Genomic DNA, 40381 nt, shown 5'->3' with positions numbered 1-40381 from the left:
CGGGGTGCTGATCGGGATGCTCTCGCTGGTGATCCTGCTGACGGCGACACTGGTCCCCGACGCGGTCGAGCGGAGCCACCGTCTGATCGCCGGAGTCGGGGGAGCGGTGCTCGCGGGGGCGCTGCTGGTGCTGCTGGCCGTGGTGGGCTTCTTCACCCTCGGGTCCCTGCTCGATCTCGGCGGGACCGTGCTGGCCGTCCCCGTGCTCGGGGCCGTCGTGGCCGGAACGGCCCTCCGGCTCCTCGGCGGCTCCCACGGACGACGTCGGGCCGGTGCGCTCCTGCTCGCGGGCGGGGCCTCGGGCGCGGTGTGGTTCTTCGCGTCCTGGTGGTTCCTCACTGCGCTCGCGGCGGTGGCCCTGGCCGCGGGGCTCGAGCCCGCGGGAGCGCAGTAGGTCCCGCGGGGACCCGTTCCCGTGGCGGGACGGTAGAGTCGGGCACCGTGACGACTCCCGCGCGGCGCCGCTCCGCGGCGCGCCGGTGAGAACCCCGCACCTTGACCACGCTTCGACAAGGACACCACATTGGCAGAGTTCATCTACACGATGTACAAGGCCCGCAAGGCCGTGGGCGACAAGGTCATCCTCGATGACGTCTCCATGAGCTTCTACCCGGGCGCGAAGATCGGCATGGTCGGCCCCAACGGCGCCGGCAAGTCGACGATCCTGAAGATCATGGCGGGCCTGGACCAGCCCTCCAACGGCGAGGCGCGACTCAGCCCCGGCTACACCGTCGGCATCCTCCTGCAGGAGCCGCCGCTCGACGAATCCAAGACCGTCCTGGAGAACGTCCAGGAGGGCATGGGCGACCTGTACCGGAAGGTGCAGCGCTTCAACGCGATCGGTGAGGAGATGGCGGAGCCCGATGCTGACTTCGACGCCCTCATGGAGGAGATGGGCAAGCTCCAGACCGAGATCGACGCCGCGAACGGCTGGGACCTCGACTCGCAGCTCGAGCAGGCGATGGACGCGCTGCGCTGCCCGCCCGGCGACGAGGCGGTGACCCACCTCTCCGGGGGTGAGCGCCGCCGCGTGGCGCTGTGCAAGCTGCTGCTGGAGAAGCCCGACCTGCTGCTGCTGGACGAGCCCACCAACCACCTCGACGCCGAGAGCGTGCTCTGGCTCGAGCAGCACCTGCAGCAGTACGAGGGCGCGGTCATCGCCGTCACCCACGACCGCTACTTCCTCGACCACGTCGCCCAGTGGATCGCCGAGGTCGACCGCGGCCACCTCTACCCCTACGAGGGGAACTACTCCACCTACCTGGAGAAGAAGGAGGAGCGTCTGCAGGTCCAGGGCAAGAAGGACGCCAAGCTCGCCAAGCGCCTCAAGGAGGAGCTGGAGTGGGTGCGCTCCTCGGCGAAGGGTCGCCAGGCCAAGTCCAAGGCGCGTCTGGCCCGCTACGAGGAGATGGCCGCGGAGGCGGAGAAGACCCGCAAGCTCGACTTCGAGGAGATCACCATCCCGCCGGGCCCGCGCCTGGGCAACGTGGTGATCAACGCCAAGGACCTGCAGAAGGGCTTCGGTGAGCGCCTGCTCATCGACGGGCTCTCCTTCTCGCTCCCGCCGAACGGCATCGTGGGCGTCATCGGTCCCAACGGCGTCGGCAAGACCACGCTGTTCAAGACCATCGTCGGCCTCGAGCCGCTGGACGGCGGGGATCTGAAGATCGGCGACACCGTCCAGATCAGCTACGTCGACCAGAACCGCGAGAACATCGACCCGGAGAAGAATCTCTGGGAGGTCGTCTCCGACGGGCTGGACTTCATCCAGGTCGGCAAGGTCGAGATCCCCTCGCGCGCCTACGTCTCCCAGTTCGGCTTCAAGGGTCCGGACCAGCAGAAGAAAGCCGGCGTCCTCTCGGGCGGCGAGCGCAACCGTCTCAACCTCGCGCTCACCCTCAAGCAGGGCGGCAACGTGCTGCTCCTCGACGAGCCGACCAACGACCTCGACGTGCAGACCCTCGGCTCGCTCGAGAACGCCCTGCTGGAGTTCCCCGGCTGCGCCGTGGTCGTCTCCCACGACCGCTGGTTCCTCGACCGCGTCGCGACGCACATCCTGGCCTACGAGGGCACCGAGGAGAACCCCTCGAACTGGTACTGGTACGAGGGCAACTTCGAGTCCTACCAGAAGAACAAGGTCGAGCGACTGGGCGAGGACGCGGCGCGACCGCACCGCGTCACCTATCGCCGCCTGACTCGCGACTGATCCGCACCGGGCCGCGGCCCAGGACGGAGGAGGGGCATCGCCGAGCGGCGGTGCCCCTCCGTCGTCCCCGGGGCAGGTTCGGGACGCCGGCTCAGTGCGCGGGGTCGAGGCTCGCCACGATCCGCTCGGACGGGGTGCCGGACATGTTCTGCGGCGACATCTCGCGCGTGACCAGGAGCCGCTCGACCCCCTGCTCCGCGGTCAGCTCGATCGTGCCGTCGGTCTGCAGCTCGAGCACGCCGAGGTCCTGCAGTGCCCCGTCCTGCTCGCCCCACAGCTGCAGCACCTCGCCGTCGTACCCGCGCACGCCCTCGGCGCGCAGGGCGAGCTCAGTGTCGGTGAGGACCGCCTGCCAGGTGCCGTTGTCGCTCACGCCCGGCACGAACCGGGCGCTCGGGTCCATGCTCTGCGCGGCCCAGGCGGCGCTGAACTCCTCCGTGCGGGCGAGATCGTCGCGGGCCCCGAGCAGCAGCAGGCCGAGCACGAGCGCGCCGATCAGTCCCAGCACCGCGAGAGTGCGCGAGATCCACGGCGCGCCGCGGGGGCGGCGGCGGGCGGCCCGCGCCTCGGCGCGTCGGCGTCGCCGGCTCCGGTCGCCCTGCGCGGATCCCGTGTAGGCGAAGGCGGGGACGGCGGCCCCGGACTCCCCGCCGTCGGGGACAGCGCCCGGGAACGGCAGCGGAGTGGCGGGGGAGGCCAGCGACGCGGAGCCCAGCCGGGTCCCGGCCACGGCGGGCGGCCCCACCAGGCGGCGCTGGCTGTCGGTGCCCAGCACCGGTGTCGCATAGGAGCCGCGATAGGGCGCCTCCGGCCCCGGGGCGATCGCGGCTGACGGGACGGCGGGCGCAGGGTGGGCGGCGGACGCCGACGGCGCCGAGGGCGCGGTGCCGGCGGACGGGGTGGACGGGGCAGACGAGGCGGGGCCCGCGGACGAAGCGGTGCCCGCGGACGGCGCGGTGCCCGCGGATGGGGCGGGGCCCGCGGCCGGGCCGGGACGCGCCTCGGGGACGGACCCCGTCGTCCCGTCGCGGCCGGTCGGGCCCGCGGGGCTCCCGAGGTGCGCCGCCGGGAAGCCCTCGAGGACGGGGACGCGCAGATCCCGGCTGGGCGTCACCGCGGTCAGCAGCGTCAGCCGGGCCGCCGCCTCGATTGCTCGCCGATGGATCAGCACGCTCTCCCCGGAGGTCGACAGGCGCGTCAGCCGCGCCTGCTCCTCCGCGGTGGCGAGGGCGAGGGCGTCCAGGGCGGCGAGGGCCCGGACGGCGCGCGATCCCGACTCGGGCTCGGCCAGCGGTCCCGAGGGCACCAGGCGCTCCAGTGCCTCGGCCAGGACCGTCGCGGCGTCCTCCCGGTCGCTCGCCGGGTAGGGGAAGCGGCCCTGCGCGGCGGACTCGACCAGGGCGCGATCGGCAGGAGGCAGGGTCAGGAGGACCCGCTGCACCTCGATCTCCCGGCGGTCGCGGGTGCGGTCCGCGGCGTCCTCCGGGGCGATCAGGGAGCGTACGGTGCCGCGCGGGGAGGTCGAGACCGCGGCGCGGCGCGCCCGATCGAGCACCGCCACCTCCCCGGGGAGCCCTCCCGTCGCCAGCTGTCCCGCATCGCGCAGGCACGAGCGCAGCACGGCGATCGAGATCCGTTCGGCCCGGGCGGAGGATCCCGTGACCTGCACCGCGAGGCCGTGGACCCGGGGCGCCAGGAGCTCGACGAGGCCGCGTGCGGCGCGATGGTCCCCGCCCGCGATGCGACGCAGCAGGGTGCGGACGGGATCCAGACGCTCGGAGAGGTCGATCGTGTCCTCGGGGATCTCGACGATCTCCCCCGTATTCGTCCCGATCCTCATCGGACGTCCTCCCTGACGATGCCTGATGGGTCCCCACCCTGATGCCTCGACCAGACATTGTGGCAGGCCGGAGACCTCCCCGGGGTGCGTGGTGGACGGAGGAGGCGATCAGGGTGGCCGAAGGGTGGCGGTCAGCCCGGACGGAGCCGCCGGAAAGAACTTGCAGGATTCCGTATCGGCGGGAGCTGTGGAGTGGCATGGCTGCAGAACATCGTCGCAGGTGGACAGGCTTAAGACGTCGCTCATAGGCATGTTCGACGCTCCGCAAGATCAGTGCAAGCCGACCCCGACTCCTCGGGTACTCTCGTGCCATGAAGCCGATCTCCACGATCACGGTGTCCTCCGCCCTCCCGAGCGTCCTCGAGCCCCTGCGCGACCTCGCGCTGAACCTGCGCTGGACCTGGCGCCGCCAGACCGTCGACCTCTTCCGCAGCCTCGACCCCGAGGCGTTCTCCGCGAGCGGCGGCAACCCCATCGCGATGCTCCCGCGGGTCCCCGCGGGCCGTCTCGACGAGGCCGCGCACGACGAGACCTTCCTCGCCCGCATGCGCGCGGAGTCCGGCGACCTGCGCACCTATCTCGACTCGGGCCGCTGGTTCCAGCGCACCGTGCCCGCGAACGGCGTCGGCACCTCGGCGATCGCGTACTTCTCGATGGAGTTCGGCATCACCCCGACGCTCCCGATCTACTCCGGCGGCCTCGGCATCCTCGCCGGCGATCACCTCAAGTCCGCCTCCGACCTCGGCGTGCCGCTGGTCGCGATCGGCCTGCTCTACCAGTGGGGCTACTTCTCGCAGTCCCTGGACCGCAGCGGCTGGCAGCAGGAGGAGTACAAGCTCAACGATCCCGCCGAGCTCCCCGTGAGCGAGGTCCGCGGCGCCGACGGCGAGCAGGTCACCGTCTCCGTCACCCTCCCCGGCGGTCGCGAGGTCGCCATCGCGCTCTGGGTCGCGCAGGTGGGTCGCATCCCGCTGCTCCTGCTCGACACGAACGTCGAGGCCAACGACGAGGAGGCGCGCCAGATCACCGACCGCCTCTACGGCGGCGACCACGAGCACCGCATCGTCCAGGAGATAGTCCTGGGCATCGGCGGCGTGCGCGCCGTCGCCGCCTTCGCCGCGGCGACCGGCCACCCCGCGCCCACCGTCTTCCACCTCAACGAGGGCCACGCCGGCTTCTCCGGCCTCGAGCGGGTCGGCCAGCTGATGCAGGCCGGCGCGAGCTTCGCCGAGGCCGTCGCCGAGGTGCGCGCCGGGACCGTCTTCACCACGCACACCCCCGTCCCCGCGGGCATCGACCGCTTCGCGGCCCAGGAGCTGCGCGGCTACCTCGACGCCGACGAGTCGGGGATCTCCCGCCTGATCCCGGCGCTGCCCGTCGAGGCCTCCCTCGCCCTCGGGACCGAGGAGGGCGGCGAGATCTTCAACATGGCGCACCTCGGCTTCCGCATCGCCCAGCGCTCCAACGGGGTCGCGAAGCTCCACGGCGCCGTCTCCCGCGGCATGTTCCAGGACCTCTACCCGGGCTTCGACGTGCCCGAGGTGCCGATCACCTCGGTGACCAACGGCGTGCACCGCCGCACCTGGACCTCGGCGCACATGGACGACCTCTACAAGAAGGCGCTCGGCGACGTCGACATCTCCGCGATGTCCGACTGGTCCGCGCTGTCGACCCTCACCGATCACGACCTCACCGATGCGCGGGACGCGCTGCGCGGGGAGCTCGTGGACATGGCCCGGGCCCATGTGAAGCGGGCCTGGCTGCGCCGCGGAGCCGACGAGGCGGAGCTCGCCTGGACCGAGTCGATCCTCGACCCGCGCGCCCTCACGATCGGCTTCGCCCGCCGTGTCTCCACCTACAAGCGCCTCACGCTGATGCTGAGCGATCCGGAGCGGCTGCGGCGCATCCTGCTGGACGAGGAGCGCCCCGTCCAGTTCGTGATCGCCGGGAAGTCCCATCCCGCCGACCGCCCCGGCAAGGAGTTCCTCCAGCAGCTGGTGCAGTTCGCCGACGACCATGGCGTGCGTCACCGCATCGTCTTCCTCCCGGACTACGACATCCGCATGGCCTCGGTGCTGATCGCCGGCTCCGACGTGTGGCTGAACAACCCGATCCGCCCCGAGGAGGCCTCGGGCACCTCGGGCATGAAGGCGGTCCTCAACGGCGGTCTCACCTTCTCCATCTCGGACGGCTGGTGGGACGAGATGAAGGACGACGCGGCCGGATGGACCATTCCCACCGCGGATCTGCCCGATCAGGGCGAGCGCAACCGCCTCGAGGCGGAGGCCCTCTACGAGATCCTCGAGAACCGCATCGTGCCGCTGTTCTACGAGCGCGACGCGCGCGGGCTGCAGCGCGGCTGGATGACCAAGGTCCGGGCCTCGCTGGTCTCGGTCGCCCCGCAGATCACCGCCGCCCGCATGGTCCGCGACTACGTCACCGATCTCTACCTGCCGGCAGCGCGCGCGGCCTCCGCCTTCCACGCCGATCCGGCGCTGGCCGGGTCGTTCACCGCGTGGAAGGACGCCGTGCAGGCCGCCTGGTCCCAGGTGGCGGTGCGCTCGGCGACGCTCGAGGGCGCGGGCTCCGGGGCGGTCACCGCGGGCGCCGAGGTGACCCTCGCGGCCGAGGTCGAGCTCGGCGGGCTGCGTGACGAGGATGTCCTCGTCGAGGCGGTCCTGGGCCCGATCGGCGCCGAGGGTGAGATCATCGACCCGCAGCTGATCCCGCTGCAGCGCGCGGAGGACGGTCGCCACACCGCCCGACTCGCGCTCGCCGTCCCCGGCGAGGTGGGCTTCACCGTGCGGGTCACCCCGCAGCATCCGGTGCTCGCCCATCGCGCCGAGCTCGGGCTGGTCGCCACCGCCTGAGCGCCGCCCGCAGCACCCCACCCGGAAGGTCCCGACCCCGTGCCGACCCGTCGCCAGTTCCTGCTCACCACCGCCGCGACGGGACTGGCCGGGGTCGGGGCCCTCTCCGCCTGTTCCCGGCCCGCTCCCGAGCTGGAGGAGGGCGACGCCCTCCGGATGCGGGTGTGGAGCGAGCAGGCGGCCTCGGCCTACACCACCTCCCTCGCGGCGTTCACCGAGTCGACCGGCCTGACGGTCGAAGTCGAGGTGCTGACCTGGGACGACTACTGGAAGCAGATGCCGCTCGACGCCGCGGCCGGCACCCTTCCGGACGTGATATGGATGAACACGGCGAACCTCGCCGCGGCGATCGAGGGGGATCATCTCCTCGAGGCGGGGCCGATGGTCGGCTCGGCGGTCGGTCAGTGGGATCAGATCGCCGCGGACCAGTACACCGTCGACGGTGCCCTGTGGGGCGTGCCGCAGTACTCCGACCAGTCGCTGCTCGTGGCGCACGACGATCTCGTCTCCGGTGCCGGGGGCGATGCCACCGCCCTCGGCGCGGAGCCGGCCGCCCCCTCCGACGCGCTCCGGGATCTCGCCCGCGCGATCACGGTCGACGGCGAGGGCCGCCACCCCGGCGACGAGGGATTCGATGCCGACTCCCGCACCGCCTTCGGTGTCGGAGCCCACCTGGACCGCAGCGCCGTGCTGGGCCCGTTCGTGGCCGGACAGGGCGGGAGCTGGCAGGACGAGGAGGGTGCCTTCACGCTCGACTCCGCCGAGGCGGTCGCCGCGATCCAGTACCTCGCCGATCTCACCACCTCCTCACTCGCCCCCGACGGCACCGAGACCACCCAGGACCCCGCGCGTTGCCGGAACCTCTTCCTCGAGGGACGCCTGGGCCTGCTCCAGACCGGCACCTACGATCTCGGCACCCTGGTCGACGGGATCGCCCAGAGCTTCCCGTGGTCCGTCCATCCGGTGATCCCCGGCCCGCGCGGGGCGCGTCCGCTGGTCCACGCGGTCGCCGCCGTCGCGGTCGACCCGGACGACGAGGACCGCGAGGCGGCGATCGGCGAGCTGATGAGCTGGCTCGGCACGGTCGAGGGGCAGCGGCCCCTGGCCGAGAACCGGATCGGTATCCCCGGTCATCGAGATCTGCGCAGCGCCTGGGAACAGGCCTGGTCCGAGCAGGGCGTGGACGTCAGCGCGATCGGCGCCCCCGAGGAGGTCGCCGCGCCCGAGCACGGGCTGCGCTCGGCCGAGGGCACCGCGGCGGCGCTCGGCGTGATCGCGGAGGTGTTCCGTGGGGAGGCCGCCGCCGCCGAGGCCATGCCCCGCGCGCAGGCGGCGGCCGAGGCGGCCGTCGGCTGATCCGCTCGCGGGATCAGGCGCCGCGAGCGCGGATCATGCCCTCCTGAGTGACCGTCGCGACCAGGTCGCCGGCCCGGTCGAAGACCTGACCGTGGGTGAGCCCGCGCCCGCCCGCGGCACTGGGCGAGCGCTGCACGTAGAGGAGCCACTCATCGGCCCGCACGTGCCGGTGCCACCAGATGGCGTGGTCGATGGTCGCCATCTTCAGCCCCGGGGTCATCCAGCTCAGCCCCTGCCGGCGCAGGATCGGCTCGAAGGGCGTGTAGTCGCTCGCGAAGGCGAGGATCGCGTCGTGCACGAGGGCGTCGGCGGCGACGGGCGCGAGGGTGCGCATCCACACCATCTGCGTGTCGCTCGCGCCGCCGTTCGCATCGGGCCGCAGGTAGATCGGGTCCGTCACGTGACGGATGTCGATCGGGCGCTGCGTGGACCAGTAGCGGGCCACCGGGTGGTCGATGCCGGCGAGGACGTCCGCGGTCGTCGGCAGCCCGTCCGGGTCGGGGGCCTCGGGGGCGTGCTCGGAATGCTCCAGCCCGTCCTGCTCCTCCTGGAAGGAGGCGGTCATCGCGAGGATGGTGCGCTCGCCCTCGTCGGCCGTGCGGCCCGGCTGGGTCGCGAGCACGCGCCGCACCGAGAAGGAACCACCGTCGCGCAGCGCGTCCACCTGGAAGCGGATCGGGTGCCGGGGATCGCCGGGGGCGAGGAAGTAGGAGTACATCGAATGGATCCGACGGCCCTCCGGGGCGGTGCGGCCCACCGCCGTGACCGCCTGCCCCATCACCTGCCCGCCGAACACGTGCCCGCCCGGCTGAGGGTTGGAGTCGCCCTCGAAGGCGGCGACGGTGGTCGGGGCCGAGAGGGCGGGGTCCACCTCGAGCGGGCGCAGGTCGAGCAGGTCGACGAGTCCGGCGACGACGGCGGAGGGATCCGGGACGGTGGTGCTCATGGGCCGATCGTACTGGTCATACGATGGACGGCATGGCTTCCCCCGATGCGGCGCCCGCCGCCCCCGACACCTCCGTGGACGTCACCGTCCCCGTCCGCTGGACCGATCTGGACGCCTACGGGCACGTGAACAACGCCGCGATGGTGCGCCTGCTCGAGGAGGCGCGCATCGCGGCCTTCTGGCTCGCACCCGCCGAGCAGATCGCCCTGGGCGCCCCGGCGGCGATCGCCCCGCTCCCGGGCGGTGGCACCGATGCGCCGGTCTCCACGGTGATCGCCTCGCAGCGCATCGAGTACACGCGCATGCTCGGGCACCGGCGCGACGGCGCCGTGGTGCGCCTGTGGATCTCCCGCCTCGGCGGGGCGTCGATCGCGGTGGACTACCTCGTGCTCACCCGCGACGATCCGGGCGGCACCTCGCCCTACGCGCGGGCCCGCACCGTCGTGGTGATGGTCGATGCGGTCAGCGGCCGGCCGGTGCGGCTCGATGCGGACTCCCGCGAGCGCCTCTCGCCCTTCGCCGGCGAGGGGCTCGTCTTCCGCGACTGAGCCGCGGGGCCGCGCGCGGGAGTCGACTCGAGCCCGTCGGTCGCCGGGTCAGGAGAGCTGACCGGGGACGACCTGGCCGGCCATCGGCGCCTCGCCGCCGTCGACCGTGTTCACCAGCGAGTGCGCGGCCCGTTCGAGGTAGTCCCACAGGGTCTCGCGGTGCAGGGGCGCCAGCTCGAGGGAGTCGACCGCGTCGCGCATGTGCCCGAGCCATGCGTCCCGGGCCGCCGGGGAGACGGGGAAGATGCCGTGGCGGATCCGCAGCCGCGGGTGGCCGCGCTCGGCGCCGTAGGTCTTCGGACCGCCCCAGTACTGGGCGAGGAAGGTCGCCAGGCGGTGCTTCGCCCCGGTGAGGTCCTCCTCGGGGTACATCGGCCGCAGCAGCGGATCCTCGGCGACGCCCGCGTAGAAGCGGTCCACGAGGGCGAGGAAGGTGGGCTCGCCGCCCACCGCCTCGTAGAAGCTGAACTGTGCTGCGGGATCTCCGGCCATGGGGGTCCTCCGGGATTCTGGGGTGACGGGGCGGGTGGGGCGGACGGGAGCGATCAGGTGGGCTTGACGGCGTCCACGAAGCGGGGCACCGCGAAGGCGATGTCGGCGCTCGCGAAAGCGGTGCGGATCCGGCCGCGCAGCTCCCGTTCGAGCGCCCACTGCTCGCCGGGGGCGGTCTGGATGATCACCCGGCGCTGGTAGCGGGTGCCGTCCACGCCCAGCATGCCGGAGACGTCCGCGGGGCCCAGGATCACGGGCTTCCACGTCTCGTCGGCCGCGAGCTCGGCGGTGACCTGCTCGAGCACGGCGGTGACCTGCTCGTCGTCGGCGCCGGCGTCGATGTCCAGGGTGACCACGGCGTTGGAGAAGCCGCGGGACCGGTTGCCGATGCGGATGATCTCGCCGTTGCGGACCGTCCACAGCGCGCCGTCCATGCCGCGCACCTGGGTGACGCGCAGATTGATGCCCTCGACGGTGCCCTCGGCGTACTCGAGGTCCACGTAGTCGCCGACCGCGACGATGTCCTCGAAGAGCATCACGATGCCGGCGACGATGTCCTTGATGATCGTCTGGGCGCCGATGCCGGCGGCCAGACCGATCACGCCGAGGGAGGCGATGACCGGGGCGATGTTGACCCCCAGCTCGGACAGCACCATCACCAGGGCGACGGCCCAGATCACCATCCGGGCCACGTTCCGGGCGACGTTCGAGAGGGTCTCGGCGCGCTGCTCCCGACGGGCCTGCGCGGCCTTCTGCGCGCGGGCGTCCCGCCGGACCACGGCCCCGGTCACCGAGGACAGACGGGCCGAGGAGTCCGCCATGGTGCGGAAGAAGCGGCGCAGCAGCCAGGACACGACGCCGCTGACGACCGCGGCGGCGACGAGCACCACGATGATCCGCACGCCACTCGTGACGAGCCAGCGCAGCAGCGAGTCCATGACGGTCAGCGCCACGTCGGCGCTCGGGGCGGAGAGCAGCGGGGTCAGATCAGGCATGCCGCCACGGTAGCGCCCGGCCCTGGCCGCTGTCCGTGTCGCAGGCCCGCCCCGGGACCGTGCGACTGCTCACGGTGCCGGGGGGCCTGCGGGGCGCGGTGTCAGTCGCGGTCGGCGGCCCGGACCCGCTCCTGGCGGGCCACGGTGTCGCGGCCCTCGACGACGATGCGGCGCAGGCCGAAGGGGGCGTCCTCGTTCTCCTCGAGCCACGAGTCGGCGTCGTCCAGCACGGTCTGGCCGCCGAACTCGGAGGGGAAGTAGCCCTGCGCGAGCCGGTTCGCGATCTCGTTGCTGCGCTCCGCCCAGATCTGGCGCAGCGCCGCGAAGTAGCGCCGACGGTACGGGGCGACCAGCGACTCGTCGGCCACCCGGCGGAAGCCGAGCACCACGGCGGTGACCGACTCGTTGGCGAGCTCGTCCTGCTCCATCGTGGTCCGCCACGCCTCGGCCTTCGCCTCGGCGGTGGGGCGTGCGGCGCGGGCTGTGAGCGCGGACTTGCGGCCGGACTGGGTGTCGTCGGTCGCGAGGACCGCGTCGATCCCCGCCTCGTCGAGACCGCCGAGGGCCGCGAAGGCGATGACCAGCTTCCAGCGCAGGTCGGTGTCGATGGTGCGACCCGGCAGCGTGCGCTCGCCGGAGAGCAGACCCGCGAGGACCTCCCGGTGCGCGTCGGTGCTCGCGAGGCGGGCGAAGGCCTCGAGGCACTGCAGCTGGGTGTCGGATCCGGCCTCGGCCTGCTCCGTGAGCTCCCACAGGGCGGACGCCGCAGCGGCGGTGCGCCCCGCCCGGTCCGCGGGGGCGGCGTAGGGACCGGCGACGGTCTCGAGCTGCTGGAGCAGGGTGCGGATCACGGAGGAGGACTGCTCGCCGGTGAGGTTCGCGAGCACGAGCTGCTGGAAGCGGCGGCTGGGCAGCTCGCCGTCGCGGACCATGTCCCAGGCGGCCGACCACAGCAGGGTGCGGGCCAGCGGGTCGGCGAGGTCGCGCAGATGCTCCATGGCGACGGCGAGGGAGGCGGGGTCCAGGCGCACCTTCGCGTAGGCGAGGTCACCGTCGTTGACCAGCCACAGGTCGGCGCGCTTCCCGACCAGGGCGGGCACCTCGGTGAGGGCGCCGTCGACGTCGAGCTCGACGCTCTCGGTGCGCTCGAGCCGGCCGCCGACGAGGGAGAACCCGCCCACCTGCAGGCGGTGCGGGCGCAGGGTGGGGTGCTCGGCGGGCGCGGTCTGCGCAATCGCGAAACGGGTGAGGGTGCCGTCGGCGTCCTGCTCGAGGACGGGGGAGAGGGTGTTCACCCCGGCGGTCTGCAGCCACAGTGCCGCCCACGAGGAGAGGTCGCGCCCGGAGGTGGCCTCGAGCTCGACCAGCAGATCGCGCAGTTCGGTGTTGCCCCAGGCGTGCTTCGCGAAGTAGGCGCGGACGCCGGCGAAGAACTCCTCGCGGCCCACGTAGGCGACGAGCTGGCGCAGCACCGAGGCGCCCTTGGCGTAGGTGATGCCGTCGAAGTTGGTCTCGACCGCCTCGAGGTCGACCATGTCGGCGACGATGGGGTGGGTCGAGGGCAGCTGGTCCTGGCGGTAGGCCCAGCCCTTCTCGGAGACGGCGAAGGTGGTCCAGGAGTCGGTCCAGTCCGTCGCCTCGGCGGAGGCGAGGGTCGAGGCGTACTCGGCGAAGGACTCGTTCAGCCACAGGTCGTCCCACCAGCGCATGGTGACGAGGTCGCCGAACCACATGTGCGCCAGCTCGTGCAGGATCGTGAGGTCGCGCCGCTCGCGGATCGCGCCGGAGACCTCGGAGCGGAACACGTAGGCCTCGACATAGGTGACGGCGCCCGGGTTCTCCATCGCACCCATGTTGTACTCCGGCACGAAAACCTGGTCGTACTTGCGGAACGGGAAGTCCTGGTCGAAGGCCTCCTCGTAGAACTCGATCCCGCGACGGGTCACGTCGATGACGTAGTCCGCGTCGACGTGCTCGGCGAGCGAGGCGCGGGCGTAGACGCCCATGGGGATGGTGCGGCCGTCCCGGGTGGGGACCGAGCCCTCGCCACCGCGGTAGTCGCCGGCGATGAGCGCGACGAGATAGGTGGACATCCGCTCCGTCGGCTCGAAGGCCCAGGTCGCGGTGCCTTCTCCGGCGGCCGACGGCGCAGGGGTGGGGGCATTGGAGATGACCCGCCAGTGGGCGGGGGCGGTGACGGTCAGTGCGAAGGTCGCCTTGAGGTCGGGCTGCTCGAAGCAGGCGAACATGCGCCGCGCGTCGGAGACCTCGAACTGGGTGTAGAGGTACACCTCGTCGTCGACCGGGTCCACGAAGCGGTGCAGGCCCTCGCCGGTGTTCATGTAGCGCCCCTCGGCGAGGATCCGCACCGTGTTCTCGCCCTCGCGCACGGCGGGCAGCTGAACCCGGGCGCCGTCGAAGCGGGAGGCGGGATCCTCGAGCAGCTCGCCGTTGAGCTCGACCTCGGTCACCGCCTTCGCGAGCAGGTCGACGAAGGTCTCGCGGCTCTCGCTCGCGGTGAAGCGGATCGTGGTCTCGGTGCGGAACGTCTCCGGCCCGGTGGTGAGGTCCAGGCGGATGTCGTAGGCGTCGGTGGCGAGGAACGAGGCGCGGCTGCGGGCCTCGTCGCGGGTGAGGTTCTCGGAGGACATGGAGACATCCTGCCACTGACCGGGAGGTCACCCGGAAGGAATCGAGGGCGCATCAGCGCAACCCGCTCACCGCCTGGTCAGGTCCAGCTCCCAGGTGTAGTGCTCGGGGAGGGTGGGCAGGGGCCAGGAGGGGTCCGGGAAGAAGTACTCGTAGCCGGCGGAGAACGGATAGGCCCAGTCGGCGATGTGCCGCTCGGCGAGGCGCCCCGCCTCGCGGATCCCCTCCACCTCCTCGGCGGAGAAGTAGCCGGTGCGCTCGGCGCCCTCGAGCTCGTCCTCGTCCTTGTAGTGCCAGTCCCGGCGGGGCAGCACCACGAGGTCCAGCACGAGGTCGCGAGTGCGGATGCCCTCCTCGGTGCGCTCGTAGGGCGTCTCGAGGTTTACGTAGTAGCAGCCGAGTGAGCCGTCGTCCTTGTAGAACAGCCACACCGAGTACGGGGTATCGGGCAGGCCGATCATGAGGATGCCGTTGCCGGTCCACAGCTGCTTGGACTGCACGCGGGGGGCGGTGAACATGCCCTCGTCGCCGGCGCGGCGCAACGCCGCCCCGGACTGCAGCACGGGCAGCAGCACCTCGGTGCCGGGGGCGATCCACACCACGACGCCGCGGTCGTCGTCGAGCACGACGGTGCCGGGGCGCACGGTGCGCGTGGGGTGCTGTGGGGTGTAGTAGGTCCAGGTCACCTGGTCGCCGGGCGACCAGCGCGGGGTGGAAGACATGGTGGAGGTCCCGGCCGGATCGGCCTCCACGGACGCCCCGTACCGACCGGCCACCGGGCCGGGGCTGCGCTGCCCGTGAAGGGGTAGGCGTATGGGGCGACCATACCGCCTCCCGGGGAGCGGGGCGTCAGGCGCGCCGGTCTCGACGCCGCGGACGCGCCGCCCGGACGGACCGGTTCAGGCCCGTCGCAGCTGGGCCGCGACCGGGCAGTCCATCGGGTCGGCGTAGCCGAGGCCCACCCGGTTGAGGTACTTGATGACGATGATGTAGGAGCGCAGCAGGGACGTCTCGGTGTAGACGATGCCCTTCTCGGCGCAGAACTCCTTGACCAGCGGCCGCACCTTGCGCAGATGTCCGGAGGGCATGCGCGGGAAGAGATGGTGCTCGATCTGCAGGTCGAGCCCGCCCATGGCCCAGTTCATCAGGCGGCCGCCGGTGATATTGCGGGAGGTGAGCACCTGGCGGCGCAGGAAGTCGACCTCGAGGTCCTCGGGCAGGATCGGCATGCCCTTGTGGTTCGGGGCGAAGGAGCCGCCCATGGTGATGCCGAAGACGGCCAGCTGCACCGCGAGGAACCCGACCGCCCATCCCGGGGACATGGTCGCGAACGCCAGCACGGGGAAGCCGAGGATCCGGATCCCGCAGAGCACGGCCTCGGCGAGGCGGTGCTTCATCTTGGTGTCGCGGAGGACGCTGGAGATCGCCTCGTAGTGGAGCACGAAGGCGAACAGGCTCAGCAGGGGCAGGAAGGCCCATCCCTGGCGCTTGGCCAGCCAGGCCATGAACCCGGAGCGGCCCTGCTCGTCGCCGGGGACGAACACGAGCACGCCGCCGGAGATGTCGCCGTCCTTGCCGATGGTGTTCGGGTGGGCGTGGTGCTTGCCGTGCTTGCGGTTCCACCAGGCGACGCTCAGGCCCACCACGAGGTTGCCGATGATCCTCGCGAACCACTGGTTGCGGCGGCCCGAGGCGAACACCTGCTGGTGCGCCCCGTCGTGCGCGAGGAAGGCGAATTGGGTGAACAGGACGCCGAAACCGGCGCCGAGCAGCAGCAGCCAAGGCGAGTCGGGGATCAGCACCATGCCGGCGATCCCGGCGGCGAGGATCACGGTGAGCAGGGCGGTGCGCAGCACGTAGGTACGCACGTCGCGCCCCATCAGGCCCGCGGCCTTCACCCGTTCGGTGAGCTCGAAGTAGTCGCGATTGGCGGCGGCGCGGGGCCGGGGAAGAGCGCCGGGCGTCGGCTCCGGCAGCGTGTCGAGAGCGGTCATGGCCGCGACGCTAAGGAGGTGATCGTCCCGTGCGCGTCACCCGCGGGAGCGAACCTGCACCCCCTACCGGGGTAGGGGGTCCGCGATCGGGATCAGAGCCCGGACCGTGAAGCCGCCGTCCTCCCGCGGCCCCGCCGTGATGCTGCCGCCGAGCGCCGTGACCCGCTGCTGCGCGCCGGCCAGCCCCAGCCCCGAGCCGGGGATCGGCGCGTGATCGGCCTGGGGGGCACCGTTGACGACGACGACGGCGAGAGCTCCGTCGTCGGCGCTGACGCGCACCGTGATCGGGGCGCCACGGGCATGGCGCAGCGCATTGGAGAGTGCCTCCTGCACCACGCGGAAGGCGGTCAGACCCACCGTCGGCGGGACCTCGACCGAGTCCAGCTCGGCGTCGATTCGCGCCCCTGTCGCCCGGCTCGCGTCGATCAGCTCGGGGAGGTCCGCAAGACCCGGCTGGGGGAGGTCTTCGGGGCCCTCGTCGGTGCGCAGGGTCGCGAGCAGGGCGCGCATCTCGGAGAGGGCCTGGCGGGAGGAGGCGGCGATGTCCTCGAACTCCTGCTCGGTGCGGGCGTCGAGACCGCCGAGGCGGAAGCGGGCCGTGCCCGCCTGCACCGTGATCACGGACATCGAGTGCGCGACCACGTCGTGCAGCTCGCGGGCGATGCGGTGGCGCTCCTCGAGCTCGATGCGGCGCCGCATCTCCTCCGCGGTGACGGTCTCCGCCTCCTCGACGCGCTCGCTGACCAGCACCAGCTGGCGGACCGTGAGGCCCAGCAGCACGACCGCTCCGCTGATCGCGACCTGCACCACGGCATTGGTCGACACCTGGCGCAGCACGGGCCCCGGCAGGTCGACCGGCACGGTCGCGACGAGGGCGAGGAGTGTCAGCACCGCCCCGGCGGACCACCCGGCGAGCGACCAGTACCAGCGGTGCAGCACGGCGAGGACCGCGAGCACGAGGCAGTGCGCGATGAGCGCCGTGACCGGCCACGGCCACGGCGCGAGGGCCTGTGCGGGAGCGGTGACGAGCATCGTCGCCGCCGCGCCGAGGACCGACAGGGCGAGCCCCTCGCGGGGTCGGCCGACGGCGACCAGCGGCGCCGCGGACGCCGCGACCGCGACGAGCATGGCGAGCGCCGGATGCACGTCGTACAGCGCGGCGGTGACCGGCCAGCCGACGGCCAGCAGCACGACCCCCAGGAAGGCCACCGTCATCCGCGTCCACGCCTCCTCGTGGAGGACCGTCGCCGGGCCGGAGACGGCGGCGCGCGGACCGGGAGCTGGGCGGGAGCCGGGCTCCTCCCCACCCAGCAGCGGCACCGTCACCAGCACATCGAGCCGGGCCAGCTGATGCACCACCGCCGGAAAGGAGAGGGCGAGTACGACGCCGAGGGCGAGCGCCACCGCCCATTGCCCGCCGAACGGCAGCGGCGCGGCGGGCAGGGCCCGTCCCCACGCCCAGAAGCTGAGCCCGCCCAGCGCCGCGCCCGCCCAGGCGACCGCCGCGCCCGCGGTCACGGCCCGCACCGGCAGGGCGATCAGCGCCTCGAAGGCGAGGTCCAGCCAGCGTCGCGGATCCCCGAGCAGCGGCAGCAGGCCGCGCACCCCGCGGCCGCGTCGCCGGTAGTCCGGTGGGGCCACCCGGACCCCCCAGCGCACCAGCCGGGCCCGATCCCAGCCGGCGATCATGGCCGCGAGCCCGAGGGTGACGGGGAGGAGCACCACGCCGACCCACACCGCCGCGAGCACGGCGGAGACGGCGGCAAGGGGCAGCAGCATGATCGCGGCGAGCAGCGTCAGGCCGAGCCCGGTCATCACCAGGTCGAGGTCGTGGCCGAGGCGCCGCAGCGCCCGTCGATCAGGGACGAGAGCCATCGCAGGTCCCTCCCGGGGACCGGCGGTACCGTGTCGCCATGCCCCCCTCCTCCCCGTCCGAGCTCCGCGTGCTGATCGTCGACGACCAGTCGATGATCCGGGCCGGCTTCGAGGCGCTCCTGGACGCGCAGGAGGGCATCACCGTGGTGGGCACCGCGGGGGACGGCGCCGGGATCACCGAGGTGGTGCGCCGCACGCGGCCCGATGTGGTGCTCATGGACATCCGCATGCCCCACGTCGGCGGGCTCGACGCGACCCGGGCGGTGCTCGCCATGCCCGGCACGCCTCCGCGGATCATCATGCTGACCACCTTCGACGCCGACGAGTACGTGTTCGCCGCCCTGCGCGCGGGCTCCAGCGGCTTCCTGCTCAAGGATTCCACACCGGAGGAGCTGGTCCACGCGGTGCGGGTGGTGGCGGCGGGGGAGTCCCTGCTCGCCCCGCGCGTGACCCGCGCCCTGATCGAGGACTACGTCTCCCGCCCGGAGCCGGCCGTGCGCACCTCCCCGCGCCTCGCCGATCTCACCGAGCGCGAGCTCGAGGTGCTCCGCGGGGTCGCGCGCGGTCTCGCCAATCGGGAGATCGCCGCGGAGCTGGTGATGGCCGAGCAGACCGTGAAGAGCCACGTCTCGCGGATCCTCGCCAAGCTCGGCGCGCGGGATCGCACCCAGCTGGTGGTCACCGCCTATGAGACGGGCCTCGTGCGCCCCGGCGCCTGAACCCTTGGCTCAGAAGGCGGCCCAGAGGAGGCCGCCCGAGCCGGCGAGCAACGCGGTAGCGAGCAGCAGCAGACCGAGGCCCAGGCCACGGCGGGATCCCCGCGGGGTCCCGGCCGACGGCGGAGGACCGGCGGGAGCGGCCGACGGGCCGAGCGCCGGAACCGACCATCCGGTGCCGGGCACGGGAGAGCCGATCGCAGGTGCAGGTGCAGGTACCGGCGATCCTGCACCGGAGGACGGCGAGCCGATCGCGGGCGCGGGTGAGGCCGCGGCGGAGACCGCACCGCGTGCCGGGGGAGAGCCGATCGGATCCCGCGGAGTGGGCCTGCGGACGAACAGCTCGGTGGGGGAGTCGGGGCCGGAGCTCGCGGTCGAGCGCGCCGTCAGCCGCTCGTGCAGCCCCGGCGCGAGACCCGCGAGCGAGGCAGGCCCCTCGAGCGGCACCTCTCGGCGCCCGTCGGTCCCCTCGACCCGGTCCGGCACCGTGACCCGGGCGCCGGAGCGGGTGAGCGCCCAGTGCTCCGGGGGCGCCGAGAACTGCGGGATGGTCTCCCGCGCCTCCGCGGCGCTCGGGCGGTCGGCCGGATCGACGCTCAGCATGGCGTGCAGCAGCGCGCCGAGCGGGCCCGCCGCCGGATCGGGACTGCCGGCGAGCGCGGCGTCGAGGCGAGCGGGGAGCTGGTCCGCCGTCGGCCGTTCCCGCGGTGCGGTCGGGGCGAGGGCCTCGAGCGCGCTGGCCGCGGCGGCCCAGACGTCCTGCGCGGTGGAGGTGGTCTGCCCGGCGATCGCCTCGGGGGCCTGGAAGCCGGGCGTTCCCTGGACCAGGCCCGTCTCCGTGAGGCGGATGTCGGAGGTGTGCAGGGCGATGCCGAAATCGGCCAGCAGCAGGTGCGGGGCGGCCGCGTCGGTCGCGGCGAGGAGCAGGTTCGCGGGTTTCACGTCGCGATGCACCCAACCGGACTCGTGCAGCGCCGCGAGGGCGTCGAGCAGCTGGCGCAGCAGGTGCGCGACCAGGGCGGGGGAGAGCGGGCCGTGCTCCGCCGTCAGCGAGGCCAGGGTGCCGCCGTGGACGAGGGGCATCACCAGCACGATCGTGTCGTCCTCGGCGACCCAGGTGTACGGGGGCAGCAGATGCGGGTGCCGGCCCAGATCCTGCGCGGTGCCGACGCTCTGCTCGCGCACGAACCGCAGCACCTCGGCGCCGTCGCGCTGCCGCATCACCTTCGCGGCGCAGATCGCGCCGTAGCGACGGTCGACCGCGCGCCACAGCGACCCCGAGGCGCCTCGGGCCAGGGGGTCGAGCAGCTCGATGCGGCCTGCGATGACATCGGACATGATGGGGCCATGCTAGGGCACCTGCTCCCCGTCACGATCCCGGTTCCGATCCGGGTCCCGATCCGGTCCGTGCCGTCCCGCGCGGACCTCCGCGATCCCGCGGGACGACCTCCGCGGACCGGGCGCCTCGCCCTGGGCGGAGCGCTCGCCGTGCTCCTCGCGGTCCTGGGCTCGCCGTCGGCGCTCGCCGACCCCGCGGCGGTGGACGAGGTGCCGGAGCACGCCTACCGGGTCGAGGGCGCGGAGGTCTCGGGCGGGGCCTCGCTCGCCCAGGCCCCGGAGATCACCCCCGGCATCGTCCGGGACGTTCTCGAGGAGGGTGCGACGGGCGACTCCGCCGAGGGCACCGCGAAGTACTACCGGATCGCGGTCGCCGACGGGCAGCGGGTGCATGCGGCGGCGACGATCGCCGCGCCGCCGTACGCGGACGGCCTGCCCGAGGAGCGGGAGCCGCTCGACGTCGACGTCGACCTCGTCACCGCGCAGGGGGCGGACTGCGTCGACGGCAGCACCCGTACCGCGGGGGAGACCGGCACCGGCGACGGCCCGATCACCACCGCTCGGCTCTCGGCCGAGGTCGGGCCCGACGGATGCGCCGGTGAGACCCTGTACCTGCGCGTCCAGCGCCTCGGTGCACGGGACGCCGAGCGTCCCCTGCCCGTCGAGATCCAGGTCGCGATCCAGCCGGCGGGCCTCGGCGGCGGAGCCCCCGCGGTCGAGGAGCCGATAGAGGACGACGGGGCGGCGCCCGTCGCTCCCGAGAACACGGAGCCGATCGCCCCGGGTCGATCTTTCGCGACCGCGACCCGCCTCGAGCCGGGATCGACCGTGCTCGAGCTGCTGCCGGGGGAGTCCGCGCTGCTGGACATCGACGTGCAGGAGGGCCAGCGGCTGCGCTGGCGCACCGAGGTCACGGCTCTGCCGTCCGAGGGCAGCCCCGACATCGGGCTGCGCGTCTTCGACGCCGTCCGCGGGCCGGTCACCGTGGACGGCGGGATGTGGACGGTGCACAGCGCCGCGACCATCAGCGGCGGCGGCATGGCCGCGCCCGTCGACCTCGGCAACCGCAGCTCGGAGACGGAGTCGATCCGCTCCGCCTGGCTCCCGGGGACCTACACGGTGCAGCTGCAGCGCCGGCAGCTCCCCGAGGGCGCCCCCGCCGCGGAGGCCGAGCCGGTGCGCCTGATCCTCACCCTCGAGGTCGAGGGCGAGGTCGCCGAGGATGCCGCCGAGGGCGAGGTGCTCGAGCTCGGCGACGCCTCCCCGGAATCGCGCCGGGGCCCGCTCGGCGGCGACTGGACCGCCGGACGGATCGCCCTGCTGGCCGGGGCCGGGGTGCTCGGCGTGCTCGGCCTCGGGACCGGGCTCGCCGGGGTGCTCGTGCTGATCCGCCGCCGCTGATCCTCGCGCCGGGCCGGTTCAGCCGGACCGGTTCAGCCGGACCAGGCCTCCCACAGGCGCGCGTACACGCCGCCGCGTTCCACCAGCTCCTGGTGCGGGCCCTGCTCGACCACGCGACCGCCCTCCATCACCAGGATCCGGTCGGCGACCATCGCCTGCGAGAGCCGGTGCGCGACGATGATCGTCGTGCGCCCGCGCGCCACCTCGAAGGCGGCGCGCTCGAGGGTGCGCGCCCCCGAGGAGCCCTCGTCGGCCGTGGCCTCGTCGAGCACCAGCACCGCGGGGTCCTGGAGCACGATCCGGGCGAGGGCCAGCTGCTGGGACTGCTCAGCCGTGAGCCGCTCGCCCTTTTCGCCCACCTCGGTCTCCAGGCCCTTCGGGAGGGCGAGTGCCCACGTCTCCGCGTCGACGAGGCGCAGCGCGGCGAGCAGCTGCTCGTCGGTCGCGTCGGGGCTCGCGAGCCGCAGGTCCTCCGCGAGGGTGCCGCGGAAGACGTGCACGTCCTGGCTGACGATGCTGGAGTGGCGGCGGATCGCCTCGAGATCGGCGCGGGCGAGGTCGGCCCCGCCGTGCAGCACGCGGCCGTGGCGCGGCTCGAGCGTGCCGGCGATGATCGCCGCGAGGGTCGACTTGCCGGCGCCCGAGGCACCCACGAGCGAGACGGTCTCCCCGTCGGCGATCGTGAGGTCGATCGGGTGCAGGACGGTCCGCTCGTTCCCTTCGTCGTCGGTGCCGTAGGCGTGGGAGACGCCCTCGAGCCGGATCGAGCCGTCGGAGGGGATCTGTTCACCGGGGGAGGCGGCGGGGTCGATCGCCTCGATCACGCCGACCATGCGGGTGAGCGACGCGGCGGCGGACTGCACGTCGTCGAGGCTGAAGATCAGGTTCATCATCGGCCACAGCAGGGAGATCAGGTACAGCGCGGCGGCCGTCACCAGGCCCACGGGGGCACCCGAGACGTTGACCATCACGTAGCCGAGCACGAGCACCAGGGCGATCGCGATGTTCTCGGGCCACACCATCACCTTGACCAGCTTGGTCACCAGGGTCATGACGCGCATGCCGAGCACGACGGCGGTCTCGGAGAGCACTGCGACGTGGCGGGTCTCGCGCCGCTCGATGCCGTAGGCGTGCACGGTGGGGATGCCGTGGATCGCGGAGAGCAGGCCCTGGGCGCGGGCGCCCATCGCGACCCGCTCGCGGCGGTAAATGGGCGCGGTGCGGCGCAGGTACCAGACCCCGGCGCCGACGTACATCGGCACCACCACGACCACCAGGATCAGCAGCCACGGCGAGAGGGTCGCCATGCCGATCAGGGTCACGACCACGTAGAAGCCCATCTGGATGATGTTGGGCACCACGTTGTTCACGGCGCGGGCGGTGACGTCCACGTCGTCGGCGACGCGCGAGAGGGCGTCGCCGATACCGGTGATCTCCATGGTCTGCGCGGGCAGGTCGAGGGCGCGGTCGATCACGTCCTCGCGCATCCCGGCGAGGACCCGCTGGCCGAGGCTCGACACGAGCGCCCAGCCGAGCGCGGCGAGGATCGCCTGCAGCACGCCGGCGAGCATGATCAGCCCGCCCTGGCGCCACAGGTCCGCGGAGCCCGCCCCGGACTGCACCAGGTCGACGGCCCCGCCGATCAGGCGCGGCATCCAGGCCGCGGCCGCGGCTCCCGCGATGACCACCAGCAGGGTCAGCACGGTCATGCCGCCGAAGCGGCGCAGGCGCGCGCCGACATGGCGCACCGAGGTGGGGACGTCCGCGATCGGCAGGATCTGGGCGTGCTCATCGAGCTGGCGGCGCGCGGTCGCGTCGACCGCGAGCAGCTCCTCGGGGGAGGCGTCCCAGTCGATCAGGGTCAGATCGGCCACCGGGGCGGGGGCCGACGGGGGCGTGCTCGAGCGGGTCATCGCTGCACCATCTCCCGGTAGTCGTCGCGGTCCATGAGGTCGAGGTGGTCGCCCTGCGCGGCGAGGCGGCCGCCGCGCACGTAGACCACCTCGTCGGCGGCGCGCAGGAGGGCCGGTGAGCGGGTGACCAGCAGGGTCGCCCGGTCGTCGTCCCGGCGCGCCGCGACGAGCGCCTCGGCGATGTGCTGCTCGGTCACGGCGTCCACCGCGGTGGTGGGGTCGTGGAGCACGAGCACCGGGGCGTCGGCCGCGACCGCCCGGGCGAGGGCGATGCGCTGGCGCTGGCCGCCGGAGAGGTTCGCGCCGCGGTCGAGGATGCGGGTGTCGTAGGACTCGGGCAGGATCCGCAGCAGGTCCTCGGCGCCCGCGGCGTGCAGGGCCCGCTCCTCCCAGCCCTCCTCGCTGCCCTCGGGCAGACGGGTCGCCAGCTGCTCGCGCAGAGTCCCGTCGAAGAGGTCCACCACGTGCGGCTCGACGAGCAGGTCCGCGCGGGTCGAGAAGCGGGTGCGGGTGGTGACCTCGAGGGAGGACCGCTCGGGGTTCGCCGGATCGCCGAGGTGCACGCCCGTGCTCTCGCCCTTCCCGCCGACGGCGGCGATCACCGCGTCGGCGTCCCGCGGATCGGCGCAGGCGAGCGCCACGATGCGGCCGTCGGGGACGGTGAGATCGAGCCTCGTCGTGGTCGGCGCGCCGTCGGCTCTGTCGTCGTCGGCCCCGATGGCCCCGTCGGCCGGGCCGTCCGCGGCCGGCATGGCGCCGAGGGGGAGGTTTCGCAGGTGCAGGCCGCCCACCCCGGCGCGGCGCTCGCCGCGGCGGGCCTCGCCGCGATCGTCGCGGGCGCGGGCGAGGTGGTCGATGCTCAGCTCGGGGTCGTCGATGGTGCGGCCGAGGTCCGCCAGCAGGTCGCGCACGCGGCGGCCCGAGGTGGACATCGACGCCCACCACACGGGCAGGCCGGAGAGGCCCTGCAGCATGCCCATGTTGTTGCGGGCCACGCCGACGACGGCGATCAGGGTGCCGATGGTCATGTCGCCCGCGATCGTGCGCTGGGCGGCGATGATCACCACGGCCGCCATCATCGCGGCGGTGACCAGGGTGGTCAGGCCGCCCGCGACGCCGGAGAAGCGAGCGTTGACGAGCGCCGCGTCGAGCGCGATGCGGGAACGCCGGCGGTACTGGGCGCGGGCCCTCGACTGCACGCCGAGGCCCTGCAGCACGCGCAGGCCGTGCACCAGGTCGGTCGCCGTCGCGGCGGCGTCGGCGGCCTTGGACTGCTGGGCGTCGTAGCGGGCGGAGAGGATCGGCGAGATCACCCGGATCACGAGGATCATCACCAAGATCCCGACGAGGGTCGCGACGCCGAGCCAGGGATCGAGGATCGCGAGCCAGGCCCCGGCGGCGAGCACCACGGCACCCGCGGGGAAGGCCCACGGCAGCATGTCCATGACGTCCGAGGCCTTGTCCGCGTCGGAGGTCGCGATCGAGAGCACCTCGCCCGAGGGTCGCTGGATCGGCCGGGACCGGGGGTCCAGGACCGCACCGGTCACGGCGACCCGCAGACGGTGCCGCTCGAACATGCGCGCCTTCTGCGAGAGCGCGAACATGATGGTCCACGCCCAGGTGCTCAGCAGCCTCAGGACGAAGATGCCCGCGGCACCGGCGAGCACCAGCGCCAGGTTCCCCCGGACGATGCCGGCGTCGATGATCAGGCCCACCAGCACGGGGACCAGCATGTCGACGCCCTCGACGAAGAAGGAGACGGCCATGATGCCGGGGATCCGGCGGCGGTGACCGCGCACGATCGACCGCATCACCGAGGGGGCGTCGGAGCGGGAGGGCGCGGAGGCGGGGGAAGCGGAGGACACCAGAGAATCCAACCCCGGCGGACGGACCGGCGCAACGGGATTTGCGCGATGACAGAATGGAGCGCATCACCCCCGAACCCGAGGAGCCGAAATGACCGCCCGCCGTGTCGAGCTGTTCGTCGATCCCGCCTGCCCCTTCGCCTGGATGACCAGCCGCTGGCTGCACCACGCTGCCCAGGTCCGCGAGGTGGAGCCGGTGTTCTCCGTCATGTCCCTCTACGTGCTCAACGAGGGCAACGACCTCGATCCCGACTACCGCGCCTCCACCAACCAGACCATCGGCGCCGCGCGCCTCGCGATCGAGATCCGTCGCACCGAGGGCGCCGAGGCCTTCTCCCGCTGGTACACCGCCTGGGGCGAGCGCTATCACGTGGGCGGGAACAAGGATCGTCGCGCCGTCGCCGTCGAGGCTCTCGCGGCCGCCGAGCTCCCCGCCTCGCTGATCGACGTCTACGAGGACGTCCCCGGCGACGAGACCGATCAGGCGCTGCGCGCCTCCCACCAGGACGCGATCTCCCGCGTCGGCAACGACGTGGGCACGCCGGTGATCTCCTTCGGCGAGGGCACCGCCTACTTCGGCCCGGTCCTCTCCCCGGCCCCGAAGGGCGAGGACGCCGGCCGCCTGCTGGACGCGCTCGCGACCATGTCCGAGCTGTCGGGCTTCTACGAGCTCAAGCGCCAGCGCACCGGCGGCATCGACCTCTCCTGAGCCGAGCGGGCCGGCCGGCCCCGACCGGCCGTTCCAGCCCGCTCCCGCTCCGCCCCGCGACCTCTCCGACCCCGCTCCCGAAGGAACCCCCACCCCATGCGCGTGCACATCGGCACCGACCACGCCGGCTTCGAGCTCAAGAACCGCCTCGTCGCCAGCCTGCAGAACAAGGGCCATGAAGTCACCGACCACGGTGCCCACGAGTACGACGCCCTCGACGACTACCCGCCCTTCTGCACCGCCGTCGGCGAGGCCGTCGTCGCGGACCCGTCGGCGCTCGGCATCGTCATCGGCGGCTCGGGCAACGGCGAGCAGATCGCCGCGAACAAGGTCACCGGGGTGCGCGCGGCCCTCGTGTGGAACGAGGACACGGCGCGTCTCGCCCGGCAGCACAACGACGCCAACGTCATCTCGGTGGGCGCCCGCCAGCACGACGAGGAGGAGCTCGAGCACCTCATCGACGTCTTCCTCGCCGAGCCGTTCTCCGGCGAGGAGCGCCACCAGCGGCGCATCGAGCTGATGGCGCGCTACGAGCGGACCGGCGGGTACGAGGCGTCCGGCGCCTGATGCCCGAGGGACACACCGTCCATCGGCTCGCCGCAGCGCTGCGCCGCGGCTTCGGCGGGCGCCGCGTGCTGGCGTCCAGCCCGCAGGGGCGCTTCCCGGAGGCGGCGGCGCTCTCGGGCTGGACCCTGCTCGAGGCCGAGGCGGCCGGCAAGCACCTGCTGCTCCATCTCGCGCCGACGGCCGACGTGCCCCTCGGCGACCCCGTGGTGCGGATCGTGCACATCCACCTGGGGCTGTACGGCTCCTGGACGTTCGCCGGCGACCCCGGCTTCACGACCGCGCATGCGATCGGCGCGCCGCGGCTGCGGGTCGGCGAGCGGGAGGAGGTGCTCGCCGCCGACGGGTCGGATGCCGGAGCGGGTGACGAGGCGGACGACGCGGCCGACGGCGCCTGGCGCCACCTCGTGCCGCGCGAGACGGTGCGGCTGCGGCTCGTGGGCGAGCACGGGCTCGCCGACCTCACCGGGCCGACCGCGTGCGAGATCTACGACGCCGCGCAGCGCACCGCGCTCCTCGAGCGGCTCGGGCCGGACCCGCTCCGGACGGACGCGGACCCGGGCCGCTTCGTGGACCGGGTGCTGCGCTCCCGCACCGCGATCGGCACCCAACTGATGGACCAGTCGGTGGTGGCCGGGATCGGCAACATCTACCGCGCCGAGCTGCTGTGGCGCGCCCGGCTCGACCCCTGGGTACCCGGCCGGGAACTCGGCCGCGGCCTCGTCGAGGGGCTCTGGGAGGACCTGGTGCCGCTGATCGCCTACGGCGCGCGGACCGGTCGCATCGTCACCACGCAGCCGGAGCACCGCGAGATCGAGGCGCAGATCCTCGAGCCCCGTCGGCGCACCCGGCAGAACGGGGACGAGGACCCGGACGTCATCCCGCGCGAGCAGTCCTTCTACGTCTACCACCGGCAGACCTTGCCCTGCCGGGTATGTTCCACCGTCATCCGGAGCGCCGCGATGGCGGGCCGCACCGTGTACTGGTGCCCCCGCTGCCAGGGGGTGCGCAGCCGTCGCGCCTCGTGGACCCGGCAGCATCCCGCCGCGCCCTGGGCGCTCGCTGCGCCGTGATCCCCCAGCCTGACCCTGCCCCGCTGCTCGGCACCGGCCGGCTCGCCGTCGGCGACGGCCACGAGATCGCGTACGAGACGTCGGGCGCCGCGGACGGCGTCCCTGCCCTGTACCTCCACGGTGGCCCGGGCGGGCGGCTCACGCCCGGCTACCGGCGCAACGTCCCCGCCGAGCGCACCCGTCTCGTCGGGCTCTCGCAGCGCGGCGCGGGCGAGAGCACTCCGCCCGCCGGAGCCCCCGGGCCCGCGGACCTCGGCGCCCAGACCACCGGTCACCTGATCGCCGATCTCGAGGCGCTGCGCGAGCACCTCGGGATCGAGGCGTGGATCCTCCAGGGCGTCTCCTGGGGGTCGACCCTCGCGCTCGCCTACGCTCAGAGCCATCCCGATCGGGTGCTCGGCATCGTGCTGATGGCGGTGACCAGCACCTCCCGCGCCGAGGTCGACTGGATCACCGAGCACGTCGGGGCGATCCATCCCGAGGTCTGGGACGAGCTGGCCGACCTCGCCGAGCGCCGCACCGCCTATCGGCGCGGCGGGCCGATGCGGCTGATCGAGGCGTACCGGCAGATGCTCACCGCCGCGGATCCCGCCCTCGTCGACGAGGCGGTGCGGGCCTGGACCGCCTGGGAGGACGAGCACATCCGCATCGGCACCGGCGCCACCGTGCGCTCCCACTCCGTCCCCGCCGACCAGCCCGTGACCGAGCAGGCGAGGGGCTTCGCGCGCCTGGTCGCCCACTACTGGGCCCACGACGGCTTCGTCGCCGATCACGCCGTGCCCTGGGGAGCCGAGCCCGGATCCGGGCTGCTCGGCGGGATGCCCCGCATCGCGCACCTCCCGGCCGTGCTGATCCACGGGCGCCGCGACGTCTCGGGACCGCTGCGCACCGCCTGGGAGCTGCACCGCGCCTGGCCCGCCTCCCGTCTCGAGGTCGTCGAGGAGGAAGGGCACGGCGGGCCCGCGATGGTCGCGACCTGGCGGCGGGCGATGGAGGAGATGATCACCCGGGTCGAGACCGCTGCGGGCGGTGACCGCTCAGTACAGTGAGCGGCATGTCCGACCCCGTGATCCATCCCGCGGCCTCCGCCGCCGATCCCGCGACCGGTGCGGTGCTGCGCCGCGCCCCCGTCCACGAGATCGACCCCCGCACGCTCTACCTCCTCGCGAAGCTCCGCCAGGACATCTTCTCGATCGAGCAGGGCGCCACCGATCCCGACCTCGACGGCCGCGACCTCGAGCCCGGCACGATCCTGCTCTGGATCGAGGTGCCGGGGCCGGACGCGGAGGCGGCCGGGCTCGAGAGGGAGCCCGCCGCCCACATCCGGATCCTGCGCGAGGCCGACGGGACGCTGCGCATCGGCCGCCTCGCGGTGCGCGCCGCGAACCGCCGCGACGGCTTCGGCGGCCGGATCATGCGGGCCGCCCTCGACGTCACCCACGAGCTCGCCCCGCAGGCCGAGGTCCACATCGACGCGCAGGCCTATCTCGAGCAGTGGTACCTCGGGATGGGCTACGAGACCGTCGGCGGGGTGTTCCTCGAGGCCGGGATCGAGCACGTGCCGATGGTGTACCGCCACCCGCAGGACTGACCGGGGGGCAGCGCGTCAGGCGGCGTCCGGGCCGCCCGCCTCATCGAGCAGCGCGGCGATCTCGGCGCGCTCGAAGTAGCGGGCGGTCTCGCGCGCATCGGGGGTGCCGAGGCTCGGATCCGCGCCTGCCGCGAGCAGCGCCCGCGCCACGGCCGCATCGCCCTTGAACGCGGCGCCGGCGAGCGGGGACTGGCCGCGGTCGTTCAGCAGGTCGACATCCGCCCCGCGCGCCGCCAGCTCGGCGACGAGCTCTGAGTGCCCGTGGTAGGCGGCCAGCATCAGCGCCGAGTTCCCGGCGCCGTCGCGGAGGTTGACCGGAGCGCCCTGGTCCACGAGGGACAGCAGTGTCGCCGCGTCGCCCTGGCGGGCGGCGTCCAGCATCGTGCGGGCCAGCTCGAGCACGGCCTCGTCCTCGGGGGCGGGGGTGGGGTTCACGGTGTCCTCGTCCATCGCCCCAGGCTACGGCCCTGCGGTCTGTCCTGCGCGTCCGCTCAGCGCACCAGCAGCTCCGCCGCGGCCGGCCAGACGAGCAGCCACACGGCGAGGAGCAGGCCCAGCAGGTCGGCGCGGCCCAACGAGCTCGGCACCGACCAGGTGCGGTGCCGGGCCGTCGCGAAGCCGCGGGCATCCATCGCGAGCGCCTGCTGCTCGGCGCCGCGCAGGGTGTCGACCAGCAGCGACAGCGTCGCCCCGGCGAGCAGTCGCGGCGAGCGGGCGGTGCCGAGGCCCCGCAGGATCCGGGAGCGGAGGATCAGCCGCCACTGCCGCTGCAGATGACCCACCCGGATCAGCGCGGCCGTCGCCGCGGCGACCGGGCGCCCGGGCCAGCGCAGCCGCCCGCCGAGCGCATCCCCGAGGGCGCTCGGATCCACGCTGCCCAGGGCGAGCACGCCCGGGGCGACGAAGACGGTCAGCCGCAGCGCCTCGGCGAGCCCGCGCCGCCAGCCCTCCGCCGACAGCGCGGGGGCCTCGCCCAGCAGTGCGGTGGTCCAGGCGAGCCCGGCGGCGGCCAGCAGCACGGGGACCAGGCGCAGCAGACCCCCGCGGAGGCCGCGCACCGCGAACGGGGCCAGCAGCACGAGCGGCATCAGGGCGAGCAGACCGCCCTGCCAGGTGCTCACTGCGAAGGAGCCGATAGCGGCGAGGATCCCGATCAGGCACAGGGTCAGGGGGTTCAGCGCCTCGGCGGGGAGGCGGCGCGGCCCCGGCGCCGCGGAGCGCGACGCATCCGGGGCGTCGCCGGGGTCCGGTGCGGAGGGGGCGGGGAGGTGCGTGCGGGCGTCGGCCGCGGCGATCACGTCCGGGTCGTGGGTCGCGACCAGCACGGCGCAGCCCTCGTCGGCGGCATCGCGCAGCAGGGAGAGGACGGCGCGGGAACGGCCGGCGTCGAGGCCGACGGTCGGCTCGTCGAGGACGAGCAGGCGGGGCCGCTGTGCGATGGCCGCGGCGATCGCGGTGCGGCGCTGCTCGCCCCCGGAGAGGCGATGCGGATGCACCTCGGCGAGGGGGCAGAGATCCGCGCGCTCGAGCAGCTCCACGGCGCGCCCCGGATCCGCGTGCGGGGAGGCCGTCAGCTCCGCGCGCACGGTGGTCGCGACGAAGCCCAGCGACGGGTCCTGGGGGACGGTCGCGATCCCTCCGGGACCGGGGCGCTGGACGGTGCCGGAGACCTCCGGGGCCGGGTCGAGGAGCACGTCGAGCAGGGTCGACTTCCCGGCGCCGCTCGGACCGGTCAGCACGGTCAGCTCGCCCGCGCGGGCACTCAGGTCGACCGGGCGGTGCAGGCCCCGCTGCGGGACCCGCACCCCGCGCAAGGAGGCGATGACCTCCGTGCCGGTCGCCTGCGGCGCGGTCCCCTCGGCGCCGGTCGGCTCCGCGCCGGTCGGCTCCGCGCCGTGCGGCTCCGGGGCGACGGGCACCGAGGCGGACGGTGCCGCCGGGGCGGGCCGTGCGTCGGCGAGCACCCCGGCCGCTCGCAGCGCCGCGGACTCGGCGGCGAGGACCTCCGCGGGCGGGCCGTCGGCGAGGATCCGACCCTGCTCCCCGAGGACCACGAGACGATCCACCCGGTCCTGCCAGGCGGCCAGGTCGTGATCGGCGACCACGAGGGTGCGACCCGCGGCGGCACGGACGATCTGCTCGCGCACCGCGGTGGCCGTGTCCGGGTCGAGCATGCTGGTCGGCTCGTCGAGCAGGAGCACCGCCGGATCGAGGGCGAGCGCCCCGGCGAGCGCGATCCGCTGCTGCTGCCCGCCCGAGGAGTCCAGGGGCGGGCGCTCCTCCTCGACGTCGACCCGGGCCGCCGCGAGAGCGCGGGCGACCCGCTCGTGGATCTCGGGTCGGGCGAGCGCGCCGTTCTCCGGGCCGAAGGCGGCATCCCGCGCGACGGTCGCGCCGACCATCGCCTGCGCGGGGTTCTGGAGCAGCAGACCCCGCTGCCCCGCACGGGCGGGCGGGTCGGGGACGGTGCCGCTCAGCTCGCCGTCCTCCGGGTCCAGCAGGCCGGCGAGGGCGCGCAGCACGGTGGACTTCCCGCTGCCGCTCGCCCCGGCCAGGAGCACCCGCTGCCCGGCGGGGACGGACAGGGTCAGGCCGTCGAGCACAGGCGCGGGCCGGGTCCAGGGCCGCCAGCGCAGCTCACGGATCTCGAGCGGCTCCGCGGCCGGTGCGGCCGGCGTCCCGCCGGGGCTGGGGGCAGAGCGCTCGGCGTCCTGCCCCCTTCCGGCCGCGACGGCGGACCGCGGCGACGTCATGGGGTGCTCGGCGCCGGGGTCCGACGGGCATGGTCCCGACCGGCGGCGAGGGAGTCCACCGCGCCCGTCGCGACCAGGGCGCGGGTCGCCGCCCAGCCCAGCGCGCCCGCCAGCAGCGCGCCGGAGATCAGGAAGAAGCCGAGCATGATCAGCGAGAAGGGCCAGCTCATCTCCTGGTAGTAGGCGAGCTTCTCCCAGCCCCATTCGAGAGCCGCGCCGAGAACGCCGCCGAGCATCGCCACGGGGAGCGTGAAGCGGAGGTACCCGACGAGGAGGAAGGCCAGCTCCACGCCGCCTCCCTGCACGAGGCCCGAGATGGCCGTGCCCCAGCCCCACTGGGAGCCGAGCAGCATCGAGAGCACTGCGGCGACCATCTCGGCGAGCAGCGCCGCGCCGGGCTTGCGCACGATGAGGCCCGCGAGCACGGCGGGCAGCAGCCAGATCCCTGCGAGAAGGCCCTGTGCCGGCGCGAACGCCGAGGTGAGGGGGTCGATCAACGAGTACAGCAGTCCGTAGCCGATGAACGCGACCCCGAAGGCCGCGCCGATCAGGACGGTGACCAGCAGGTCGATGGTGCGATAACGGTTCATCACGTCTCCTTCCGATCCCGGAAGGGGCGTGCGGGACGCGGGGTCCCGCACGGAAATCCCGACTCCCTCCGCCGGTGTGACCCGGATCAGGTTCGAGGGTCTGCGGCTGCGCGCACTCTCAGCACCCCGGTGGTGCTCCCCTGTCAGTGGATGACCGACCGGCAGTCTACCGCGCCGCGGGCCTAGCCTGCTCACCCTCCGCGCGGGCCCCGCCTGCTCACCCTCCGCGGGCCCGGCCAGTTCCCCCCTCCGCACGGGCCCTTCCTGCTGGAACTCCGTCCCTGGCGTGAGCTCAACGCCTCACAGGCCGTGAGGTCACGCCAGCCGCGGTGTTTCCGTCGCGTGGGGTGGCGCGGGGAGCCCGCCCGCTCAGCGCCGTGCGCGGATGGCCTGCTCGATCGCCGCGGCGGTGGCCTCGACGTCGACGGGGGAGAGGAGGTAGTGATCGCCCTCGCGAGCGATGATCTCCACCTGGGTGCCCGAGCGGGTCACCAGCAGCCGGTACCTCGCCTGCACCTCCCCGAGGGTGTACACCTTCAGTCGGCCGACGGGGCGCACCTGCTCGGGGGTCGCGGCCATCGCGCGGCCGCGTCGCCAGCCGAAGCCGCCGACGGTGACCCCGACGCTCGAGGACGGGACCTCCCGCAGCTGCACGGTGCGGAAGTCGGCCAGCGGCCATGGGGCGCGCGGCAGGAACCCGCCGAGGCTTACGGTCACGCCGTGGCCGTCGACGATGAAGCGGGTCCACTGGCCCATCCAGGTCCACAGGGCCAGCAGCGCGAAGACGGCGCCGGCGGCGACGGCCACCGGCATCGGCAGCTGGCCGGCGACGAGCACGACCGCCACGACCCCGGCGACCAGGGTCAGGGCGATGCGGGTCCAGCCCACCGAGGAGGGGCGGGTGGTGCCGACGTAGAAGGGCGGCTCCGGCCTCACCAGATCCGCACCCGGTCCTCGGGCGCGAGGTACATCCCGTCTCCCTCCACGGTGCCGAAGGCCTCGTGGAAGGCGTCCAGGTGCGAGGCGACGGTGTTGCAGCGGAACTCCATGGGGGCGTGCGGGTCGATCGCGAGGCGGCGGATCGCCTCCTGCTCCCGGCTCTTGCCGCGCCACACCGTCGCCCAGGACAGGAACAGCCGCTGCAGACCCGTGAACCCGTCCAGCGTGGCCGCCGCTGCCGCTGCCTCCTCCTCCGGGCGGGTCGCGAGATAGGCGGACACGGCGATGGTGAGGCCGCCGAGGTCGCCGATGTTCTCCCCGATGGTCAGCCCGCCGTTGACGGTGCGGGAGTCGTCCAGATCGCGCGGGGAGAGGCCGTCGTACTGGGCGATGAGGCGGGCGGCGCGGGCCTCGAAGGCTTCGCGGTCCTCCTCGGTCCACCAGGAGACCAGCGCTCCGGTGCCGTCGTACTTCGAGCCCTGGTCGTCGAAGCCGTGGCCCACCTCATGGCCGATCACGGCCCCGATCCCCCCGAAGTTCACCGCGTCGTCGGCCTCGGCGTCGAAGAAGGGCGGCTGCAGGATCGCGGCGGGGAAGACGATCTCGTTCGCGCCCGGGTTGTAGTAGGCGTTGACCGTCTGCGGGGTCATGTGCCACTCGGTGGGGTCGACGGGACCGGAGAGCTTCGCGAAGTCGTACTCGGCGTCGGCGCGACGCACCGCCCGGACGGTACTGACCAGGTCCCCGGGGACGATCTCGAGACCGGCGTAGTCCCGCCACACCTCCGGGTAGCCGATCTTGGTGGTGAAGGCGGAGAGCTTCTCGAGGGCCCGCTCGCGGGTCGCCGGGGTCATCCAGTCCAGGGTGGAGATCGAGCGGCGGTACGCCTCCAGGAGCGCCTCGACGAGCTGCTCCATGCGCTCCTTGTGCGCGGGCGGGAAGTGCCGCTCGACGTACTCGCGGCCCACGGCGAAGCCCACCGCGCCCTCGACGAGGCCCACGCCCCGCTTCCACCGCTCCCGCAGCTCCTGCGCGCCCGAGAGCACCGTTCCGGAGAAGGCGAAGTCCTCGTCGACCAGCGCAGCGGGCAGGTAGGGCGCGTAGGAGGAGACGGCGTGCAGCGCGAGCCAGCTGCGCAGCACCGCGAGATCCTCCCCGGCCAGCAGCTCGGCCGCGGCGGCGACGTACTCGGGCTGGCCGACGTTCACGACCTCGACGGCGCTCGCCGGCGCTCCGGTCCCCTCGAGATAGGCGTCCCAGGGGAAGGCGGGGGCGAGCTCGGTCCGGGCGGCGGCGTCCATCGGGTTCGCGGACTTCTCCCGGTCGCGCAGGCGGACCACGTCGACGTGGCAGGCGGCGAGCCGGGTCTCGAGCCCCCAGACGGCGTCCGCGAGCGCCTCGGCATCGCCGTCCACGAGGCCGGGGCGTCCCGGCAGCTCCGCGAGCCGGGCGAGGTTCGCCAGGTGCCCGCGATAGGCCTCGCGGATCTCCGCGTAGTGCTCCTCGCGGTAGTACGACTCATCCGGGAGACCCAGACCGCCCTGGTGCAGGCGCACCTGGTAGCGACTGGGATCGTGGTCGTCGGTCCACACGTAGGCGAGCAGCGCGCTGGTCCCGGCATCGGGGGCGGCCATGGTGCGCACGATCGCGGGGAGGTCCGCCGCCTCGCCGATGGTGTCGAGCAGGGCGGTCAGCCCGCCGAGACCTGCCGCCTCGATCGCCTCGGTGTCCATGAAGAGTCGATAGATCGCGCCGATCCGCTGGGCGTCGGTGGTGACGGGGGCTGCGGGGTCGAGCGCGTCGGCCGCCTCCTCCACGATCTCCCGCACCCGCTCCTCGGAGAGGTCCCGCAGCGCATGGAAGGCGCCGTCGGTCGAGCGGTCGGCCGGGATCTCGTGGCGCGCCAGCCAGCCGCCGTTGACATGGCCGAACAGGTCGTCCTGCACCCGGATCCCGGTGTCGACCGAGGACAGGTCGAGGCCGGAGGGAGCAGGGACTGCGGGGTCGGCGGAGTCAGTGGAGTTCACGGGCGGCGTCGCAGAGGTCATCATCGGCTCCTGGAGGTTCGGGGCGGGAAGCGGTGCGGCGGACCCGGCCGGGCCCGCCGCGGAGTGGTCACATCGGGGCGAGGCCCAGGGCGGCGAGGGCGAGGGTGAGCACGCCGATCGCGAGGGGGACGTAGGCCCACGGGGTGCGGGCGCGCTCGGCGGGCGGGCGGCGCTGCAGCACGAGGGTCGACAGGCCCGAGCCGACCGACAGCACGGCGGTGCCGATCACGAGCACCGGCGAGAGGATCACCAGTACGGTCGCACCGACCTGGAAGAGCACCACGCCGAGCACGTCCAGCAGGCGCATGATCACGGTCGAGCGGGCGCCGACGCTCTGCGCGAGCAGGGTCCCGACCGCCTCCGTGGACCACTCCGAGGGTCGTGCGATGCGGCGCCGTGTGGTGACCGTCTGCACGGTGGCGAGGGCGAGCCACACCAGCGCCGCGCCGGCCCCGATCCAGATGCCGAGCTCGGCGCGGACGTCCCCGGGCCACAGCACGAGGGCGAGGAGGACCGCGGCGACGCGCAGCAGCTCCTCGACGGCGCTGCGCACCGCCAGCAGACCGGGGTTCACGGCCAGCTGGCGGCGGGTGCGGGCGACGAACAGGCTGGTCGCGACGAGCGAGGCGAGATGCGCGGCGCCCAGCAGGATCCCGATGAGCAGGGTCACCGGGCTGGTGGGCGCGAAGGGCAGGATCGCGAGCAGCAGCAGGACGCCGAGGAGCGGGATCAGCAGAGCCTGGATCGACAGGCCCCGGACGAGGTCCCGGACGAGGTCCGCGCCGGTGGGCGGATGGTCGTGACCGGTGTGGTCGTGGGGGTCGTCGCAGTGCGGGTCGGCGGCGGGGGCCGACGCGGGGTTCCCGAGGGCGTCGGGGGTCTCGGTCATGGAGCTCCTTCGATATCGCCTCCAGGGTACCGGGATCGGGCATCGCCCCAGGAAGCACGGGAGAGGTGTGGAACGATGTGGCTCGTGAGAACCGATGCAGCCAGGACCGACAGCAGCGGGCTCGACCCCCGACAGCGTCGGCGCGCCGTCGGGACGGTGGTCGCCGCGGCGACCGGCGACGCCCTCGGAGCGCCCTACGAGTTCCAGGCCCCGGTGCTGGACTCGGAGGACATCGACATGATCGGCGGCGGCATCCTCGGCTGGCAGCCGGGGGAGTGGACCGACGACACCTCGATGGCGATCGTGGTCCTGGAGGCCGCCGGCGCCGCCTCGAAGGGCCACGACCTGCGGGTCGAGTCCGCCCAGGACCACATCGCCCGGGAGTGGTACTCCTGGTCGCTCGGCACCCCCGACATCGGCACCCTGACCTCGACCGTCGTGCGCCGCGCCGCGGACCACGCCCGGGCCGCGGGCCATTACGCGCCCCGCGCCGCCGACTTCCGGGCGGCGGCGCAGGCAGCCCACGAGGACCTCCCCGCGAATGCCGGCAACGGCTCGCTCATGCGGGTGCACGCGAGCGTGCTGCCGTACCTGCTCTCCCCGGACGAGGACCTCGCCGAGGCGATCGAGCTCGTGTGCGGTCTCACACATGTGCACGAGGACACTCTCGAGGCGTGCCTGCTGTGGGGCTTCGCCGTGCGGCACGCGATCCTCACCGGCGAACTGGACGTGCGCGTCGCCCTCCCGCAGCTGCCCGAGGAGCGCCGCGTCCTCTGGGCGGAGCGGATCGAGGAGGCCGAGCTGGCTAATCCGGCGCACTTCCGCCGCAACGGCTGGGTGGTCGGCGCCTTCCAGGCGGCCTGGTCGGCCATCACCCTCGCCGGACCCATCCCCGAGGGGAAGTTCGCCCAGCGCGAGATGCTCGTGCGCGCGCTCGATGCGGCGGCCCGCGCCGGCTACGACACCGACACGGTCGCCTGCATCACCGGCTCCCTTGTGGGGGCGGCGCTCGGCGACAAGGCGGTCCCGCCCGAGTGGCGCCGGGTGCTCTTCGGCTGGCCCGGGTACGAGGTCGACGAGCTCGAGGGCCTCGTCGAGCGGGTGATCGCCCCGATGGTCGCCCCCGAGTCAGCGCCGGCAAGCGGCGAGGGGCGGGCGCGATGACCGGCCACGGCTGGGACCTGCGGATCATGGCCTGGAACCTCTGGGAGCTGCGCGGGGACCTCGTGGCCCTGGTCGAGGCCGTCGAGGATCTCGCGCCCGACGTGCTGCTCGTGCAGGAGGCCCCGCGCTTCGTGCTGCCGACCCTGCGCCTGCAGTGGCTCGCCCGCCGACTGGACCGGCGGATCCTGCTGGGCGGCGCTGGGGGTCGGGGTCTCGCGATCCTCGCCACCGACGCCGTCGCCGCCCAGGTGATCCGGCGGGGCGCCCATCCCGTCGCGCAGACCCTCTCGGACCTGAACTCGACCTACCCGCGCGGTGTCGCGGCGGTACGGCTGTCCGTGCCGGGCGGCGGAGCGGTCGTGGTCTCCTCGATCCACTTCGCGCTGCAGCAGGACAACCGCCTCGCCCACGCCGAGCACGTCGCGGCGCTGGTGCGCGGGGCGGGCGCTCCGGTGATCATCGGCGGCGATCTCAACGAGACGGCCGACGGCGCGGCGCGCACGCTGCTGGAGCCGCTGCTGCACGACCCCGCCGCGCAGAGCGAGTGGACCTTCCCGGCGGCCCGTCCGCAGCGTCGGATCGACGCGGTGCTCACCACACCGGACGTGCGGGTGCGCGCGGCGCGCGCCGTGACGGCCACGACCCGGGTCCCCGCCGAGCGCCTCGCCGGCGCCTCGGATCACCTGCCGACGCTCCTCGACGTCACCCTCTGAGCGGCGCGGTGGGCGCGGTGGGCTCGGTGGACCTGGTCGCCGCGGCCGCCGCGGTCAGCAGCGCACGCGCAAGCCGGTGAGCATCCGCACCGCGTCGTCCTGGCCGCCGACGTGCCGGATCCGCAGCGTGCCGTCGCCCGACGGGTCCTCCCCGAGGACGGTGAACTGCGTGCGATAGGCCTCCGCCGCACGGCGCACCGACGCGGCGACCCCGGGGTGCTCCCTCCAGGAGAAGCCGGCGGCTCCCTCGTCGGCCGCGGACGGCTCCTCGCCGCTCGCGATCTCGACCATCGGCAGCCCCGCTCGCGCGCAGGCGGCCGCGGTCACCCGGTGGGCGTGCACGTGATCGGGGTGCCCGTAGGTGCCGTCGTCGTCGTAGCCGATCACGACCTCGGGTCGTACGTGGTCGAGGAGGGCGAGGAGGTCCGCGACGGCGTCCTCCTCGGGGCGTCGGGTGAAGGCGTCCTCCCCGGAGCTCACGGCCGGGCCCGCGAGGCCCTCCCGGATCCATCGCATCCCCGAATCGCGGTAGATCCGCGGGGCGGCGCCCGCGGCGAGGGCCGGGGCGGTGCCGAGCTGGTGCCGCTCGGGGATACCGAGGGCGGAGGTCGCCGCGGCGATCTCGTCGTCGCGGATCTCGGCGAGGGGACGCGGATCGGCGGGGTCGACGGCGCCGGGCACCATCTCGCCCTCCTCGCCGCGGGTCGCGGTCAGCAGCACCACGCGCGTGCCGCGGGCGGCGAGGTCGGCGAGCAGCGCCCCGGTGGACAGGGTCTCGTCATCGGGGTGGGCGTGGACGACCAGCACTGTGCGCGCAGCGTCCAGCAGCGCCCAGGGATCGGTGCTCATGCCGTTCCCTCCGGGCGCACGAGACCCTGGTACAGGGCGGAGAGCTGGGCGGCCGCGGCATCCCAGGTGCGGGTCGCCGCGAACTCGCGGGAGGCGGCGACGGCGCGCTCGTACCCCTCGGAGTCGCCGAGCAGGGTCTCCACGGCCTCCGCCCAGACGTCGGGGTCGCGGGACTCGAGGACCACACCGCCCGGCCCCACCGCCTCCTTGACGCCACCGGCGCAGGACCAGGCGAGCACCGGGGTGCCCGAGGCCTGCGCCTCGAGCGCGACGAGGCCGAAGGTCTCGGACCAGCTGGTCAGCAGCAGGGCGCCCGCGCAGCGCATCGACTCGGCGAGCCGGTCGCGGTCCAGCGAGCCGACGAACTCGACGCGATCGGCGATCCTGAGGTCCGCGGCGAGGCGCTCGAGCTCGTCGCGGTAGTCGCGGAAGTCCTCCGAGACCCCACCGGCCAGCAGCAACCGGGCGTCGAGGGCCGGGTCGAGGCGGGCGAGCACCTCGAGCGCCAGATCGGGGGCCTTGAGGGGCTGGAGCCGCGCCGTGAACAGCAGCGTCGGTCGCTCGCGCCGGGAGGACAGATCGGGGCAGGGGCGAAAGCGCTCGACGTCCACGCCCGGGCGGACCACGCTGAGCCGCGCCCCGGGCACGCCGTAGCGCTCGGCGACCGTGCGCGCCTCCGCCTCGGAGACCGCGACCACGAGGTCCGAGGCGGCGGCGGTCAGACGCTCCCCGGGGATGCGGCCCGCGGACTCCGCCGGTTCCCCGGCGTCGAGGGTCGTGGAGCCGTCGGGTGCGGCGACCGAGTGGAAGGACTGCAGGTGCGGGAGACCCAGCTCCTGCGCCACCGGCAGGGCGGCCACCCCGCTGAACCAGTGGTGGGAGTGGACGAGGTCGTGGCCGCCGGCGCGGAGCGCCGCCTGCAGCGCCTCGCGGAACGGGGGGATCGCCTGCTCCATCGCGCTCTTCGCGAGCGGGGCGGCGGGGCCGGCGTCGAGATGGTGCAGTCGCACCCCCGCGGCCACCTCGACGACGGCCGGGGCGTCGGGATCGCGACGGCGGGTGAACAGGTCGACCTCGTGACCTCGCCGCGCGAGGGCGAGGGACTGCTCGAGGACCACCACGTTCATGCCGCCGGCGTCCGCACCACCGGGCTCCTCGAGCGGCGAGGTGTGCAGGGAGATCGCGGCGATCCGCGCAGGAGCGTCAGGCATGGCAGTCATAGTAGGCGGCCGCGTCCGACCCGAGGACGGGAAGCCGTGCGACGGGGGTTCGCGACGGGATGTGTTCGCCCGTGACGAAAACGGGGCGTCCTGGGTCACGAGAAGTTGAATAAGGAATCACGGTGGGACAGCCTGACAGGCATGGATACGGCGCAGAAGGTGGACTGGGCGGCGCTGAACGCCCACGCGGCGGGTCGTCCTGCGCGCCGCCTGGTCTCGAGGGCGATCGCGGCCGCGGGCGGCCAGCGTCACCCCGGGGTGGTGCTGGACCTCGG

The 40381-nt window shown here is 73.8% G+C and carries 33 protein-coding genes and 1 riboswitch; of the genes, 14 read left to right on the top strand and 19 right to left on the bottom strand.

Annotated elements, in window-relative coordinates; all coding sequences use genetic code 11:
* Positions 1 to 394: hypothetical protein (locus tag ACZCAH_RS14125; RefSeq protein WP_464341691.1), on the top strand; the 394-nt coding region annotated here is incomplete at its 5' end.
* Positions 395 to 523: 129 nt separating this feature from the next.
* Positions 524 to 2206, top strand: a complete 1683-nt coding sequence (gene ettA / locus ACZCAH_RS14120) for an energy-dependent translational throttle protein EttA (RefSeq protein ID WP_464341690.1) — start codon at positions 524 to 526, stop codon at positions 2204 to 2206.
* Positions 2207 to 2297: 91 nt separating this feature from the next.
* On the opposite strand, the gene ACZCAH_RS14115 is transcribed toward ettA, so the two are convergent.
* Positions 2298 to 4046: a hypothetical protein gene (locus ACZCAH_RS14115; RefSeq protein WP_464341689.1), complete on the bottom strand. Its 1749-nt coding sequence runs from the start codon at positions 4044 to 4046 to the stop codon at positions 2298 to 2300.
* A gap of 311 nt (positions 4047 to 4357) precedes the next feature.
* Here ACZCAH_RS14115 and glgP point away from each other — a divergent pair, with 311 nt between their 5' ends.
* Positions 4358 to 6916 (top strand): alpha-glucan family phosphorylase, encoded by a 2559-nt coding sequence (glgP, locus tag ACZCAH_RS14110; protein ID WP_464341688.1) that lies wholly within the window; start codon positions 4358 to 4360, stop codon positions 6914 to 6916.
* 39 nt (positions 6917 to 6955) lie between these two features.
* Positions 6956 to 8272: an ABC transporter substrate-binding protein gene (locus ACZCAH_RS14105; RefSeq protein ID WP_464341687.1), complete on the top strand. Its 1317-nt coding sequence runs from the start codon at positions 6956 to 6958 to the stop codon at positions 8270 to 8272.
* A 13-nt stretch (positions 8273 to 8285) separates the two neighbouring features.
* Here ACZCAH_RS14105 and ACZCAH_RS14100 read toward each other — a convergent pair whose 3' ends face one another.
* Positions 8286 to 9218 (bottom strand): acyl-CoA thioesterase, encoded by a 933-nt coding sequence (locus ACZCAH_RS14100; RefSeq protein ID WP_464341686.1) that lies wholly within the window; start codon positions 9216 to 9218, stop codon positions 8286 to 8288.
* Positions 9219 to 9250: 32 nt separating this feature from the next.
* Between ACZCAH_RS14100 and ACZCAH_RS14095 the strand changes: the two genes are divergently transcribed.
* Positions 9251 to 9766, top strand: a complete 516-nt coding sequence (locus tag ACZCAH_RS14095) for an acyl-CoA thioesterase (RefSeq protein ID WP_464341685.1) — start codon at positions 9251 to 9253, stop codon at positions 9764 to 9766.
* A 48-nt stretch (positions 9767 to 9814) separates the two neighbouring features.
* Here the strand turns inward: ACZCAH_RS14095 and ACZCAH_RS14090 are convergent, their stop codons facing one another.
* The 6 genes from ACZCAH_RS14090 to ACZCAH_RS14065 all read right to left on the bottom strand — a co-directional run bounded on the left by ACZCAH_RS14090 (position 9815) and on the right by ACZCAH_RS14065 (position 17771).
* Positions 9815 to 10258, bottom strand: a complete 444-nt coding sequence (locus ACZCAH_RS14090; RefSeq protein WP_464341684.1) for a globin — start codon at positions 10256 to 10258, stop codon at positions 9815 to 9817.
* A 53-nt stretch (positions 10259 to 10311) separates the two neighbouring features.
* Positions 10312 to 11253, bottom strand: a complete 942-nt coding sequence (locus ACZCAH_RS14085; protein ID WP_464341683.1) for a mechanosensitive ion channel family protein — start codon at positions 11251 to 11253, stop codon at positions 10312 to 10314.
* 101 nt (positions 11254 to 11354) lie between these two features.
* Complete coding sequence (gene pepN, locus ACZCAH_RS14080; RefSeq protein WP_464341682.1) at positions 11355 to 13904, bottom strand: aminopeptidase N; 2550 nt, start codon at positions 13902 to 13904, stop codon at positions 11355 to 11357.
* A 66-nt stretch (positions 13905 to 13970) separates the two neighbouring features.
* Positions 13971 to 14624 carry a ribonuclease FAU-1 family protein gene (locus ACZCAH_RS14075; RefSeq protein WP_464341681.1) on the bottom strand — a complete coding sequence of 218 codons (654 nt, stop codon included), beginning with the start codon at positions 14622 to 14624 and terminating at the stop codon, positions 13971 to 13973.
* Positions 14625 to 14801: 177 nt separating this feature from the next.
* Entirely contained in the window at positions 14802 to 15896 is a 1095-nt protein-coding gene (locus ACZCAH_RS14070) for a fatty acid desaturase family protein (protein ID WP_464341680.1), read from the bottom strand.
* Between the two features lie 63 nt (positions 15897 to 15959).
* Entirely contained in the window at positions 15960 to 17771 is a 1812-nt protein-coding gene (locus ACZCAH_RS14065; protein WP_464341679.1) for a sensor histidine kinase, read from the bottom strand.
* Positions 17772 to 17809: 38 nt separating this feature from the next.
* Here ACZCAH_RS14065 and ACZCAH_RS14060 point away from each other — a divergent pair, with 38 nt between their 5' ends.
* Entirely contained in the window at positions 17810 to 18490 is a 681-nt protein-coding gene (locus ACZCAH_RS14060; RefSeq protein ID WP_464341678.1) for a response regulator, read from the top strand.
* A gap of 9 nt (positions 18491 to 18499) precedes the next feature.
* Here ACZCAH_RS14060 and ACZCAH_RS14055 read toward each other — a convergent pair whose 3' ends face one another.
* Complete coding sequence (locus tag ACZCAH_RS14055; RefSeq protein ID WP_464341677.1) at positions 18500 to 19825, bottom strand: serine/threonine-protein kinase; 1326 nt, start codon at positions 19823 to 19825, stop codon at positions 18500 to 18502.
* Between the two features lie 9 nt (positions 19826 to 19834).
* On the opposite strand from ACZCAH_RS14055, the gene ACZCAH_RS14050 reads away from it, so the two are divergent.
* On the top strand, positions 19835 to 21226 hold the full coding sequence (locus ACZCAH_RS14050; protein WP_464341676.1) for a hypothetical protein: 1392 nt from the start codon (positions 19835 to 19837) through the stop codon (positions 21224 to 21226).
* Between the two features lie 32 nt (positions 21227 to 21258).
* Here ACZCAH_RS14050 and ACZCAH_RS14045 read toward each other — a convergent pair whose 3' ends face one another.
* Together ACZCAH_RS14045 and ACZCAH_RS14040 are read right to left on the bottom strand one after the other, a co-directional pair.
* Positions 21259 to 23139: an ABC transporter ATP-binding protein gene (locus ACZCAH_RS14045; protein ID WP_464341675.1), complete on the bottom strand. Its 1881-nt coding sequence runs from the start codon at positions 23137 to 23139 to the stop codon at positions 21259 to 21261.
* Complete coding sequence (locus tag ACZCAH_RS14040; protein WP_464341674.1) at positions 23136 to 25004, bottom strand: ABC transporter transmembrane domain-containing protein; 1869 nt, start codon at positions 25002 to 25004, stop codon at positions 23136 to 23138. Before ACZCAH_RS14040 ends, ACZCAH_RS14045 begins: the two co-directional genes overlap by 4 nt.
* A gap of 91 nt (positions 25005 to 25095) precedes the next feature.
* On the opposite strand from ACZCAH_RS14040, the gene ACZCAH_RS14035 reads away from it, so the two are divergent.
* The 5 genes from ACZCAH_RS14035 (at position 25096) to ACZCAH_RS14015 (ending at position 28941) form a co-directional block, all read left to right on the top strand.
* Complete coding sequence (locus ACZCAH_RS14035; protein WP_464341673.1) at positions 25096 to 25713, top strand: mycothiol-dependent nitroreductase Rv2466c family protein; 618 nt, start codon at positions 25096 to 25098, stop codon at positions 25711 to 25713.
* Between the two features lie 96 nt (positions 25714 to 25809).
* On the top strand, positions 25810 to 26280 hold the full coding sequence (locus tag ACZCAH_RS14030) for a ribose-5-phosphate isomerase (RefSeq protein WP_464341672.1): 471 nt from the start codon (positions 25810 to 25812) through the stop codon (positions 26278 to 26280).
* The gene (locus ACZCAH_RS14025) at positions 26280 to 27350 is read left to right on the top strand and encodes an Fpg/Nei family DNA glycosylase (RefSeq protein ID WP_464341671.1); all 1071 of its coding nucleotides are present in this window, start codon (positions 26280 to 26282) and stop codon (positions 27348 to 27350) included. Before ACZCAH_RS14030 ends, ACZCAH_RS14025 begins: the two co-directional genes overlap by 1 nt.
* A complete protein-coding gene (locus ACZCAH_RS14020; RefSeq protein ID WP_464341670.1) occupies positions 27347 to 28399 on the top strand; it encodes an alpha/beta fold hydrolase in 1053 nt (350 codons plus the stop codon). Before ACZCAH_RS14025 ends, ACZCAH_RS14020 begins: the two co-directional genes overlap by 4 nt.
* 5 nt (positions 28400 to 28404) lie before the next feature.
* On the top strand, positions 28405 to 28941 hold the full coding sequence (locus ACZCAH_RS14015; RefSeq protein WP_464341669.1) for a GNAT family N-acetyltransferase: 537 nt from the start codon (positions 28405 to 28407) through the stop codon (positions 28939 to 28941).
* Positions 28942 to 28956: 15 nt separating this feature from the next.
* Here ACZCAH_RS14015 and ACZCAH_RS14010 read toward each other — a convergent pair whose 3' ends face one another.
* From ACZCAH_RS14010 to ACZCAH_RS13985, 6 genes are all read right to left on the bottom strand, one after another.
* Positions 28957 to 29391 carry an ankyrin repeat domain-containing protein gene (locus ACZCAH_RS14010; RefSeq protein WP_464341668.1) on the bottom strand — a complete coding sequence of 145 codons (435 nt, stop codon included), beginning with the start codon at positions 29389 to 29391 and terminating at the stop codon, positions 28957 to 28959.
* Between the two features lie 41 nt (positions 29392 to 29432).
* The gene (locus ACZCAH_RS14005; RefSeq protein ID WP_464341667.1) at positions 29433 to 31694 is read right to left on the bottom strand and encodes an ATP-binding cassette domain-containing protein; all 2262 of its coding nucleotides are present in this window, start codon (positions 31692 to 31694) and stop codon (positions 29433 to 29435) included.
* Positions 31691 to 32284 carry an ECF transporter S component gene (locus ACZCAH_RS14000; protein WP_464341666.1) on the bottom strand — a complete coding sequence of 198 codons (594 nt, stop codon included), beginning with the start codon at positions 32282 to 32284 and terminating at the stop codon, positions 31691 to 31693. The genes ACZCAH_RS14005 and ACZCAH_RS14000 overlap by 4 nt, the downstream gene beginning before the upstream one ends.
* Positions 32285 to 32330: 46 nt before the next feature.
* Positions 32331 to 32436: riboswitch (TPP riboswitch) on the bottom strand.
* A 217-nt stretch (positions 32437 to 32653) separates the two neighbouring features.
* On the bottom strand, positions 32654 to 33220 hold the full coding sequence (locus ACZCAH_RS13995; protein WP_464341665.1) for a hypothetical protein: 567 nt from the start codon (positions 33218 to 33220) through the stop codon (positions 32654 to 32656).
* Positions 33217 to 35271: a M13 family metallopeptidase gene (locus ACZCAH_RS13990; protein ID WP_464341664.1), complete on the bottom strand. Its 2055-nt coding sequence runs from the start codon at positions 35269 to 35271 to the stop codon at positions 33217 to 33219. Before ACZCAH_RS13990 ends, ACZCAH_RS13995 begins: the two co-directional genes overlap by 4 nt.
* 67 nt (positions 35272 to 35338) lie before the next feature.
* Positions 35339 to 36160, bottom strand: a complete 822-nt coding sequence (locus ACZCAH_RS13985; RefSeq protein ID WP_464341663.1) for a hypothetical protein — start codon at positions 36158 to 36160, stop codon at positions 35339 to 35341.
* An 84-nt stretch (positions 36161 to 36244) separates the two neighbouring features.
* On the opposite strand from ACZCAH_RS13985, the gene ACZCAH_RS13980 reads away from it, so the two are divergent.
* Positions 36245 to 37324 carry an ADP-ribosylglycohydrolase family protein gene (locus tag ACZCAH_RS13980; protein WP_464341662.1) on the top strand — a complete coding sequence of 360 codons (1080 nt, stop codon included), beginning with the start codon at positions 36245 to 36247 and terminating at the stop codon, positions 37322 to 37324.
* Positions 37321 to 38037, top strand: coding sequence for an endonuclease/exonuclease/phosphatase family protein (locus ACZCAH_RS13975; RefSeq protein WP_464341661.1), 717 nt, complete (start codon positions 37321 to 37323; stop codon positions 38035 to 38037). The genes ACZCAH_RS13980 and ACZCAH_RS13975 overlap by 4 nt, the downstream gene beginning before the upstream one ends.
* A 54-nt stretch (positions 38038 to 38091) precedes the next feature.
* Here the strand turns inward: ACZCAH_RS13975 and ACZCAH_RS13970 are convergent, their stop codons facing one another.
* Both ACZCAH_RS13970 and ACZCAH_RS13965 read right to left on the bottom strand, forming a co-directional pair.
* Positions 38092 to 38886: a PIG-L family deacetylase gene (locus tag ACZCAH_RS13970; protein ID WP_464341660.1), complete on the bottom strand. Its 795-nt coding sequence runs from the start codon at positions 38884 to 38886 to the stop codon at positions 38092 to 38094.
* Positions 38883 to 40097: a glycosyltransferase gene (locus tag ACZCAH_RS13965; protein ID WP_464341659.1), complete on the bottom strand. Its 1215-nt coding sequence runs from the start codon at positions 40095 to 40097 to the stop codon at positions 38883 to 38885. Before ACZCAH_RS13965 ends, ACZCAH_RS13970 begins: the two co-directional genes overlap by 4 nt.
* Positions 40098 to 40381 lie beyond the last annotated feature (284 nt).

Source organism: Brachybacterium sp. B718/18, from assembly GCF_055454375.1.
This window is presented reverse-complemented; position numbering and strand designations above follow the sequence as displayed.

What these genes read in the sequence shown, in the direction of transcription:
- ACZCAH_RS14115 (WP_464341689.1), bottom strand. Translation starts at nt 4,046, where the DNA reads ATGAGGATCGGGACGAATACGGGGGAGATCGTCGAGATCCCCGAGGAC.
- glgP (WP_464341688.1), top strand. Translation starts at nt 4,358, where the DNA reads ATGAAGCCGATCTCCACGATCACGGTGTCCTCCGCCCTCCCGAGCGTC.
- ACZCAH_RS14100 (WP_464341686.1), bottom strand. Translation starts at nt 9,218, where the DNA reads ATGAGCACCACCGTCCCGGATCCCTCCGCCGTCGTCGCCGGACTCGTC.
- ACZCAH_RS14095 (WP_464341685.1), top strand. Translation starts at nt 9,251, where the DNA reads ATGGCTTCCCCCGATGCGGCGCCCGCCGCCCCCGACACCTCCGTGGAC.
- ACZCAH_RS14090 (WP_464341684.1), bottom strand. Translation starts at nt 10,258, where the DNA reads ATGGCCGGAGATCCCGCAGCACAGTTCAGCTTCTACGAGGCGGTGGGC.
- ACZCAH_RS14085 (WP_464341683.1), bottom strand. Translation starts at nt 11,253, where the DNA reads ATGCCTGATCTGACCCCGCTGCTCTCCGCCCCGAGCGCCGACGTGGCG.
- pepN (WP_464341682.1), bottom strand. Translation starts at nt 13,904, where the DNA reads ATGTCCTCCGAGAACCTCACCCGCGACGAGGCCCGCAGCCGCGCCTCG.
- ACZCAH_RS14075 (WP_464341681.1), bottom strand. Translation starts at nt 14,624, where the DNA reads ATGTCTTCCACCCCGCGCTGGTCGCCCGGCGACCAGGTGACCTGGACC.
- ACZCAH_RS14070 (WP_464341680.1), bottom strand. Translation starts at nt 15,896, where the DNA reads ATGACCGCTCTCGACACGCTGCCGGAGCCGACGCCCGGCGCTCTTCCC.
- ACZCAH_RS14065 (WP_464341679.1), bottom strand. Translation starts at nt 17,771, where the DNA reads ATGGCTCTCGTCCCTGATCGACGGGCGCTGCGGCGCCTCGGCCACGAC.
- ACZCAH_RS14060 (WP_464341678.1), top strand. Translation starts at nt 17,810, where the DNA reads ATGCCCCCCTCCTCCCCGTCCGAGCTCCGCGTGCTGATCGTCGACGAC.
- ACZCAH_RS14055 (WP_464341677.1), bottom strand. Translation starts at nt 19,825, where the DNA reads ATGTCCGATGTCATCGCAGGCCGCATCGAGCTGCTCGACCCCCTGGCC.
- ACZCAH_RS14050 (WP_464341676.1), top strand. Translation starts at nt 19,835, where the DNA reads ATGCTAGGGCACCTGCTCCCCGTCACGATCCCGGTTCCGATCCGGGTC.
- ACZCAH_RS14045 (WP_464341675.1), bottom strand. Translation starts at nt 23,139, where the DNA reads ATGACCCGCTCGAGCACGCCCCCGTCGGCCCCCGCCCCGGTGGCCGAT.
- ACZCAH_RS14035 (WP_464341673.1), top strand. Translation starts at nt 25,096, where the DNA reads ATGACCGCCCGCCGTGTCGAGCTGTTCGTCGATCCCGCCTGCCCCTTC.
- ACZCAH_RS14030 (WP_464341672.1), top strand. Translation starts at nt 25,810, where the DNA reads ATGCGCGTGCACATCGGCACCGACCACGCCGGCTTCGAGCTCAAGAAC.
- ACZCAH_RS14025 (WP_464341671.1), top strand. Translation starts at nt 26,280, where the DNA reads ATGCCCGAGGGACACACCGTCCATCGGCTCGCCGCAGCGCTGCGCCGC.
- ACZCAH_RS14015 (WP_464341669.1), top strand. Translation starts at nt 28,405, where the DNA reads ATGTCCGACCCCGTGATCCATCCCGCGGCCTCCGCCGCCGATCCCGCG.
- ACZCAH_RS14010 (WP_464341668.1), bottom strand. Translation starts at nt 29,391, where the DNA reads ATGGACGAGGACACCGTGAACCCCACCCCCGCCCCCGAGGACGAGGCC.
- ACZCAH_RS14005 (WP_464341667.1), bottom strand. Translation starts at nt 31,694, where the DNA reads ATGACGTCGCCGCGGTCCGCCGTCGCGGCCGGAAGGGGGCAGGACGCC.
- ACZCAH_RS14000 (WP_464341666.1), bottom strand. Translation starts at nt 32,284, where the DNA reads ATGAACCGTTATCGCACCATCGACCTGCTGGTCACCGTCCTGATCGGC.
- ACZCAH_RS13990 (WP_464341664.1), bottom strand. Translation starts at nt 35,271, where the DNA reads ATGACCTCTGCGACGCCGCCCGTGAACTCCACTGACTCCGCCGACCCC.
- ACZCAH_RS13985 (WP_464341663.1), bottom strand. Translation starts at nt 36,160, where the DNA reads ATGACCGAGACCCCCGACGCCCTCGGGAACCCCGCGTCGGCCCCCGCC.
- ACZCAH_RS13975 (WP_464341661.1), top strand. Translation starts at nt 37,321, where the DNA reads ATGACCGGCCACGGCTGGGACCTGCGGATCATGGCCTGGAACCTCTGG.
- ACZCAH_RS13970 (WP_464341660.1), bottom strand. Translation starts at nt 38,886, where the DNA reads ATGAGCACCGATCCCTGGGCGCTGCTGGACGCTGCGCGCACAGTGCTG.
- ACZCAH_RS13965 (WP_464341659.1), bottom strand. Translation starts at nt 40,097, where the DNA reads ATGCCTGACGCTCCTGCGCGGATCGCCGCGATCTCCCTGCACACCTCG.